This is a genomic window from Microbacterium sp. NPDC056052, from assembly GCF_042266785.1.
Lineage (GTDB): Bacteria > Actinomycetota > Actinomycetes > Actinomycetales > Microbacteriaceae > Microbacterium.
Genome location: NZ_JBHJWV010000007.1, coordinates 112,817 through 164,654, shown reverse-complemented (window position 1 = coordinate 164,654; position 51,838 = coordinate 112,817). Strand labels below are relative to the sequence as shown.

General features: G+C 69.9%; 53 protein-coding genes and 2 riboswitches (1 of these 55 only partly in view). Of the genes, 28 read left to right on the top strand and 25 right to left on the bottom strand.

The features are described 5' to 3' along the window. Positions 1–122: 122 nt before the first annotated feature. From ACFC1J_RS14575 to ACFC1J_RS14560, 4 genes are all read right to left on the bottom strand, one after another. Positions 123–440, bottom strand: a complete 318-nt coding sequence (locus ACFC1J_RS14575) for a hypothetical protein (RefSeq protein WP_375907404.1) — start codon at positions 438–440, stop codon at positions 123–125. A gap of 132 nt (positions 441–572) precedes the next feature. Then, entirely contained in the window at positions 573–1,730 is a 1,158-nt protein-coding gene (locus tag ACFC1J_RS14570; protein ID WP_375907401.1) for a hypothetical protein, read from the bottom strand. Between the two features lie 139 nt (positions 1,731–1,869). Further along, entirely contained in the window at positions 1,870–2,058 is a 189-nt protein-coding gene (locus tag ACFC1J_RS14565; protein ID WP_375907398.1) for a hypothetical protein, read from the bottom strand. A 438-nt stretch (positions 2,059–2,496) separates the two neighbouring features. After that, positions 2,497–2,841 (bottom strand): LysR family transcriptional regulator, encoded by a 345-nt coding sequence (locus ACFC1J_RS14560; RefSeq protein WP_375907396.1) that lies wholly within the window; start codon positions 2,839–2,841, stop codon positions 2,497–2,499. Between the two features lie 142 nt (positions 2,842–2,983). On the opposite strand from ACFC1J_RS14560, the gene ACFC1J_RS14555 reads away from it, so the two are divergent. Then, complete coding sequence (locus tag ACFC1J_RS14555) at positions 2,984–3,757, top strand: alpha/beta fold hydrolase (RefSeq protein ID WP_375907393.1); 774 nt, start codon at positions 2,984–2,986, stop codon at positions 3,755–3,757. 59 nt (positions 3,758–3,816) lie between these two features. Continuing rightward, entirely contained in the window at positions 3,817–3,978 is a 162-nt protein-coding gene (locus ACFC1J_RS14550) for a hypothetical protein (RefSeq protein WP_375907391.1), read from the top strand. Here the strand turns inward: ACFC1J_RS14550 and ACFC1J_RS14545 are convergent. After that, a complete protein-coding gene (locus tag ACFC1J_RS14545) occupies positions 3,971–4,312 on the bottom strand; it encodes a YciI family protein (RefSeq protein WP_375907388.1) in 342 nt (113 codons plus the stop codon). The two genes, ACFC1J_RS14550 and ACFC1J_RS14545, sit on opposite strands and share 8 nt — an antisense overlap. Before the next feature lie 155 nt (positions 4,313–4,467). Between ACFC1J_RS14545 and ACFC1J_RS14540 the strand changes: the two genes are divergently transcribed. The 3 genes from ACFC1J_RS14540 to ACFC1J_RS14530 all read left to right on the top strand — a co-directional run bounded on the left by ACFC1J_RS14540 (position 4,468) and on the right by ACFC1J_RS14530 (position 6,766). Continuing rightward, positions 4,468–5,043 carry an alpha/beta fold hydrolase gene (locus tag ACFC1J_RS14540; RefSeq protein WP_375907386.1) on the top strand — a complete coding sequence of 192 codons (576 nt, stop codon included), beginning with the start codon at positions 4,468–4,470 and terminating at the stop codon, positions 5,041–5,043. A gap of 233 nt (positions 5,044–5,276) precedes the next feature. Then, on the top strand, positions 5,277–6,101 hold the full coding sequence (locus ACFC1J_RS14535) for an Fpg/Nei family DNA glycosylase (RefSeq protein ID WP_375907383.1): 825 nt from the start codon (positions 5,277–5,279) through the stop codon (positions 6,099–6,101). Between the two features lie 26 nt (positions 6,102–6,127). Further along, positions 6,128–6,766 (top strand): DUF1345 domain-containing protein, encoded by a 639-nt coding sequence (locus tag ACFC1J_RS14530; protein ID WP_375907380.1) that lies wholly within the window; start codon positions 6,128–6,130, stop codon positions 6,764–6,766. On the opposite strand, the gene ACFC1J_RS14525 is transcribed toward ACFC1J_RS14530, so the two are convergent. From ACFC1J_RS14525 to ACFC1J_RS14515, 3 genes are all read right to left on the bottom strand, one after another. After that, positions 6,750–7,337, bottom strand: coding sequence for a 1-acyl-sn-glycerol-3-phosphate acyltransferase (locus tag ACFC1J_RS14525; RefSeq protein WP_375907378.1), 588 nt, complete (start codon positions 7,335–7,337; stop codon positions 6,750–6,752). The genes ACFC1J_RS14530 and ACFC1J_RS14525 overlap by 17 nt on opposite strands. A gap of 104 nt (positions 7,338–7,441) precedes the next feature. Beyond that, a complete protein-coding gene (locus ACFC1J_RS14520; protein ID WP_045272208.1) occupies positions 7,442–7,741 on the bottom strand; it encodes a Fe-S cluster assembly protein HesB in 300 nt (99 codons plus the stop codon). A gap of 150 nt (positions 7,742–7,891) precedes the next feature. Beyond that, complete coding sequence (locus ACFC1J_RS14515) at positions 7,892–8,482, bottom strand: carboxymuconolactone decarboxylase family protein (RefSeq protein ID WP_375907374.1); 591 nt, start codon at positions 8,480–8,482, stop codon at positions 7,892–7,894. Between the two features lie 147 nt (positions 8,483–8,629). On the opposite strand from ACFC1J_RS14515, the gene ACFC1J_RS14510 reads away from it, so the two are divergent. After that, positions 8,630–8,815: a hypothetical protein gene (locus ACFC1J_RS14510; protein WP_375907371.1), complete on the top strand. Its 186-nt coding sequence runs from the start codon at positions 8,630–8,632 to the stop codon at positions 8,813–8,815. Positions 8,816–9,084: 269 nt separating this feature from the next. Here the strand turns inward: ACFC1J_RS14510 and ACFC1J_RS14505 are convergent, their stop codons facing one another. Both ACFC1J_RS14505 and ACFC1J_RS14500 read right to left on the bottom strand, forming a co-directional pair. Then, positions 9,085–9,993, bottom strand: coding sequence for a hypothetical protein (locus tag ACFC1J_RS14505; RefSeq protein ID WP_375907368.1), 909 nt, complete (start codon positions 9,991–9,993; stop codon positions 9,085–9,087). A gap of 492 nt (positions 9,994–10,485) precedes the next feature. Next, the gene (locus ACFC1J_RS14500; RefSeq protein WP_375907365.1) at positions 10,486–11,976 is read right to left on the bottom strand and encodes an MDR family MFS transporter; all 1,491 of its coding nucleotides are present in this window, start codon (positions 11,974–11,976) and stop codon (positions 10,486–10,488) included. Positions 11,977–12,257: 281 nt separating this feature from the next. On the opposite strand from ACFC1J_RS14500, the gene ACFC1J_RS14495 reads away from it, so the two are divergent. Then, the gene (locus ACFC1J_RS14495) at positions 12,258–14,138 is read left to right on the top strand and encodes an ABC transporter ATP-binding protein (RefSeq protein ID WP_375907757.1); all 1,881 of its coding nucleotides are present in this window, start codon (positions 12,258–12,260) and stop codon (positions 14,136–14,138) included. A 54-nt stretch (positions 14,139–14,192) separates the two neighbouring features. Here ACFC1J_RS14495 and ACFC1J_RS14490 read toward each other — a convergent pair whose 3' ends face one another. The 7 genes from ACFC1J_RS14490 to ACFC1J_RS14460 form a co-directional block, all read right to left on the bottom strand. After that, positions 14,193–14,966, bottom strand: coding sequence for an SDR family NAD(P)-dependent oxidoreductase (locus ACFC1J_RS14490; protein WP_375907362.1), 774 nt, complete (start codon positions 14,964–14,966; stop codon positions 14,193–14,195). Between the two features lie 66 nt (positions 14,967–15,032). Further along, positions 15,033–15,974: a glycosyltransferase family 2 protein gene (locus ACFC1J_RS14485; protein WP_375907360.1), complete on the bottom strand. Its 942-nt coding sequence runs from the start codon at positions 15,972–15,974 to the stop codon at positions 15,033–15,035. A 9-nt stretch (positions 15,975–15,983) separates the two neighbouring features. Next, on the bottom strand, positions 15,984–17,165 hold the full coding sequence (locus ACFC1J_RS14480; RefSeq protein ID WP_375907357.1) for a cysteine desulfurase family protein: 1,182 nt from the start codon (positions 17,163–17,165) through the stop codon (positions 15,984–15,986). A 1-nt stretch (position 17,166) separates the two neighbouring features. Then, positions 17,167–18,051, bottom strand: a complete 885-nt coding sequence (gene nadC / locus ACFC1J_RS14475) for a carboxylating nicotinate-nucleotide diphosphorylase (RefSeq protein ID WP_375907354.1) — start codon at positions 18,049–18,051, stop codon at positions 17,167–17,169. Next, a complete protein-coding gene (gene nadB / locus ACFC1J_RS14470; RefSeq protein ID WP_375907351.1) occupies positions 18,051–19,670 on the bottom strand; it encodes an L-aspartate oxidase in 1,620 nt (539 codons plus the stop codon). The genes nadC and nadB overlap by 1 nt, the downstream gene beginning before the upstream one ends. Next, positions 19,670–21,025 (bottom strand): quinolinate synthase NadA, encoded by a 1,356-nt coding sequence (gene nadA, locus ACFC1J_RS14465; RefSeq protein ID WP_375907349.1) that lies wholly within the window; start codon positions 21,023–21,025, stop codon positions 19,670–19,672. Before nadA ends, nadB begins: the two co-directional genes overlap by 1 nt. Further along, the gene (locus ACFC1J_RS14460; protein ID WP_375907754.1) at positions 21,022–21,750 is read right to left on the bottom strand and encodes an NUDIX domain-containing protein; all 729 of its coding nucleotides are present in this window, start codon (positions 21,748–21,750) and stop codon (positions 21,022–21,024) included. The genes nadA and ACFC1J_RS14460 overlap by 4 nt, the downstream gene beginning before the upstream one ends. Before the next feature lie 152 nt (positions 21,751–21,902). After that, positions 21,903–21,996, top strand: a riboswitch (glycine riboswitch). Continuing rightward, positions 21,997–22,197, top strand: a riboswitch (glycine riboswitch). It abuts the riboswitch before it with no gap. Positions 22,198–22,248: 51 nt separating this feature from the next. On the opposite strand from ACFC1J_RS14460, the gene gcvT reads away from it, so the two are divergent. From gcvT to ACFC1J_RS14420, 8 genes are all read left to right on the top strand, one after another. Further along, a complete protein-coding gene (gene gcvT, locus ACFC1J_RS14455; RefSeq protein WP_375907346.1) occupies positions 22,249–23,355 on the top strand; it encodes a glycine cleavage system aminomethyltransferase GcvT in 1,107 nt (368 codons plus the stop codon). Beyond that, positions 23,352–23,729: a glycine cleavage system protein GcvH gene (gene gcvH, locus ACFC1J_RS14450; RefSeq protein ID WP_105688568.1), complete on the top strand. Its 378-nt coding sequence runs from the start codon at positions 23,352–23,354 to the stop codon at positions 23,727–23,729. Before gcvT ends, gcvH begins: the two co-directional genes overlap by 4 nt. 56 nt (positions 23,730–23,785) lie before the next feature. After that, positions 23,786–26,602, top strand: coding sequence for an aminomethyl-transferring glycine dehydrogenase (gene gcvP, locus ACFC1J_RS14445; protein ID WP_375907752.1), 2,817 nt, complete (start codon positions 23,786–23,788; stop codon positions 26,600–26,602). A gap of 195 nt (positions 26,603–26,797) precedes the next feature. After that, a complete protein-coding gene (locus ACFC1J_RS14440; RefSeq protein ID WP_375907343.1) occupies positions 26,798–28,426 on the top strand; it encodes an ABC transporter substrate-binding protein in 1,629 nt (542 codons plus the stop codon). Positions 28,427–28,612: 186 nt separating this feature from the next. Next, a complete protein-coding gene (locus ACFC1J_RS14435) occupies positions 28,613–29,539 on the top strand; it encodes an ABC transporter permease (protein WP_375907340.1) in 927 nt (308 codons plus the stop codon). Continuing rightward, positions 29,532–30,473, top strand: a complete 942-nt coding sequence (locus ACFC1J_RS14430) for an ABC transporter permease (RefSeq protein WP_375907337.1) — start codon at positions 29,532–29,534, stop codon at positions 30,471–30,473. The genes ACFC1J_RS14435 and ACFC1J_RS14430 overlap by 8 nt, the downstream gene beginning before the upstream one ends. Next, positions 30,470–32,143, top strand: a complete 1,674-nt coding sequence (locus ACFC1J_RS14425; protein ID WP_375907334.1) for a dipeptide ABC transporter ATP-binding protein — start codon at positions 30,470–30,472, stop codon at positions 32,141–32,143. The genes ACFC1J_RS14430 and ACFC1J_RS14425 overlap by 4 nt, the downstream gene beginning before the upstream one ends. A gap of 5 nt (positions 32,144–32,148) precedes the next feature. Next, a complete protein-coding gene (locus tag ACFC1J_RS14420) occupies positions 32,149–32,724 on the top strand; it encodes a PH domain-containing protein (RefSeq protein ID WP_375907331.1) in 576 nt (191 codons plus the stop codon). 110 nt (positions 32,725–32,834) lie between these two features. Here the strand turns inward: ACFC1J_RS14420 and ACFC1J_RS14415 are convergent, their stop codons facing one another. Both ACFC1J_RS14415 and ACFC1J_RS14410 read right to left on the bottom strand, forming a co-directional pair. Beyond that, the gene (locus ACFC1J_RS14415) at positions 32,835–33,797 is read right to left on the bottom strand and encodes a hypothetical protein (protein WP_375907328.1); all 963 of its coding nucleotides are present in this window, start codon (positions 33,795–33,797) and stop codon (positions 32,835–32,837) included. A 211-nt stretch (positions 33,798–34,008) separates the two neighbouring features. Next, positions 34,009–34,806, bottom strand: a complete 798-nt coding sequence (locus ACFC1J_RS14410) for a CPBP family intramembrane glutamic endopeptidase (RefSeq protein ID WP_375907325.1) — start codon at positions 34,804–34,806, stop codon at positions 34,009–34,011. 116 nt (positions 34,807–34,922) lie between these two features. Between ACFC1J_RS14410 and typA the strand changes: the two genes are divergently transcribed. Further along, entirely contained in the window at positions 34,923–36,833 is a 1,911-nt protein-coding gene (typA, locus tag ACFC1J_RS14405; RefSeq protein ID WP_375907322.1) for a translational GTPase TypA, read from the top strand. Positions 36,834–36,965: 132 nt separating this feature from the next. Here the strand turns inward: typA and ACFC1J_RS14400 are convergent, their stop codons facing one another. Next, positions 36,966–37,514: a helix-turn-helix domain-containing protein gene (locus tag ACFC1J_RS14400; protein ID WP_375907319.1), complete on the bottom strand. Its 549-nt coding sequence runs from the start codon at positions 37,512–37,514 to the stop codon at positions 36,966–36,968. 65 nt (positions 37,515–37,579) lie between these two features. Between ACFC1J_RS14400 and ACFC1J_RS14395 the strand changes: the two genes are divergently transcribed. The 7 genes from ACFC1J_RS14395 (at position 37,580) to ACFC1J_RS14365 (ending at position 42,660) form a co-directional block, all read left to right on the top strand. Continuing rightward, positions 37,580–38,335, top strand: a complete 756-nt coding sequence (locus ACFC1J_RS14395; protein ID WP_375907316.1) for an AzlC family ABC transporter permease — start codon at positions 37,580–37,582, stop codon at positions 38,333–38,335. After that, positions 38,332–38,646, top strand: a complete 315-nt coding sequence (locus tag ACFC1J_RS14390) for an AzlD domain-containing protein (protein WP_375907313.1) — start codon at positions 38,332–38,334, stop codon at positions 38,644–38,646. The genes ACFC1J_RS14395 and ACFC1J_RS14390 overlap by 4 nt, the downstream gene beginning before the upstream one ends. A gap of 9 nt (positions 38,647–38,655) precedes the next feature. Further along, positions 38,656–39,084 carry a histidinol dehydrogenase gene (locus ACFC1J_RS14385; RefSeq protein WP_375907310.1) on the top strand — a complete coding sequence of 143 codons (429 nt, stop codon included), beginning with the start codon at positions 38,656–38,658 and terminating at the stop codon, positions 39,082–39,084. A gap of 9 nt (positions 39,085–39,093) precedes the next feature. After that, the gene (gene fdxA / locus ACFC1J_RS14380) at positions 39,094–39,414 is read left to right on the top strand and encodes a ferredoxin (protein WP_045272231.1); all 321 of its coding nucleotides are present in this window, start codon (positions 39,094–39,096) and stop codon (positions 39,412–39,414) included. Between the two features lie 8 nt (positions 39,415–39,422). Next, the gene (gene dapC / locus ACFC1J_RS14375; RefSeq protein WP_375907307.1) at positions 39,423–40,535 is read left to right on the top strand and encodes a succinyldiaminopimelate transaminase; all 1,113 of its coding nucleotides are present in this window, start codon (positions 39,423–39,425) and stop codon (positions 40,533–40,535) included. A gap of 144 nt (positions 40,536–40,679) precedes the next feature. Then, complete coding sequence (locus ACFC1J_RS14370; protein ID WP_375907304.1) at positions 40,680–41,975, top strand: citrate synthase; 1,296 nt, start codon at positions 40,680–40,682, stop codon at positions 41,973–41,975. Positions 41,976–42,306: 331 nt separating this feature from the next. Next, the gene (locus ACFC1J_RS14365; protein WP_375907301.1) at positions 42,307–42,660 is read left to right on the top strand and encodes a cupin domain-containing protein; all 354 of its coding nucleotides are present in this window, start codon (positions 42,307–42,309) and stop codon (positions 42,658–42,660) included. Positions 42,661–42,809: 149 nt separating this feature from the next. Here the strand turns inward: ACFC1J_RS14365 and ACFC1J_RS14360 are convergent, their stop codons facing one another. Next, positions 42,810–44,225, bottom strand: a complete 1,416-nt coding sequence (locus ACFC1J_RS14360; protein WP_375907298.1) for a DEAD/DEAH box helicase — start codon at positions 44,223–44,225, stop codon at positions 42,810–42,812. A 240-nt stretch (positions 44,226–44,465) separates the two neighbouring features. Continuing rightward, complete coding sequence (locus ACFC1J_RS14355; RefSeq protein ID WP_375907295.1) at positions 44,466–45,863, bottom strand: MFS transporter; 1,398 nt, start codon at positions 45,861–45,863, stop codon at positions 44,466–44,468. 138 nt (positions 45,864–46,001) lie between these two features. Between ACFC1J_RS14355 and ACFC1J_RS14350 the strand changes: the two genes are divergently transcribed. Then, the gene (locus ACFC1J_RS14350; protein ID WP_375907292.1) at positions 46,002–46,571 is read left to right on the top strand and encodes a TetR/AcrR family transcriptional regulator; all 570 of its coding nucleotides are present in this window, start codon (positions 46,002–46,004) and stop codon (positions 46,569–46,571) included. Here the strand turns inward: ACFC1J_RS14350 and dapD are convergent. Continuing rightward, complete coding sequence (dapD, locus tag ACFC1J_RS14345) at positions 46,568–47,521, bottom strand: 2,3,4,5-tetrahydropyridine-2,6-dicarboxylate N-succinyltransferase (protein WP_375907289.1); 954 nt, start codon at positions 47,519–47,521, stop codon at positions 46,568–46,570. The two genes, ACFC1J_RS14350 and dapD, sit on opposite strands and share 4 nt — an antisense overlap. Positions 47,522–47,586: 65 nt before the next feature. Between dapD and dapE the strand changes: the two genes are divergently transcribed. From dapE to ACFC1J_RS14330, 3 genes are all read left to right on the top strand, one after another. After that, positions 47,587–48,660, top strand: a complete 1,074-nt coding sequence (gene dapE / locus ACFC1J_RS14340) for a succinyl-diaminopimelate desuccinylase (protein ID WP_375907287.1) — start codon at positions 47,587–47,589, stop codon at positions 48,658–48,660. Continuing rightward, complete coding sequence (locus tag ACFC1J_RS14335; RefSeq protein WP_375907284.1) at positions 48,653–49,924, top strand: hypothetical protein; 1,272 nt, start codon at positions 48,653–48,655, stop codon at positions 49,922–49,924. Before dapE ends, ACFC1J_RS14335 begins: the two co-directional genes overlap by 8 nt. A 101-nt stretch (positions 49,925–50,025) precedes the next feature. Beyond that, positions 50,026–50,199, top strand: a complete 174-nt coding sequence (locus tag ACFC1J_RS14330) for a DUF3117 domain-containing protein (RefSeq protein WP_082076728.1) — start codon at positions 50,026–50,028, stop codon at positions 50,197–50,199. A 72-nt stretch (positions 50,200–50,271) separates the two neighbouring features. Here ACFC1J_RS14330 and ACFC1J_RS14325 read toward each other — a convergent pair whose 3' ends face one another. Continuing rightward, a complete protein-coding gene (locus ACFC1J_RS14325; protein WP_375907281.1) occupies positions 50,272–50,904 on the bottom strand; it encodes an O-methyltransferase in 633 nt (210 codons plus the stop codon). Between the two features lie 96 nt (positions 50,905–51,000). On the opposite strand from ACFC1J_RS14325, the gene ACFC1J_RS14320 reads away from it, so the two are divergent. Then, positions 51,001–51,456, top strand: coding sequence for a Sec-independent protein translocase TatB (locus ACFC1J_RS14320; protein ID WP_375907278.1), 456 nt, complete (start codon positions 51,001–51,003; stop codon positions 51,454–51,456). A gap of 7 nt (positions 51,457–51,463) precedes the next feature. Here the strand turns inward: ACFC1J_RS14320 and ACFC1J_RS14315 are convergent, their stop codons facing one another. Continuing rightward, on the bottom strand, positions 51,464–51,838 hold the 3' end of the coding sequence (locus ACFC1J_RS14315) for an Mrp/NBP35 family ATP-binding protein (RefSeq protein ID WP_375907275.1). Its footprint extends 753 nt past the window's final position; only the last 375 of its 1,128 coding nucleotides appear in the window; its start codon lies beyond the right edge, outside the window; the stop codon is at positions 51,464–51,466.

The window sequence follows — 51,838 nt, the reverse complement described above, 5'->3', positions numbered from 1 at the left end:
TCCCCGACCGCCCACCCCCCCACGTCCCACCCCCCCCCCCCCCGCCCGCCCGGACCCCCCGCGGGCGCCGGGGCGGCGGGCCCGCTGCCGGCGTTGGCTGCTCGATTTTCGGGCAGGAGGGATCAGCTCTTCAGCTCACCCGGTTCTGCATGTGTGACAGACCCGCGCCTGCGGGAGAACTTCAGAAAGAGGAGGGCACTGATCACACCCACGAGAACGAACGGAGCCATGAATGAAAGCCAATTCGGAAAGACGGGGAGGTCAGATTCGAGGTGGAACGGCAACCCGATAAGAACTGCTCCTGCGGCGGCCCCCACCAGGCCGGCGAACAGCCACCCGGCGGCAAGAACCAGCCAGGCGCTTCCTGGCTTGCGGTCGACCGCCCCACGCGCCAGGAAGATGCCTGTCCAGCTGATCGCCAACGGCGCGAGAAGCACCATGATGGAAACCCCTGCGAGGGCAACCCCGAGAACCCCGCCGATGACGCTGAGCAGAAGAACCCCGCCCAGCGATATCGCTACGGACAATCCGAATGGTTTGACTATCATTGTTCCGCTTACCGTTCTTGTGCGTTACGCGTAATACAGGTTATGCGCGAAGTTGTTCCAGGTGGCAGAGGCGGCGAGGACGTACGCGGGTTGCCCGAGTGCGACAGGGTCATCGTTCTTGATCCACCCTGTGACGACCAACTCTGAATAGATGTAATCGGGATTCCCGGCATCCCACCTGGGGTTGAAGTCGAAGCTGATCGTCGACCCTTCGCCGTCGACATGATCGGCCGCGGCCCGGAAGTAGTATCCGAACCAGCTCTTGTTGCCATCGGTGAAGTAGTTCGTCGTCTGCATGATGCAGTGGAAGTTCCAAATGACGCCTGAACCCGCGTAGGGACGTACCACCAGGGGGAGATCCTGATCAAGGGAGGGGAAATACTTGGGTGCGCCCTCCACGGGGAAGTAGCAGTTGAAGCAGTTCATCAGCTTGCTTCTGATCCCAGATGGGGTTTTGTTCTCGATCAGCGCGGTATGTGAATACGACCATGCCGGATCGATGAGGACCGGATAGGCGATGTCCTTGCGGTCCAGATCGACAATCTGAGTGAGCGTGTCCCCGGAAAGCGAGTAGGAAGTCTGGAGTTTAGCGCCGTTCGCGTCCTTTGCCCACGGCGACAGGAGCTGACCCAGACTGGCTCCGGTTGGGCCAATCAGCATGTATCCCACGCTGTTCTCCCTCAGCGTGGTTCCGCTCGGAACGCTGAGCTTGTAATCGTATGTGCGCGACGCTTCAGGGGTCGAGATCGCTGTGAGGACCCTGACGCCGTTTCTGAGTGGCTGGACATACGCCGCGGCGGAGTCAGAATCCGTGCGCCACACGCTCATCCCGTTCGAATTGCTGACCTTGTCGGTCACATAGGTGGGCGTGATCGTGATCACGGGCGTTGTCGATAGTTTGGTCGCTCCAGGTGCAACTCTGCCGGAAGCTGCGGATTCGACCCTCTGCGGGTCGATGACGAGGTCAGGTCCCTTCACCCCTGATCTGACGGGTGCCAGGGCTGAATCTGTGACCTGAGCGGTTTCGCTCGTGATCTCGGGAGAAAGCTCCTGTACTACGGCGTTACTGTCATAGATATCCAACGGACTATCGTCGGCGGCCGCAGACAATGCGGGGGTAAATATCACCCCGCAAACGAAAAGCGACAATGTTGAATAGACGACTGATTTCTTGTTCTTCACTTTTCCTCCGGATTTTCGACATCTGGCGGGCAAGCCCCTCCCGCACAGATATGAGTTTCAACGTATCAGACGCGTTGAAAGACCGAAACATCGACGTTCGACAGGCTCGTCCCGTGATGTTCTTTGTCCCCCAAAAGGCCTACATCGACGTATAGCGATGCTCGATAAACTCCGCGCTGCTTTTGCGGACTGGCAGCAACGTCACGGCGATCAGCTGCGCCACCGAGTAAGGAGTGTAGAACTGACCGAGAGCCGAGTTCCCCAGCTCGAGCTGCATGTAGAGCTTGCCGAGCACGTCGCAGGGCTCGTCTTCCATGGCTTTGGTCACCAGCGCCAATGCCTCTGCGAATCTGGTGAGCTGAGCATCGCCGACGCCCCAGAGAGTCGGGGAGAGATGCCCGACCTATGCGATGAGGTGCAGGCGATACGGCGTCAGGGATCTCGTCGGCTTACCCAAATCTTGACAGGATCTGCCTCCGTACGCTGCGATAGCCAGCAAGCCAACACGTATACATGTGCTCGCTTCGCTCACACCGCGCTCCGCGCGAGGGGGATCTCGGCTGACACCACGCTCCGCCTGGGGCGCTACTTCGGCGTCTCGGCCCAGTTCTGGCTCAACCTGCAGACGCGGCATGAGCTGGACCTGGCTGAGAATCGGGCCGCCGAGCACATCGCAGCGATCACTCCGCTGAGGGCTGCGTGACGCTCGAAGCTCGCTAGACGCCTAGCGAGCTGCTCGCCGCGGCTCGGCTGATTTCGGTCCGCGTCAGCGCCCCTGGCGCTTCTTGTAGGGCTTGGGCTGTCCCTTCACGGCGGGAGCCCGGCCTTTTCCTTTGGAGGCTTTGGCCTTGCCGCCCGACGGCGCGTCCGACTTCCGCGGAGGCGGCGGGAGCGCGGCGATCCTGTCCCGCGCCTCGGGGAGCAGGAGAAGGCCGGCACTGGTCAGGCTGGTCGAGCTTCCACGGGTGACGAGCGGGTGCCCGACCTCTTCCTCGAGCTTCTCGATGGACGAATACAGGGCGGCGAGTGGGATGCCGAGCCGGTCGGCCGCGCGCGGGAAGTGCAGTTCCTCCGCGACGGCGACGAACCGCCGAAGCTGGGTGATCTTCATGGAACCCTTCCTTTCGCGCGCAGTTCGCGGCGTCGTCCAGCGTACGGGGCTTCCGCTGATCGGTTGCACCGGGGGGCGAGAGGTAGGAGGCGAGATCGCCGCGAAGGGTGCCTCGCCGGACCGCACGCACTACGGTGGGGCCGTGGAAGCGCGCACAGGCAAGACCACGGTGCACTACGTCGAGCACGGTTCGGGCCGGCCCGCTCTGATCCTGCACGGAGCAGGCGTGGATCATCGCGAGTCCGAGGCCTGCTTCGAACCGGCGTTCGCCGGGACCACGGGGATCCGGCGGATCTATCCGGATCTGCCCGGGATGGGCCGCACGCCCGCGCCGGCGGGGATCGGCAGTGCAGAGGACGTGCTGGCCGTGCTCCTCGAATTCGCGGAGCTCGTGGGCGGCGGCGAACCCTGTCTCGTCGTCGGGCATTCGGCGGGAGCGCATTTCGCGCTGGCGATGGCCGAGCGCCGATCCTCCCGCGTGGCGGGCCTCGCCCTGGTCTGTCCGCTGCTGCCGGGCATCCGCGACGTTCCGGAGCATCGCATGGTCGTCGGATCCGGCGATCTCGGCGACGACGAGTTCCGAGGCTATTTCGTGGTGCAGACGCGGGAGATGCTCGAGCGGTACGAGCGGTTCGTCGTGCCAGGAATGGAGCTCGCGGACGATGCTGCGATGGAGCGGATCGCCGAACGCTGGGAGCTGAAGCCAGGGGAGGGGGCGCCGTTCGACGGCCCGACGCTGGTGGTGGCGGGCCGGCTCGACTCGACGGTCGGATACGCCGCCGCGCTCGATCTCGTCGATCGCCACCCGCACGCGACGGCGGCGGTTCTGGATGGCGCCGGCCACGCGCTTCCGCACGAGCGGCCCGAACTGTTGCGCGCGCTGATCCGGGACTGGGTGGATCGGGTCCTGCGCTGAGCGCCCCCTCGCGTCTCGCGGCTCGTAGGATGACGGTGTCGTCCAGAGGAGGCACGGCCATGTCCGATCCCGATGAGCACTCCACGCCCCGGCATGTCCCGGAACCGGGTGAGCCCACGATCCCCGAACTCGAGGAGGACGAGAACATCGCGCCTCGCCCGGAGGAGGAGATCGCGGATCTGCTCCGTGCCGAGCCCGATGAGGGAGACCAGGTCAGCTGACCCGCCTGACCTCCTGCGGCCAGCCGCAGGCCTCGGCGATCCTGCCTGCCCATGCCTTCGCAGCGTTGTCGTCGGCGACGTCGATGATCGTGAGGCCGCCGATGCGCTGCTCGGTCGGGGCGAAGGGGCCGGATGCGATCACCGTCGTTCCGCCGGTCGCGTCGGCGGTGAACGCCGCATCGTCGTCCTCGTGCACGCCCGCCGCGAAGACGAGGGCGCCGGCGTCCCTGATGTCGGACACCACGGCATTGGCGAGCGGCCCGCGCTCGGCGAACCACTCGGGGCTGTGATCGCCCACCCACTGCTGGTTGAAGTAGATGATGTACTGCGTCATCGGTGCTCCTCGCATCCCCCGTGCGGCCACGGGCCGTGTCGCGATCGTACGCCGAGGGGTGTCCTGCTTTCGAGCCTCGACGCGGAACCGGTGCGGCACTCCCGCCCCGGCGACAGCCCAGCGGAGGCCCCGGTGAGACTCGATACGATGTCTCGGTGACTACCGAGAACAACAGCATCTTCGAACCCGATGGCCGCGCGATCCCCTACATCGATGAGATGTCGGAGGGTGACGGACCCGTTCTGGTGCTGATCCCGGGACGCGGCCTCGAAGGCGGAGCGCTGGGATCGGTCGCACACATCCTCGCCGGCGAAGGGATCCGCGTCCTGCGGATCGGCAACCGCAAGGACGACGACGTGACGCTCGAGGACCGGGTGCAGGACGCGAGCGACGTCATGGACCACGTCGGCATCGGCGCGACCTGGATCGGCGGCCACGGCGTGGGCGGCACGGTCGCCCGCGCGCTCTCCGCCAAGCGCACGGATCGGGCCCTCGGCGTGCTGCTGCTCGGCGTCGAGGACGTCGAGGTGCCGATCGCGCCCTCGGTGCCGATCCTGATCATCCAGGGATCCGCGGACGACGTCATGCCGCCGGCGAACGGCGAGAAGCTGCGCGCCTCCGCGGTGGAGCGCGCCAGCGTCGTGACCATCGAGGGCGGCGGGCACCTGTTCCCCGTGAGCGACCCGGTCGACACGGCGTTCGCCATCGAGGACTACCTGGCCTGGGACTGACACCCGGCCGCGGAGGGCTACGACGTCACGCTCGTGCGCGACGCGCGCACCACGATCGATGCGACGGTGGACACGTCCGGATCTCCGGTGAGCAGATCGTCGCCCACACGAACATGTAATTCGCAGGCCTCCGCTATCCGGGCCAGGAGTTCGCCGTCGTGCGGCACGATGAGGTCGCGCTCGCCTGAACGGCGAAGAGGGTGGATGTCCGACCCCGGTGCGAGGATGGGCGCATGCCCGAGTCTCCGGAGGTGCAGGCGCTGGTCGAATTCCTCGACGAGCGGATCCGCGGTCGTGCGATCGCCGACCTGGATGTCGGTGAGTTCCGCATCGTCAAGACGCGGGATCGCCCGCCGGCGTCGGTGGTCGGTGCGCGCGTCAGAGGTCTGGAGCGCTTCGGCAAGCACGTCGGCTTCGACACCGACGCCGGGTGGCTGATGATCGGCTTCGGTCGCAACGGCTGGATCCGGTGGCATGCCCCGGAGGATCCGCCGCGTGCGGAGCCCGTGCCGGAAGTCGCGCGAATAGCGCTCGACGACGGCGCCGTGATGCAGCTCGTGGACATGGGCGACTTCCTGGCCGTCACCGCGAACGTCGTCGACGCGCCCGCGGACGTCGCCGGCATCGCGGCGCTGGGGCCGGATCCCCTTGCGGAGGACTTCGATCGCGACGCCTTCGAGCGTGCGCTCGGCGGCCGGCGCAAGCAGATCAAGGCGCTGCTGCAGGAGCAGACGTCGCTCGCGGGCATCGGCAACGCCTACTCCGACGAGATCCTGCACCGCGCGAAGATCTCGCCGGTGGTGCATGCCGCCCTGCTCGACGGCGAGGAGCGGGAGCGGCTCTTCCGCGCCACGGTCGACGTGATGAGGGACGCGCTCTCGGAGCGCCGGGGTCTGCGGCCCGATCGGCTCAAGCAGGCGAAGGTCGCCGCGATGGCCGTGCACGGGCGCGGCGGCGAGGCATGCCCGGTGTGCGGCACGACGATCGTCGACCGCGTCTTCGGCGGGGCCTCGGCGCAGCTCTGTCCGCATTGCCAGCCCGAACGCTCGGCGGCATGAACCGACCGCGGGGATAGCATTCGGTGGTGAGCGAGCTTCCTCTGCGACACCGTTGGCGCGTGCGCGCGACCATCGCGATCGTCGTCGGCGTCATCATCGGGATCGTCGTCACGCCGTTCCTCGGCCTCGCGGCGGGGATCCTCGCGGGATGGGGTGCGCTCGCGCTCGTCAGCGTCGTGTGGATCCTGCTGGTCGTGTGGCGGATGGATGCCGCGCAGACGCACGCGCACGCGATCGAGGAGGATCCCGGACGCGGCGCCGCCCGGGTGATTTCGCTGACCGGCAGTTTCGTCAGCATCGCCGCCGTTCTCGTCGTGGTGCTGCAGGCCCGGCACGCCGAGGGATGGACGCAGTTCGCGCTCGCGGGGAGCGCCGTGCTCAGCGTCGCCGCCTCGTGGGGGCTCATCCAGACCGACTACATGCTGCGGTACGCGAAGCTCTACTACGACGGATCCGGCGGGATCGTCTTCAATCAGAAAGGGGATCCGGAGTACACCGACTTCATCTACTTCTCGGTCGGGCTCGGGATGACCTATCAGGTGGCGGACACCAACGTCACGCGCAACGCGATCCGACGCATCGTCATCGCACAGACGACGATCGCCTACGTGTTCGGTGCGCTGATCCTCGGCACGATCATCAACCTCGTCACCGGACTGGGGTGACGGCGGGGAGTTCCTCGCGCAGACGCGGTTCGGTGCGTCGTTCGGGGCGCACACCCGCCTTGTCGGCGTAGAACGCGCGGATCCGGTCCATGTCCGCCGCGACATCGCCGGTGAGTTCGAAGGTGGGGCCGAGACCGGTCGTCATGGTGGTGCGGTCGACGAACCCGAGGGTCACCGGCATCCCCGTCTCCTGGGCGATGCGGTAGAAGCCGCTCTTCCAATACTCGTTGCCGCCGCGCGTGCCGTCAGGGGTGACCACCAGCCCGAACACGGCGCCGCCGTTCACCTGCGCGACGACCTCATCCACGACGCGGGAGGGATCCGACCGGTCCACCGGGATGCCGCCGAGGCGGCGCATGAGCGGGCCGCGCCAGCCGTGGAACAGGCTCTTCTTGCCGAGCCAGTGCACGTCGATGCCGAGACGCCACGCGATGCCGAGCATGAGCACGAAGTCCCAGTTCGACGTGTGCGGGGCGCCGATCAGCACGGTCGGACGCGTCGGTGCCGGTTCCGTCGCGAGCGTCCAGCGGCTGAGCGACCAGAACGCGCGGGCGGCGAGGCGTTTGAGCATCCGTCCACGGTAAAGGGATGCGCATGCCGCACTCCGCATGAACGGGAACGGGCGCATGACCGGACGCGGGGTCCGGGTCATGCGTCCGTTCGGGGTGCCGAGGGTCAGGCGACCTTCGGCATCAGGGAGAACGACACGGCGCCCTCCTCATTCACGTTCGCGTCGAGGACCTTGTCGTCCAGGACGATGGCGGCCTCCCCTTCGAGGAAGACAGGGGCGCCGGGCAGATCCAGGATCTGGTCGTCCGGCTCCGGCGAGACGACCACGTCGGCGGCGAGGCGGGGTTCGCCCGCCTGTCCCGGCGTCTCGGCCGTGTGGATGCGCAGTCCCGCGCCCTCCGTGTCGGTACGACGACGGACGAGCGTGGTGACCAGCGCAGTGGCGTTGTCGGTCAAGGTGAGCACGAGGCACTCCTTCCGGTTGCGGACATGCCGAGGTCACGGCATGTGTCCGGGCCACGATTCCTCTTTGGGACCGAGCTCTCAACCGCTGCGGGGCGATTCGCCCCGATTCGGAGGGTCTTCCCACCTGGGAGCGCTCGGGCGGCGCTGGATTCAGGCGGCGGCGGTTCGGAGCGCCGCCGCCGTCGCCGGATCCAGCCCTGGCACCTCGTCCGTCGGCACGGCGAGGGCGAGCAGCGACCGGCTGAAGTAGTTGCGCGCGGCGGCGGCGAGGGTGATGTCCACGATCTGGCGATCGTCGTAGCCGGCGTCCCGCAGCCGCTGCGTGTCGGCGTCGGCCATTGCACGCGGATCCGTGGAGAGCGCCTCGGCGTAGCGGATCACGGCCTGTTCGGCAGGAGTGAATCCGCTGTCGTCCCCGCGCGCGAACGCGGCGAGTCCGTCGTCGCTGAGCACCTCGGCCCGCAGTGACTTCCGCCCATGGGCGAGCAGGCAGTGCGGGGATCCGATCGCGCGGGCCGCGCCGAGCGTCGCCGCCTCGTACACGCGCACGCCGATGGACGGGACGATCGCCCGGATGAGTGCCATGAAGGCCTCGTGCGCCGCCGGGTTCACCGCCATCGCCCGGGTGTACGCGAACACGAAGCCCGCGTCCGCGATGTCCTCGGCGTACATGTCGGCGGCATGTCCTTCGACGGTCTCGGCTCCTTCGACGGTCTCGGCCGGGGGAGTGCTGATGATCATGGGAAGCTCCTTCGCATCCGCGCCGGGGCGTCCTCGCAGGCGGCGAACCCCAGCGCACGAGCGAAGACTACGCCCGGCGGGTGCCCGGCGACATGGGGCGAACGCCTCAACGGCGCCTGCTGCCGCGCACGGGCGTAGCATCGAGGGATGACCACCGCAGCCGAATCCGAGCAGCAGACCTCCGCGGACGCCGAGCGTCCGACGAACGGCGCTGCTCCGGGCGACGTCACGGGCGCCGCTCTCGGAGGCCTGGCGCTGTTCCCGGGCCTCGGCGCCGCCGATGCCGGCCTGTGCATCGACGGCGTCTGCCGTCTCCCCGGCGCCAAGGCCTGACCGCCCCTCGCGTCCCCGGTCGACGCCCCGTCTCCGGGCCGTCCCCGTCTTCGGGCCGTCCCCGTCTTCGGGCCGTCCCCGTCAGGGTGCCTCCACATCAGGGTCGTCCCCGTGAGCGGAGCCTATGGCGTGCGTTTGTCGGGACGACTCGGGTTTGTGGTGCTGCACTTTCTGGGTCGTCCCTGTGAGCGGAGGCCATGGCGTGCGCTCACGGGGACGACTCGGGGTAGTGGGTTGGAGACATCTCCGGGGATCCGGACGCGACCACGTCAGGCGGCGCGGGGAACGCCGAGGAGTCGCAGGTCGCGGGCGATGGCCGCCGGGGTTTCGCGGAGCTCGCGCGCGGTGCAGCGGATCTGCACACGGTCATGTGAGGCGAGCGCTCGCTGGCGGGCGAGGTCGTCTTCCCAGTGCTCGACGTCCATGTGGAACGATCCGTCGATCTCCAGCACCAGCGTTCGCCCGTCGGGCAGCTGCCATTCGCAGTCGGTGAACCGGATCCGACCGCGCGCATCCCGACGCTTGGTTTGCTGCCGGGGTGCGCAAAGGCCGTGGTCGCGACACATCCGCAGCACGTCGAGCTCAGCGACGGACTGGGATCCGTCTGCGATCTCGGCCAGTGTTTGACGGAACATCGGCGCCCACCGCAGGGGCCGCATGCGATCGACCCATTCGCGCAGCAGCGCCGGCGTCGTGAGCCCCTGCTGTACGGCCGCCGCCACGACTCCTTCTGCCGTGCGCGTCGACGGCTGATACGCCGCGAAGTGGAGTACGGCGGGTTCGAACCGGCAGACGGGAAGCTCGAGGTCGGGTCGTCTCATCGTCTTCAGCGGTCGCCGCGTCTCGACGAAGCGGATTCCGCGCAACGGCGGTCCGAGCTCGCGGCCTTGCGGGACAAGCACGGTGACCTCTTCGCGATGCCAATTGCGCAGTCCGCCGAGTTCCGCCGCCGTGAGGTCGCCGACGAGCGAGGCGCCGCCTGCATGCAGGACTCCGAGCCGCATGAGCTGCGCGCGGGTGAGTTCGCCGGTGGTCGTGCCGATGACGAGCGACGATCGCGCGACCCATCGATCCGTCGAGATCCGATGCCGGATCGTGCCTCGGCTCACCCCGAGCGCATGCAGCTGAGCGCGGGTGATCAGTCCCTGTTGTGCGTGTGCGACTTCGCGCCATCCCATGCCACGCAAGAGTGCCGCATGGAGGCGAGTCGCCTCGGAAACTATCCACAACCTCCGAGTCGTCCCTGCCAGCGCACTCTATGGCGTGCGCTCACGGGGACGACCCGGGATAGGGTGCCCGCGTCGCCGAGTCGTCCCCGACGGCGGCGCCTATAGCGTGCGCTCACGGGGACGACTCGGAACACGGTCCCCGTCCGCGCCAGGCGGAGCCGCACACGCTGCCACAACCGACGAGTCGTCCCTGCCAGCGGCGCCTATGGCGTGCGCTCACGGGGACGACCCGGGATATGGGTGCCCGCGTCGCCGAGTCGTCCCTGCCAGCGGCGCCTATAGCGTGCGCTCACTGGGACGACTCGGAACGTGGCCCCAGTCGGTGCCACGCAGCGCAGGACACGCTGCCTCAACCGACGAGTCGTCCCCGCCAGCGGCGCCTATGGCGTGCGCTGAGGGGGACGACTCGGAATGGACTCGGAATGGAGAGAGACCTGGGGGTCAGTGCATCGCGGGGGCGGAGCCCTCGGGGGAGCCGGCTTCGTCCGGCTGGTCCTCGGGCTTGCGGATGATGAACGCGCCGAGGATCGTCACGGTCGCAATGACCGCGCCGATCACGAACGTGCTGCGCGAACCGGCCGCGACGGCATCGGGCACCTCGGTGCCGCCGTTCGCGTTCACGATGAGCGTGAACACCGCGATCATCACCGCGATGCCGGCCGCACCCGCCACCTGCTGCACGGTGCCGATGACCGCACTGCCGTAGGAGTAGAACTTCGGCTTGAGCGACGCCAGCGACGCGGTGAACAGCGGCGTGAACGACAGGGCGAGCCCGATCGACAGCAGCGTCTGCGCGACGAGCACGATCCACACCGAGGTGGTGGTGGCGAGCGTCGTGTAGAACCACAGCGACGCGGCGGTGAGGATCGAGCCGGGGATCAGCAGGATCTTCGTGCCCCGGGCGTCGTAGATCCGCCCGATCACCGGGCCGAGCAGGCCCATCGCGAGCGCACCGGGCAGCAGCACGAGACCCGCCTCCGTGGTCTCCAGACCGAGCGCCTTCTGCAGGAACAGCGGGATCACCGTGAGCGTCCCGAAGAACGCGAGCGACAGCAGGAACATCTGCACCATCGAGAGGGTGAAGTCGCGCGAGGCGAACACCCGCAGGTCGAGCAGCGCGTCGTCCTTGCGCTGCAGGATCACCTGGCGCCAGAGGAACGCGACGAGCCCGACCACGCCCACGACCAGCGAGATCACAAGGGGAGCGGCGGTGCCGCCGCCGCCGGCGAGGGCGCCGATCTGGCTGAGCCCGAACACGAGACCGCCGAAGCCGAACGCGCTCAGCACGATCGACAGCACGTCGAGAGGCGCGTTGGTGCGCTCGCCGACGTTCGTCAGGAAGCGCCAGCCGATGAGCATCGCGACCAGCGCGATCGGCAGCACCACCACGAAGATCGCGCGCCAGCTGAAGTGATCGAGCAGGAAGCCCGACAGCGTCGGCCCGATCGCGGGCGCGAGCGAGATGACGATGCTGACGCGCCCCATCATCCGTCCGCGGCTCGCCGCGGGGACCAGGTTCATGAGCGTCGTCATGAGCAGCGGCATCATGATCGCGGTGCCGGAGGCCTGCACGACGCGGGCGATGAGCAGCACCGTGAAGCCGGGCGCGAGCGCGGCGATGAGCGTTCCCGCGGAGAACAGCGCCAGGGCGCCGAGGAACATCTGCCGCGTCGTGAAGCGCTGCAGCAGGAAGCCGGTCGTGGGGATCACGACGGCCATCGTCAGCATGAACGCGCTCGTCACCCACTGCGCGGCGAGGGGCGTGATCTTGAGATCGTCGATGAGATGCGGGATCGCCATGCTCATCGTCGTCTCGTTGAGGATGGCGACGAAGGCAGCGGCGAGCAGCACCCAGATGACCGCCATGTCTCGGCGGGGGATGAGAGAGGATCCTGCGCTCGTGGGCACGGAATCGGTGTGTGTGGCGGACATGCGCTCCTCCGGGAAAGCATTTCGAGGGGGAAGCTACGCGGAACGGCGAGCGACTATCAGGCTAACCACAGGGTCGGACATTCCATTCCCGGCTCGGATCCGAAGTCGCTCGCGCTGCGGTGGGCAGCGCCCGCTCACGGGTGTTGCGCCCTGAGCGGAAGAGCCCGGCCGGTGCGCCGCGACGTCCCCGCTCGGACATACGCTTGCCCCGAAGCAGAGAACGGCAGGTGCCGACGGCGCGGGCGACCGGCGGCGGTCAGGGGTGTGGGCGGATGAGCATGATGGCCAGGATGGGCGGCGTGCGCGGCGGCCGCCCCGTCGACGAGGCGGCGCAGCGCAAGCAGAACGCGGACGCACCCCGCATCCCCGACCTCGGGCGCAGGGTGGTCGGGCTGTTCCGGCCGTACCGGAACCGGATCCTGATGACGGTCCTGCTCGTCATCGTCGGCGCAGCGCTCGGCGTGGTCCCGCCGCTCCTGGTGCAGAAGGTCTTCGACGACGCGCTGTTCCCGCACGGCGGCGGACCGCAGCTCGACCTGCTGGTGGTCCTCGTCGTCTCGATGATCGGCCTGTACCTGCTGTCGTCCGGACTGGGCGTCGTGCAGACCTGGCTCACCTCCACCGTCGGCAACAGCGTCACGGGCGACCTGCGCGTGCGACTGTTCGAGCACCTGCAGTCGATGGAGCTGGGCTTCTTCACACGCACCAAGACCGGTGTCATCCAGTCCCGCCTGCAGAACGACGTCGGCGGCGTCTCCGGCGTGCTCACGAGCACGGTCACGAGCATCCTCGGCAACACCGTCACGGTGATCGCCTCGCTCGTCGCGATGATCGTGCTGGATTGGCGGCTGACCATCATCGCCGTGTGCGTGATGCCGATCCTCGTGCTCGTGCAGCGCCGGGTGGGTCAGGTGCGCGCGCGGATCGCCGGACAGACGCAGGAGTCGCTGTCCGAGCTCACCGCCATCACGCAGGAGACGCTCAGCGTCTCGGGGATCCTGCTGTCGAAGTCGTTCAACCGCCAGCGCTCCGAGTCGGCGCGCTATCAGGCGCAGAACCGCACCCAGATCCGCCTGCAGGTGCGCACCGCGATGAGCGGGCAGGGGTTCTTCGCGGTGGTGTCGGTGCTGATGTCGAGCGTGCCGGCGATCATCTATCTCGTCGCGGGTTTCCTGGTCGCGGGCGGCACCGGGACGATCACCGCCGGCGCGATCGTGGCCTTCACGACCGTGCAGGCGCGCCTGCTCATGCCGCTGATCGGGCTCATGCGGGTCGCGCTCGACGTGCAGACATCGCAGGCGCTGTTCGCGCGCATCTTCGAGTACCTCGACCTGGTGCCCCAGATCCAGGACGCGCCGGATGCGCGGTCCGCAACGGAGGCGCCCGGACCGCGCGGCCGGCTGGAGTTCCGCGACGTGCGGTTCCGCTACCCCGATGCGTCGCCGGCGGCGCGCGACACCCTGCAGGGGATCTCGTTCACGGCCGAGCCCGGCCAGCACGTGGCCTTCGTCGGCCCGTCCGGCGCGGGCAAGACGACGATCCTCTACCTCGCGCCGCGTCTCTACGAGGCGTCTGAGGGGGCGGTGCTCTTCGACGGCGCCGACGTGCGCGACCTCACGCAGGAGTCGATCATCGACGAGATCGGGATCGTGTCGCAGGAGACCTATCTGTTCCACGCCACGATCCGGGAGAACCTCGTCTACTCCAAGCCGGACGCAACGGAGGAGGAGCTCGTCGCGGCGTGCACGGCCGCCAACATCCACCACGTGATCGTGGGCTTCGAGGACGGCTACGACACCGTGGTGGGGGAGCGCGGCTACCGGCTCTCCGGCGGCGAGAAGCAGCGCATCGCGATCGCGCGGGTGCTGCTGAAGGATCCGCCCGTGCTGCTGCTGGACGAGGCGACATCCGCGCTCGACACCGTCTCGGAGCGGGTGGTCCAGGAGGCGCTGGACGAGGCCGCCAAGGGCCGCACCACGCTCACCATCGCGCACCGACTGTCGACCGTGATCGGCGCGGACGTCATCCACGTCGTGCAGGACGGGCGGATCGTCGAGTCCGGCACGCATGCCGAGCTGCTCGCGCAGGGCGGGCTCTACGCCGACCTCGCCGCGCAGCAGGTGGCCGCGGCCCGGATCGACGACGACATCCGTACGGTCTGATCGCGCGAGGCGCCCGCGGCTCCGACCTCCCGAGGAGGCCGGAGCCGCGCTCGCTCAGTGCGAGCTCAGCCCGCCGTCGACGAACAGCGAGTGCCCCGTGACGTAGGCGGAGCCGGCGCCCGCGAGGAACACGGCGGCGCCCGCGAAGTCGGAGGGCAGGCCGTTGCGGCCGATCATCGTGCGCGCGGCGAGCGCCGCGATCTGCTGCGGATCCTCCTGCAGGCGGGCGTTGAGCGGCGTCAGCACGAAACCGGGAACGAGCGTGTTGCTGGTCACGCCGGTGCCGCCCCATGCCTCCGCCTCGGAGCGCATCAGGGACTCGATCGCGCCCTTCGAGACGCCGTAGATCCCGCTGCCGACGAAGGCGCGGTGCGCCTGCTGCGAGCTGATGTGGATGAGGCGGCCGTAGCCGCGCTCGGCCATGCCGGTGGCGTACCTCTGTCCGAGCAGGAACGGGGCGAGCGTGTTCACGGTCATCGTGGCGTCCCAGTCGGCCTCGGTGATGTCCGCGAAGGCGGGGCGGATGTTGATGCCCGCCGAGTTCACGAGGATGTCGGGCTCGCCGAACGGCAGCACCGCCGCCTCGCCCGCCGCGCGGATCCCGTCCCGCGTGCCGAGGTCGCCGACGACGCCTGCCGCGCGGCAGCCCGCGTCGGTGAGCTCACGCACGGTCTCCTCGATCCGCTCGGCGCCGCGGGCGACGACCACCGTGGCGGCGCCGGCGCGGGCGAGGGCGGTCGCGATGCCTCGGCCGATCCCGGAGCTGCCGCCGGTGACCACGGCGGTGCGTCCGTCGAGGGAGAAGAGGTCGGAGAGATAGTCGTTCATGGGTCGTCCTGATTCTGGGCGGCGCGGCGCGCGCGGGCGCGCCGGCCGTCCGGGCAGTGGCCGCGGTTACCAGCGCAACGCGGCGGCGAGGGTGGGATCCACGCGGGCGTCGGCGAACTCGGGGAGTGCCTCGAGCTCTTCGAGGAACGCTCGGACCGCCGCGGGATACGCGGGGTCGGGGTGGGTGCCGGCGATCTCCTGGAGCGGCGGCAGGTCCATCGCGAGGATGAGGTCGAGCCTAGCGGCAACCGCGGCGTGCGCGCCCGCCTGATGCAGCACCTCGACGCCGCCGCGGAGCGCCGCGAGATAGTCGCGCAGCACGCGGACCTTGTGCTTGCCCTGGGTGATCGAGGTGCCGTTCTCACGCAGCCGCCACTGCACCACCACGTCGGGGATGACGTCGAAGGCGCGTGCGGTCGTGTACATCCGCTGCGCCACGACCTGGTCCTCGTAGGCGACGCCCTCCGGGAACCGGAGATCCCGCCAGAACGCCGTGCGGCTCACCTTCGACCACGCCACGATGTTCGCCGACGCGGCCGGATGCGCGAAGATCGTGGTCCCGAGGCGCGCCGGATCCGTCGCCGACGCGACCCACGGCTGCACGCGCCCGACCGCATATCCCTGTCCGTCCCAGCGGGAGCGCACATAGGCGCCGGTCACGAAGTCGCTGCCGGTCGCGGCGAGGGTGCCCGTCATCCGCTCGAGGGCCGTCGGCGCGAGCTCGTCGTCGCCGTCGAGGAAGCCGAGGTACTCGGTGTCGACCAGGTCGAGCGCGGCGTTGCGGGCGGCACCCAGACCCCGGGAGCGGGCGTGGCGCAGGAGCATGAACCGGGGATCCTCGTGCGTCGCGGCCTCGAAGATCCGGCCCGTGTCGTCTCGGGAGCCGTCGTCCACGAGGATCGCCCGCCAGGACGTCTCGGTCTGCGCACGCAGGGAGTCGAGGGCGGCGGGGGCGAAGTCCGCGATGTCGCGACCGGGCACGATCACGGTCACGAGCGGAGCGGGCACTTCGCCAGTCTAGGAGCGCACGGCGGCCACGGCGCCGGCGACGAGTCCTGCGAGCCGTTCCGGGCCGTCATCGGGAAGGCCGGCGCGTCCGAGCGTGAAGCGCACCGCGGTCTGCGCGACGACGGGGTCGATCCCGCAGGCCAGCAGCACGTGTGAGGGCTCGTCGCTGCCGGCCGCGCACGCCGATCCGCTGGACGACACCACGCCGCGCCGCTCGAGTTCGAGCAGCACGGCCTCACCCGAGACCTCGGCGAACGTGAAGCTCGCCGTGCCGGGCAGTCGCTGCTCCGGGTCGCCGGTGAGGCGCGCCGAGGGCACCGCGGCGAGGATCCCCGTGATGAGACGTGCGGATTGCGCCCCGACGCGGGCGGCGGCCTCGGTGCGTTCGCCCTCTGCCAGATCGAGCGCCGTGGCGAGGGCCACGGCGCCGGCCACGTTCTCGGTGCCGGAGCGGCGTCCGCGCTCCTGTCCTCCGCCGTGCACGAGGGGCTCGAGCGGCACGCGTCCGCGCACCGCGAGCGCGCCGATGCCCTTGGGAGCGCCGAGCTTGTGGCCGGCGATCGCGATCGCATCGGCGCCGAGGCCCGCCAGCGCCAGCCAGCCCGCGGACTGCACGGCGTCCACGTGCAGCGGCACGCCGTGCTCCGCGGCGGCCGCGGCGATGCCCGCGACGTCCTGGATCGTGCCGATCTCGTTGTTCGCGTGCCCGATCGCGACCAGCGCGGTGTCCTCGCGGATCGCCGCGGCGACGGCGGCTGGATCCACCCGTCCTCGGCCGTCGACGGGCACGAGGGTCGCCTCGACGTCATGGAAGCGGGCGAGGTAGCCGACCGATTCCAGGATGGACTCGTGCTCGATCGGCGTGGTGATGACGTGCCGTCGGCCCCGGCCGCCCCTCGTCTCGTCGCGGCTCTCCTCGCTCGGGAACCGTGCGGCCAGCACGATGCCCTTGACCGCGAGGTTGTTCGCCTCGGTGCCTCCCGCCGTGAAGACGATGTCGCCGGCGCGCATCCCCAGCACGCGGGCCACGCGGGCGCGCGCGTCCTCCAGCGCCGCGCTCGCCGCCTCGCCCACCGTGTGGTGGCTGGAGGGGTTCCCGAACGCCCGGGTCAGGAACGGGGCCATCGCCTCGAGCACCTCTGCCCGCACGGGCGAGGTGGCCGCGTGATCGAGATAGAGCGGACCGGCCATCTCAGCCGATCCGCGGACCGGCGTCGATCCGCACGTCGAGCCCGAGGTCGAGAGCCCGCGCGGAGTGGGTGAGGGCGCCCACCGAGATCACATCGACCCCTGTGGCCGCGATCGCGCGCACCGTGTCGAGGTTCACTCCGCCCGATGCCTCCGCGGTCGCCCGGCCGTCGATCAGGGCGACGCCGGCGCGCAGGTCCTCGAGCGAGAAGTTGTCCAGCAGCACGGTGTGCGCGCCGCCTTCCAGGACCGCAGGGATCTGGTCGACCCGGTCCACCTCGACCACGACGTGCGCGGTGTGCGGCAGCGTCGCGATCGCCTCGCGCAGCGCGGTGGCGAGGTCGCGTCCGCCGCGGCTCAGCACGGCGAGGTGGTTGTCCTTGGCCATCACCGCATCGGACAGCGAGAACCGGTGGTTGCGCCCACCGCCGGCGAGCACGGCGTGCCGCTCGAACGCGCGCAGCCCGGGGGTGGTCTTGCGGGTGTCCGCGATGCGCACCCGCTTGCCGTCGGGACCGGCGCCCTCGACCGCGGCGACGTAGGCGGCGGTCAGCGTCGCGATGCCGCTGAGGCGCTGTGTGAAGTTCAGCGCCACCCGCTCGGCCGTGAGCAGGCTGCGGGCGGATCCGGTGACGGTCGCGAGCACGTCGCCCTCCGCGAAGGCGTCGCCGTCGGCGACGTGCAGATCGACGACGGTCGACGGATCCGTGAGTGTGAACGCCGCGGCGAAGACCTCGCCGCCGGCCAGGACGCCGGGCTCGCGCGCGACGAGGTCGGCGGTCGCCGTCGCGTCTGCGGGCAGCAGCGCAGTGCTCGTCAGATCGCCCCACGGGGCGTCCTCTTCGAGGGCGGCGCCGACGACGCGGGTGAGGAGAGCGGGGGTGAGCATCAGACTCCGATCAGGGCGGGGGCCGGATCCGCGACGGATACCGGATGAGAGGAGGTGAGGAGGTGATGCGCGCCGACCGAGGCCGGGCGCGCGAGCGCGGCATCGACCATGGCCTCGGCGACCTGGAGCAGGTTGCGGTCCTCGACCGCGGTGCGGGTCAGCCCCTCCGGCGCCCGCCAGGAGCGGACGATCGCCCGCGCCTCCTGCAGGCCCTCGGTGGTGCGCAGAGGCCCGACGAGATCCCACATCATGTTCTGCAGAGCGGTACGAGAGAAATGCCCGTCTGGGGTCGTTGAGCGAGCAGCGACGAAGGAGCCGCGAGACGAAACGCGGTGCCCCCTCGGAAACGGTGTTTCGTCTCGGTCGCCTGCGGCGTCCTCGCTCAACGGCCCCGGGAGAGGAGTGCGCACCAGGCCCAGCGCGGCCGCGGCGCGGGCGCCGAACACGGCACCCTCAAGCAGCGAGTTGGAGGCGAGCCGGTTGGCGCCGTGCACGCCCGTGCGGGCGGTCTCGCCGACGGCGTAGAGGCCGGGCAGCGTGCTGCGGCCCTCCGCATCGGTGACCACGCCGCCCATGAGGTAGTGCGCGGCGGGCGTGACCGGGATGGGCTCCCGGGCCCAGTCGAAGCCGCGCTCCCGCGTCACCCGGTCGATCGTGGGGAAGCGGCGGGCGAGACGCTCCGCGCCCAACGCCGTCGCGTCGAGCCGCACCGGGCGCCCCTGTTCCCGCGCGCGGCGCACCACGGCCCGCGTCACCACATCGCGCGGGGCGAGCTCGCCGTCGGGGTGCGCGTCGAACGCGAAGCGCGCCCCGTCGTCGTCGATGAGCGTCGCGCCCTCTCCGCGCACCGCCTCGGAGATCAGGAACGCGGGGCCGGGCGCCGCCAGGATCGTGGGGTGGAACTGCACGAACTCCAGGTCGGCGACGGCGGCGCCTGCGCGCAGAGCGGCCGCGATGCCGTCACCGGTGCAGACCGCCGGGGCCGTGGTGTGCCGGAACAGCCGCCCCGCCCCGCCCGTCGCGAGGATCACGGCGTCCGTCGAGACCTTCTCGATCCGTCCGGCCGCGAGGAGCCGGGCTCCGCGCACCGCCCCGTCGTCGACGATCAGATCCACGAGCATCGTGTGCTCGCGGACCGCGATGCCCGCGTCCCGCACGGCGCGGACGAGGGCCGCGGAGATCGCCGCTCCCGTCGCGTCGCCGCCGGCATGCGCGATGCGCGCCGCGGAGTGGGCGGCCTCGAGTCCGCGCAGGAGCCGCCCTTGGGGATCGCGGTCGAAGGGCACCCCGCGGGCGACCAACTCGGCGATCCGCGCCGGTGCCTCACCCACGAGCACGTCGACCACCGCGGGATCGGAGAGTCCGGCCCCGGCGGCGAGCGTGTCCGCGGCGTGCGCCGCGGGGGAGTCGGCCGCACCGTCGGCGTCGAGGCCATACACCCCGGCGATGCCTCCCTGGGCGAGCGCGGTCGCGCCGTCGCCGAGAACATCTTTCACGACGACCTCGACGCGGTGGCCGGCCTCGTGCGCGTGCAGCGCCGCGGTGAGGCCCGCGATCCCGCCGCCGACCACGAGCACAGACAGCACCTCCGGGGCGCGGCACTCGCCGGGGGCGTGCATCAGGCCACCGCCACCGGAGGGCGCGCCGCCAGCATGCGCTCGAGCGCGACCCGGGCCGGGTCCGCCACGTCCGACGGCACCGTGATCCGGTTCGGAGTGCGCCCCGCCACCAGCTCCTCGAGCACCCAGGCGAGGTAGCCGGGGTGGATCCGGTACATCGTCGAGCAGGGGCAGACCACCGGATCCAGGCAGAAGATCTCGTGCTGCGGATACTCCGCCGCGAGCCGTCGGACGAGGTTGATCTCGGTGCCGACCGCGAAGGTCGTGGGCTCGGTCGCGGCGGCGATGGCCTTGCGGATGAAGTCGGTGGAGCCGGCCTCGTCCGCGGCGTCCACGACCTCCATCGGGCACTCGGGGTGCACGATCACGCGCACGCCGGGGTGCTCGGCCCGAGCCTGGTCGATCTGGGCGACGGTGAAGCGGCGGTGCACGGAGCAGAACCCGTGCCAGAGGATGACGCGGGAATCCTGCAGTTCGTCGGCGGAGGATCCGCCGAGCGGGCGGCGCGGGTTCCACATCGGCATCTGCGCGAGCGGCACGCCCATCGCCTTCGCCGTGTTGCGGCCCAGGTGCTGGTCCGGGAAGAACAGCACCCTGCGTCCGCGCGCGAAGGCCCACTCCAGCACGGTCCGGGCGTTCGAGGAGGTGCACACGATGCCGCCGTGACGGCCCACGAAGCCCTTGATGGCGGCCGAGGAGTTCATGTACGTGACCGGGATCACGGGCACGAGCCCGTCGGCGTCCGGCGCGTCGAGCGGGCCGAGCACCTCGGCGAGCTGCTCCCAGCAGTCCTCGACCTGGTCGATGTCGGCCATATCGGCCATCGAGCAGCCGGCGGCGAGGTTCGGCAGGATCACGGCCTGGTCCTCCCCGGAGAGCAGGTCCGCGGTCTCGGCCATGAAGTGCACGCCGCAGAAGACGATCGCCTCCGCGTCGGGGTGCTGCTTCGCGAACCCTGCGAGCTGGAACGAGTCGCCGACATGATCGGCGTGCCGCACGACCTCCTCGCGCTGATAGAAGTGCCCGAGCACCACGACGCGCTCGCCGAGCGTCTCCTTGGCGGTGCGGATCCGCTCGTGCAGCTCATCCTCGTCCGCCTCGCGGTAGGAGGCGGGGAGCTCGCCCTGGCGGGGCGCGCCGGTCGGGATCACGTCGCCCATGGACGATCCGGGGCCGTAGCCGGGGATCGTGTCGAAGTTCCACGGCCCGGCGGCGAGATCGGTGGTGCAGGTCGCCTCGGTGGACGCCCCCGTGACGATCAGGCGCAGCGCGTGGTCGACGGAGGGATCGATCGAGGACGAACCCTGAGCCTGTCGAATCGGTCCCTGAGCCTGTCGAAGGGAGGTGGTGCTCATGAGGTCCTCGTCTCGTCGGGGGCGAGCGGGCCGCGGTCGGCGAGCTCGACGTCGGTGGCATCGCGGTACAGCCGGGCGGGCCGATGGCTGCCCGTGCGGAACGCGTTGGTGGGGATCAGGGTGCGCGTCGCATCGACCTGGCGGCGGAAGTTCGCGGGATCGAGCTTGCGTCCGAGGATGGTCTCGTACGCCTCGCGCAGGTCGGCCAGGGTGAATTCCGGGGGCAGGAATCCCTGCGCCACGCGGCTGTATCCCGCCTTGTTGCGCAGCCGCCACAGGGCGTACTCCACGATGCGCACGTGATCGAAGGCGAGCGCGGGGAGGTCGGAGGCGTCGAACCACTCGACGTTCTCGATCTCCACGCCGGCCGACCGGCGTTCCGCGAGCTGCTGGTCGACGAGGTCCTCGCGCAGGAGCGCCCAGTACACGACCGAGATCACGCGGCTGGGGGAGCGGTCCACGGCGCCGAACGCGTACAGCTGCTCGAGGTAGCTCGGGGCGAGACCCGTGGTCTCGGCGAGTGTGCGCGCGGCTGCGGCCGCGAGGCCTTCGCGCACGTCCAGCCATCCGCCGGGGAGCGCCCAGTCCCCGGCATGCGGGTCGCGCGTGCGGCGCACCAGAGGCAGCGCGATGCGCGGGGCGGCGCCGCCGTCACGGCGCATCGTGAGGATCACCGTGGAGACGGCGACGCGGATGCCGTCCTCGGATTCCCCGCTTCTGGTCATCATGACTCTAACCTCCGGATCCGATCTTAGAGTCATTCGGACCAGAAGGCGAGTCCATGACGTAACGAAGCGCGCACGCCGGTGTGCGCGGTGCTGCCGCGACAAGGCCCCGTCACGATAGGATGGGCGCGCACAACTGAACACGTGGCCGCATGGTCTGTGCGGGAGAGTCCGGTGATCGCTGCCGGACACCGAAGGAGCAAGCCTCCCCGCCAATCTCTCAGGTAACCGCACCGCGCTGACCCGGCCGCTCTGGAAAGTGATTTCGAGCGAAGCAAGAAATCAGGTTGAGCGAGGCCGCCGAAGGCGCCCGAGTCGAAACCCCGGTGAGCAGACCCTCGCGGATCTCCACCTCTTCTTGCTTCACGACGGATCCGCCGACGGTGAAAGCCCTGCTCCCCTCGAGGAGCCGGGCGAAACTCTCAGGCCCATGACAGAGGGGGAGTTCTCGGATCCGCGCGCCGTGCGGGTCCTCACCGATCCGCACGGGAGAGCTCCATGACAGACCCCCGCTACACCCCGCTCCGGGAGCGCCACGAGGCGCTCGGAGCCTCGTTCACCGACTTCGGCGGCTGGCAGATGCCGGTCCGCTACACCTCCGACCTCGCCGAGCACCACGCGGTGCGCGAGAGTGCCGGCATCTTCGACATCTCGCACATGGCGGAGTTCACCATCGTGGGCGCCGGCGCGGGGGAGTACCTCGACTACGCCCTGGCCGGCCGGCTGTCCGCGCTCGCGGTGGGCAAGGCGAAGTACTCGCTGCTGCTCGCCGAGGACGGCGGGATCATGGACGACGTCATCGTCTACCGGCTCGGTGACGACGACTTCCTCATCATCAGCAACGCGGGCAACCGCGACGCCGTGCGCGAGGCGCTCCTGGCCCGTACGACGGAGCACGAGGTGGTCGTCCAGGACGTCTCCGACGACTACGCCCTCATCGCGGTGCAGGGGCCGAACGCCGAGGCGATCCTCGCCGGCACCCCCGGCATCGACGACGTCTCGATCCCCTGGGCGGAGCAGAAGTACTACGCCTGGGCGACTGCGGTCTACAACGGCAAGCCGTTGCTGCTCGCGCGCACGGGCTACACGGGTGAGGACGGCTTCGAGCTCCTCGTCGCCGCGGACGACGCCGCCGCCCTCTGGGACGCGGTCGTCGCCGCCGGCGCAGATCACGGACTCGTCCCCGCAGGGCTCGCCGCCCGCGACACGCTGCGCCTCGAGGCCGGCATGCCGCTCTACGGCCACGAGCTGAACCGCGAGACCAAGCCGGCCCAGGCCGGGCTCGGCCGCGTCGTCGTCTCCGACAAGGAGAGCTTCGTCGGCAAGGACGGCACGACCCCTGCCGAGGGCGCGCGCGTGCTGGTCGGGCTGGCCGCGGAAGGCCGCCGTGCCGGTCGCGCCGAGTACGCGGTCGTGACCGAGGACGGCGCGGTGATCGGCGAGATCACCAGCGGCGCGCTGAGCCCCACGCTCGGTCATCCCATCGCCATGGCCTTCGTCGACCCCGCGGTCGCCGACGGCTCCGTCCCCCTGTTCCTCGACGTCCGCGGAACCAAGATCCCCGCGACCATCACCGCCCTGCCTTTCTACCGGAGGAAGAAATGACCGATCTGAACACCCTGCGCTACAGCGAAGAGCACGAGTGGGTCGCCGTGGACGGCGAGTCCGCGACCATCGGCATCACCGACTTCGCCGCCGACGCCCTCGGCGACATCGTCTTCGTCGAGCTGCCCGCCGTCGGCACCTCGTTCAGCCGCGGCGACGTCTTCGGCGAGGCCGAGTCGACCAAGTCGGTCTCCGAGCTCTACGCGCCGGTCGACGGCACGGTCCTCGAGATCAACGACGCCGTGATCGATGACCCGTCGCTCGTCAACTCCGCTCCGTTCGAGGGCGGCTGGCTCATCAAGATCTCGGTCGCGGCGGGCGCCGTCGACGGTCTCCTCGACCGCGACGCCTACGTCGCCCACACGGAGGGCTGAGAGTGACCGCGTTCCTCGACCGTCACATCGGCACCACAGCCGACGCCCAGCGGGCGATGCTCGACGCGATCGGCATCTCGTACGGCGCCGACGAGCGTCCGGTCGACGCGCTCATGCGCGAGGCCGTCCCCGCCTCCATCCGTTCGGCCGCCGACCGCGTCAGCGTGCTGCCGGCCGCGGCGAGCGAGGCCGAAGCCCTCGCTGAGCTGCGCTCCCTCGCGAACCGCAACACGGTGAACCGTCCCATGATCGGCCTGGGGTACTACGGCACCCTCACGCCGAGCGTGATCCAGCGCAACGTCCTGGAGAACCCGTCCTGGTACACGGCGTACACGCCGTACCAGCCGGAGATCTCCCAGGGACGCCTGGAGGCGCTGATCAACTTCCAGACCATGGTGTCCGAGCTCACCGGCCTCGACACGGCGAACGCGTCGATGCTGGACGAGTCCTCCGCCGTCGCGGAGGGGATGCTGCTCGCGCGGCGCGGATCCAAGGCCGCGTCCCACACGTTCGTGGTCGACGCCGATGCGCTGCCGCAGACCAAGGCGCTGCTCGCCACGCGCGCGTCGGCGCTCGGGATCGAGCTCGTCGAGCGCGATCTCGCGGGCGGCGAGACGCTGCCCGAGGACCTGTTCGGCGTGTTCGTGCAGTACCCGGGGGCCTCGGGGCGGATCTGGGATCCCTCCGCGGTCATCGACGCCGCTCACCTCGCCGGCGGCCTCGCGGTCGTCGGGGCCGACCTGCTCGCGCTCACCCTGATCGCCTCGCCGGGCTCGCTCGGCGCGGACGTCGCCGTGGGCACCACGCAGCGCTTCGGCGTTCCGATGGGCTTCGGCGGCCCGCACGCCGGTTACATGGCGGTGCGCTCGGGGCTGGAGCGCCAGCTGCCTGGTCGCCTCGTCGGCGTCTCGCAGGATGCGGACGGCCACCCGGCCTACCGCCTCGCGCTGCAGACCCGCGAGCAGCACATCCGTCGGGAGAAGGCCACGTCGAACATCTGCACCGCGCAGGTGCTGCTGGCCGTCATGGCGTCGATGTACGCGGTCTACCACGGCCCGGAGGGGCTGAAGGAGATCGCCTCCGGCGTCGCGTCCAAGGCACGCTTCCTCGCCACCCAGCTGGAGAAGGCCGGTGCCGAGATCGTGCACGCGGACTACTTCGACACGATCACGGTGCGCATCCCCGGCCGAGCCGACGCGATCGTCGCGGACGCCCACGCGGCGGGGATCCTGCTGAACCCCGTCGACGCGGACACGGTGAGCATCGCCGCCGACGAGACCACGACCTACGAGGACATCCTCGCCGTCGCGACGGTGTTCGGCGCGGGCGAGGGCTCGTTCGCGTACATCCCGGTCACGAGCGTGCCCGCGGCCCTCGCCCGCCAGGACGAGTACCTCACGCACCCGGTGTTCCACGCGCATCGCTCCGAGACCGCCATGATGCGGTACCTGAAGAGCCTCGCCGACCGCGACTACGCGCTCGACCGCGGCATGATCCCGCTCGGATCCTGCACGATGAAGCTCAACGCCGCGACCGAGATGGCCGCGATCACCTGGCCCGAGTTCGCCCAGCTGCACCCCTTCGCCCCCGAGGGCGACGTGCAGGGCTCGCTCGAGCTGATCGACCAGCTCGAGGCGTGGCTCGCCGACGTCACCGGCTACGACGCGGTCTCCCTGCAGCCGAACGCCGGATCGCAGGGCGAGCTCGCGGGCCTGCTCGCGATCCGCGGCTACCACCTCGCGAACGGCGACGAGCACCGCACGGTGTGCCTGATCCCGTCGTCCGCGCACGGCACGAACGCGGCCTCCGCGGTGCTCGCCGGCATGAAGGTGGTCGTCGTCGCGACGGACGAGCTGGGCAACGTCGACCTCGACGACCTGCGCGCGAAGATCGCGCAGCACGCCGACGAGATCGCCGCGCTCATGATCACGTATCCGTCCACGCACGGCGTGTACGAGCACGACGTGCTCGACATCACGGCGGCGGTGCACGCGGCCGGTGGCCAGGTGTACATCGACGGCGCGAACCTGAACGCGCTGCTCGGCTACTCCCGGTTCGGCGACCTGGGCGGCGACGTCTCGCACCTGAACCTGCACAAGACCTTCGCGATCCCGCACGGCGGCGGCGGCCCGGGCGTGGGTCCCGTGGGGGCCAAGGCGCACCTCGCGCCGTACCTGCCGGGACACCCGCAGGCGCAGCGCACCGCGCACGCGGGCGGCTACGTCTTCGAGGGCGGCCCTGTCTCCGCGGCGCCGTACGGATCCGCCGGCGTGCTGCCGATCTCGTGGGCCTATGTGCGGATGATGGGCGCCGACGGCCTGCGCGACGCGACCGCGGCCGCGGTGCTCGCGGCGAACTACGTCGCCGCGCGCCTCGGCGAGCACTACCCCGTGCTGTACTCGGGGGAGCAGGGCAGAGTGGCGCACGAGTGCATCCTCGACCTGCGTCCGCTCAAGGAGGCGACCGGGATCACGGTCGACGACGTGGCCAAGCGCCTCATCGACTACGGCTTCCACGCGCCGACCATGTCGTTCCCCGTGGCGGGCACGCTCATGGTCGAGCCCACGGAGTCCGAGGATCTCGGAGAGCTCGAGCGCTTCGTGGAGGCCATGATCCAGATCAAGGCGGAGGCCGATGAGGTCGCCGCGGGCGTCTGGCCGGCCGACGACAACCCGCTCGTGCACGCCCCGCACACCGCGGCGTCGCTGCTGATGGGCGAGTGGGGCCACGCCTACACCCGCGAGAAGGCCGCGTACCCCACGCACGCGCTCATCGCGGGCAAGTACTGGCCGCCGGTGCGCCGCATCGACAACGCGTACGGGGACCGAAACCTGGTCTGCGCGTGCCCGCCGGTGGAGGCGTTCGCGCTGTAGATCCGCGCGAGCCGCAAGCACGATGAGGCGCCCTGGGAACGGTCCCAGGGCGCCTCATCGTGTCAGGTCACCAGTAAGTAACGGTTAACGGTACGCATTCGTGCGATCGGCGGATCGGCGGTTAGGCTCAGGTATCCCTGAGCACTCGACGACGAGTGTGCAGATTGCTGTCAATTGTCCACAGGAGGACACAACGTGAAGCGCAACAAGATCGCCCTCGCGGGCCTCGGGCTGCTGGTCGTGGGCGCACTCGCCCTTGCCGGTTGCTCCAGCAAGTCCGGCGGCGGAGACGCCACCGCCTCAGCAGGCGGCAACTCCAAGGCCATCGTCACCGCCAACGGCACCGAGCCGGAGAACCCGCTGCTGCCCGCGAACACCAACGAGGTGGGCGGCGGACGGATCCTCGACTCTCTCTTCGCCGGTCTCGCCTATTACGACGCCAAGGGCAAGCTCGTCAACGACATGGCGGAAGAGATCAAGGTCGACGACGCCAGCAACCTGACGATCAAGCTCAAGCAGGGCAACACCTTCTCCAACGGCGAGAAGGTCACCGCGGACAGCTTCATCAACGCGTGGCAGTACGGCGCCAAGTTCTCGAACAAGCAGCTGAACAGCTCCTGGTTCTCCGACATCGAGGGCTTCAGCGCCGATGCCGACTCCGAGCTGACCGGTCTGAAGAAGATCGACGACAACTCGTTCAGCATCAAGCTGTCCAGCCCGGTCGCCGCGGACTTCGCGTCCCGCCTCGGCTACTCCGCCTACTACCCGCTGCCCGCGGCGGGTCTGAAGGACATGGCCGCGTTCGGTGAGGCCCCGATCGGCAACGGCCCGTACAAGCTCGCCAACGACAAGGCGTGGCAGCACAAGGTGCAGATCGACCTCGTCAAGAACGACACCTACAAGGGTGCGCGTCAGCCCAAGAACGGCGGACTCACCTTCGTCTTCTACGCTTCTGAGGACGCCGGCTACGCCGACCTTCAGGCGGGCAAGCTCGACGTGATGGACAACGTTCCGGCCACGGCGCTGCAGACGTTCGAATCCGACCTCGGGGACCGCGCCGTCAACCAGCCGGCCGCGATCTTCCAGTCGTTCTCGATCCCCGGCAACGCCGAGCACTTCACCGGCGACGAGGGCAAGCTGCGTCGCGAGGCCATCTCGATGGCCATCGACCGCGCGGCCATCACCAAGACGGTCTTCAACAACACCCGTACCCCGGCCAGCGACTTCACCTCGCCGGTCGTGGCGGGCTGGTCCGACTCCGTCAAGGGCTCCGACGTGCTGAAGTTCGACGCCAAGAAGGCCAAGGAGCTGTGGGCCGAGGCCGACAAGATCTCCCCGTGGAGCGGCACGTTCCAGATCGCGTACAACTCCGACTCCTCGCACCAGCCCTGGGTCGACGCCGTCTCGAACCAGCTGAAGAACAACCTCGGCATCGACGCCTCCGGCAACCCGTACGTCGACTTCGCATCGCTGCGCAAGGATGTCAACGACCGCGTCATCAAGACCGCGTTCCGTACCGGCTGGCAGGCCGACTACCCGTCGCAGTACAACTTCCTGCAGCCGATCTACGGCACCAAGGCGTCGTCGAACGACACCGACTACTCGAACCCGGAGTTCGACAAGCTGCTCGCCTCCGGCGCGGCGGCGTCCGACCAGGCGGCGGCACTGGCCGACTACAAGAAGGCGCAGGAGATCCTCTTCGAGGACATGCCCGCGATCCCGCTGTGGTACAACAACGTCACCGGTGGTTACGGCAAGGACGTGAGCAACGTCGTGTTCGGCTGGAACTCGGTTCCGCTGTACTACAACATCACCAAGGGCTGACCAGCCTGAGGGATCACACCCGCGAGGCGGTGACGATCACGTCACCGCCTCGCGCGCTGTCAACACAGCGCAAAAACCCAAGGTGTCGTGCGCGTTGAACACGTGACACGATTCTCAGTGAGGCGCCGCACCCGCACGGATCGTGCCGGGCTCCCGAGGCGCCTCCTCATCTGAAAGGAGGGGCGGATGGTCGGCTACATCCTCAAACGCCTCTTGCAGGTGATCCCCGTCTTCATCGGGGCGACTCTGCTCATCTATTTCCTGGTGTTCGCCATGCCCGGCGACCCCATCGCGGCGCTCTTCGGCGACAAGCAGCCGAGCCCGCAACTGCTCGCGGCGCTCAGGGCCCAGTACCACCTGGACGAGCCGTTCATCGTGCAGTACTGGTACTACCTGGTGGACATCTTCCGGGGAGACATGGGGACCACGTTCTCCGGACGCTCTGTGAACGACGTCCTGGCGGCGACGCTGCCCGTCACGGGACGCCTCGCGGTGATGGCGATCGGCATCGAGTTCGTCCTCGCGATCGTCATCGGCACGCTCTCCGCCCTGCGCAAGGGCAAGCTCTTCGACAACTCGATGCTGGTCGTGTCGCTGGTCTTCATCTCGCTGCCGATCTTCGTGATCGCGTTCCTCGCGCAGTACTTCTTGGCTGTGAAGCTGCAGTGGTTCCCGCCCACCGTGGGTTCGGACAACGACTGGGGTGGTCTGTGGCTGCCCGCGATCGTGCTGGGCGTCAGCCTGTACGCCACGAGCATGCGGCTGATGCGCGGTTCGGTCATCGACACGCTCAACCAGGACTGGGTGCGCACGGCCTACAGCAAGGGACTGCCGCGACGACGCGTCATCCCGGTGCACGTCCTGCGCAACTCGCTGATCCCGGTCATCACCAACTCCGCGACGAACTTCGGCGTGCTCCTCGTCGGTGCGACGGTCACAGAGGCCATCTTCAACGTGCCCGGAGTGGGGAACACCCTGTTCCACGCGACGCTTCAGCACGAGGGCCCGACAATCGTCTCGTTCGTCACCGTCTTCGTGATCATCTACGTGCTCGTCAACCTGGTCGTCGACATGCTCTACGGCCTGCTCGACCCGAGGATCCGCTATGTCTGACACCACTGCGACGCATTACGTCGCCCCCATTCCCGAAGGCACCGTGGCGGTCGATGCGGTCAAGATCGCGGAGAAGCCGTCGAACCTGTGGCGCGACGCCTGGGCGGACATCCGCAAGCGCCCGATGTTCTGGATCTCGATGGCCATCGTCCTGGTCATCCTCCTGATGGCGATCTGGCCGACGCTGTTCACCCAGACGCCGCCGAACAGCAATTGCCAGCTGTCCTCGTCGAACGCCGGCCCCGAGAGCGGACACCCGCTCGGGTTCACGTTCCAGGGCTGCGACATCTATGCCCGCATCGTCTGGGGCGCACGCACGTCGGTGTCGGTCGGCATCATCGCGACGCTGATCGGATCGATCATCGGCCTCATCATGGGCGCCCTGGCCGGGTTCTACGGCGGCTGGCTGGACTCCGTGCTGTCGCGCATCGGCGACATCTTCTTCTCGATCCCCTACATCCTCGCCGCGGTCGTGGTGATGAGCGTGTTCGCGCAGTTCCGCAACGTGTTCACTCTGGCGTTGGCGATCGGCGGTTTCGCCTGGGCCTCCACGGCGCGAGTCGTCCGGGCCGAGGTGCTGAGAGTGCGGCAGGCCGACTTCGTGATGGCGTCTCGAGCACTGGGCAAGTCGCGATTCGGCACGCTGATCTCGCACGTCGTTCCGAATGCGATCGCGCCGCTGCTCGTCGTCACGACGCTGAGCCTCGCCGCCGCCATCGTCGCCGAGGCGACTCTGTCGTTCCTCGGCGTCGGCCTCGGCAGCAGCACGATGAGCTGGGGCAACGACATCAGTCAGGCGCAGCAGTCGCTGCGCGTGGCGCCGATGACGCTCATCTACCCGTCGATCGCGCTGACCATCACGGTGCTCGCGTTCATCATGCTGGGCGAGCTCGTGCGAGACGCCCTCGACCCGAGAGCGAGGGCTCGTCGATGAGCGCGACCGCCGACACGCCGCTGCTGCGGATCCGTGACCTCAGGGTCGCGTTCGACACCCAGAAGGGCTCGAGGGAGGTGCTGCACGGGGTCGACCTCGAGCTGTACGCCGGGGAGACGCTGGCCATCGTCGGCGAGTCCGGATCGGGCAAGTCGACGACCGCGTCCGCGATCATCAACCTGCTGCCGGGAACCGGACACGTCACCGCGGGCAGCATCATGCTCGACGGGCAGGAGCTGACCGGGCTCACCGAGGGGCAGATGGAGAAGCTCCGCGGTCGCGAGATCGGCTACGTGCCCCAGGATCCGATGTCCAACCTCAACCCGGTGTGGTCGATCGGCTTCCAGGTCAAGGAGGCGATCCGTGCGAACGGCCTCGCCACCGGGCGCAAGGAGATCGAGGCGCGGGCCATCGAGGTGCTGCAGCAGGCGGGGCTCGCGGACGCGGCCAAGCGTCTGCACCAGTACCCGCACCAGTTCTCCGGCGGAATGCGCCAGCGCGCGCTGATCGGCATCGGCCTTGCGGCCGACCCGAAGCTGCTCATCGCGGATGAGCCCACCTCGGCGCTCGACGTGACCGTGCAGCGTGTGATCCTGGATCACCTCGCGTCGCTGACGAAGGAGAAGGGCACCTCGGTTCTCCTGATCACGCACGACCTGGGTCTTGCGGCCGAGCGCGCCGAGAAGATCATCGTCATGCAGAACGGCGAGATCGTCGAGGCGGGCCCGAGCCGGGAGATCCTGGAGAACCCGCTGCACCCGTACACGAAGAAGCTCGTGGCCGCGGCCCCGAGCATCGCGTCGCAGCGCATCCAGGCCGTGGCCGAGAAGCGCGGCATCGAGACGAGTGACGACATCGCCGGCATCCCGCCGACGGTCTCGGTGCGGGACCTGACCAAGGACTACAAGATCCGTCAGGGCCAGTTCCGCAGCATTCCGTTCCGTGCCGTCGACAACGTGTCCTTCGACATCCCGAAGGGCAAGACGCTGGCGCTGGTCGGCGAATCGGGCTCCGGCAAGTCGACCGTGGCGAAGATGGTGCTGAAGCTGGAGGACGTCACGTCGGGCTCGATCGCCATCGATGGGACCGACATCTCGAGCCTCTCCGGCCGGGAGACGCTCGCGCTGCGTCGCCGCATGCAGCCCGTGTTCCAGGATCCGTACGGGTCCATGGATCCGCTGCGCAACATCGGCAACACGATCTCGGAGCCGCTGGACATCCACGGCGTCGGTGACAAGGCGTCGCGGCACGCTCGTGTTCTGGAGCTGCTGGATCAGGTCTCGCTGCCGCAGGAGCTGGCCACGCGGTACCCGAACGAGCTGTCCGGCGGTCAGCGTCAGCGCGTCGCGATCGCGCGTGCTCTGGCGCTCAAGCCCGACATCGTCGTCCTCGACGAGGCGGTCTCGGCGCTCGACGTGCTCGTGCAGGATCAGATCCTGAAGCTGCTCGCCGAGCTGCAGAACGAGCTCGACCTCACGTACCTGTTCATCACGCACGACCTCGCCGTCGTGCGCGTCGCGGCCGACATGGTCTGCGTGATGGAGAAGGGCAAGCTGGTCGAGCAGGGCACGGTGGACGAGATCTTCGCCAACCCGCAGCAGGAATACACGGAGCGCCTGCTCCAGGCCATCCCGGGCGTCTCGATCACCCTCGGTGGTCGCAGCGCGTGAGTTCGATGGATCAGATGCCCGTGGGCGCGCGGACGTACCGCGCGTCCACGGGCATCGCCGTTCTGGTGGTGTGCACGGTCGTGGCCGTCTTCCTGCTCGGCGATGCGGTCGTGCGCGGCAGCTGGGCGCAGATGCTGCTGTACGCGCCGTGGGTGCTGCTCGTCCTGTGGTTGATCTACGTTGTCAGCGTGGTCTCGATGGTGCATGTCGACGAGGACGGGGCGACCGTGCAGAACTTCCTGCGCCGCACCGCGTTCGGCTGGCACCGCGTGACCGAGCTCGACCTGCGCTGGCAGCTGGACTTCGCCCTCGACGACGGCAGGAAGCTCGCGTGCTGGGGTGGTCCCGGCCGGATCCAGTCGCCGCGGCTTGGCAGGCGCTCGGGCGAGCTCAAGGTTCCGCAGAGCCTGCAGACTCTCACCGAGGTGCGCACCCGGTGGGAGAACGCGGTCGAGCGGCCGGCCGGCACTGCGGGGAAGGGCGTCGACGCTCCGATCCGCCGCAGCTGGGATTGGCCCGCGGTCGGCGCCCTCGTCGCGATCCTCGCCTGGGCCGCGATCGCCGTGGCCGTCACCCGCTGATTCTGACCGCGCCCCCGCACGGGCGCGCCCCTTCTGACCGCGAGACTCCAACTGGGCGACGAGACTGCGGGGTTTGTGCGCAGTTTCGTCGCCCAGTTGGAGTCTCGCGGTCAGTGCAGGGCGTCTCGGAGGGACGCGAGCAGGAACGGGTCGGCCGGGAGCGGCCGCGGCACGCGCGCGGTGCGGAGGATATCGATCAGCGGATCCACTTCCCGCAACTCGGGCCAACCCCATCGGATCCGACGCGACGCGCGGCGCAGAAGCCTGGCTTCGCGACGCTTCTCCTTGAGGATCGCCTCCGTCGGGTCGCTCAACTCGCCGGCGTACTTGACGACGCCGTCTGCCTCGCCGATGAGATCCCGTGAGCGCCAGAAGAAGTCGACCCGGTCCTCGGCGCCGTCCGTGAGGAAGGTCACCTGGAGCTCCGGCAGTTCGAAGCCGGCGAACTCCATCGCGGCGAGGCTGAGCGATTCGAGCACACTCTCGGGTACGCCGCTCGCCCGGTCGAGAGCCCAACGGGCCCTGCGCCGGTTGCGTGAAGAGAGACGCGACTCGTTGATCGCGCGAAGCTGAGCGGCGGCGAGGCCGGGCGTGCGGCGGATCAGCGCGTCGGCGTAGGCGAGACCAGTGCCGGGAGACGAGGCGCGGGCGACATCGACGGCGGTGTCGGCCCCCGATGTCAGCCGGATCCCGTCGATCTCGTCGATCATGCGCTGGTCGGCGGAGGTGAGAACGCGGACGACACCCGAGACGCGGCTGGTCCGCCCGGGATCCAGGATGAGGACGGGATCGCCCTGCCGCCCGAGGAACACGCCGCGGAGGGCGGCAGCCGTCGCGCCGCAGAAGACGAACCCGGGGTGGGCGAGGTTCACGGCATGCACGCGCGCCAGATAGCGGTCCCAGGGCGCCGAGGCATCCCACTGCCCGACCGGTGCGTAGACGCCGGGGGCGACCCGGACGAGATCGCCCTGCCGCCAGGCCCGGTCGAGGACGGTCGTGTTCGCCGCACCGTGCGAACGCATCAGCTCGATCGGCGATGGTGCAAGCCCGGGCAGGAGAGTCGAGTTCGGCATGCGCCGATCCTCCACGAACGGCTCCCCCTATGGTTCTCGCCTCACGAGACTCGCGCAGAACTCCCCGCCCCGCCCACCTGTGCGGACCGAGCGAGCCGCGCCCCCTACCTGACCGCGAGACTCCAACTGGGCGACGAGACTGCGCGGCTGAGCCGCAGTCTCGTCGCCCAGTTGGAGTCTCGCGGTCAGAGAGAGGGAGGCGGGGGCGGGGTCAGTGGGCGGGGAGGCCGAACAGGGCGGGCCAGGTCGCGGCGGCCCAGGGGTAGCCGACGAACACGGCCGCGTCGATGAGGAAGTGTGCGACGAGGAAGGGCAGCAGCCGGCCCGTGCGCAGGAACAGGAAGCCGAACAGCAGGCCCATGCCGAGGTTGCCGATGAACGCGCCAGGTCCCTGATACAGGTGATAGCTCGCGCGCAGCACCGACGTGGCGAGGACGATCGTCCACGGAGCCCAGCCGAGCTGGCGCAGCCGGGCGAAGAGGTAGCCGAGCACGACGAACTCCTCCTGCACGGCGGCACGGGCGGCCGACAGCAGCAGCACGGGGATCGTCCACCAGTACGCGCTCTGCGCACCCGGATCCACCGCGACGAACAGGCCCGTGGCGCGCCCCGCCAGATAGAGGGCGAGCCCGGGGATCCCGATCGCGAGCACGAGCAGGAGGCCCCCGCCCGCGTCGCGGCCGACGCGGGCGCCGTCCAGACCCAGCGCGCCGAGGTGCGGGCGTGTCGGGCGCCAGAGCAGGAAGCACACCAGAAGGACCGGGACCACCGAGAACCCGATCCCGAGCACCTGATAGAGGAAGTCGAACAGCTCACGGCTGGACTGCGAAGGGTTCAGCGTCGCCGTCTGATCCGCCAGGGGCGTCGACCGGGACAACCGGTCCAGCAGCTGCACGATCGCGTACACGGCGGACTGCCCGAGCCCGAGCCCGAGCACGATCGCGATCTCCCCGCCGATCCGTGCCCGCGACAGTGCGTCCGACGGGGGAGGGGGCAGGGCGATCCTCATGCGTCGAGCGTACGGCGAGGGGGTATGGATCCGCCCGCAGAGGACGTCCAGGAGCGGTGATGTATCCTGAAGAGTCCGGAATCCCGGGCGAAACCCCAGCTGCATTGGATTCCTTCATGGCGCACGCCCTCCGTTCCGATCTCCGCAACGTCGCCATCGTCGCGCACGTCGACCACGGCAAGACCACGCTCGTGGACGCCATGCTCCGCCAGACCGGTTCCTTCGGCGAGCACGCGCACGTCGAAGAGCGCGCGATGGACTCGAACGACCTGGAGCGTGAGAAGGGCATCACGATCCTCGCCAAGAACACGGCGATCACCTACAACGGCATCCACACCGAGACCCCGATCACGATCAACGTGATCGACACCCCCGGCCACGCCGACTTCGGCGGCGAGGTCGAGCGCGGCCTGTCCATGGTCGACGGCGTCGTGCTGCTCGTGGACGCGAGCGAGGGCCCGCTTCCGCAGACCCGTTTCGTGCTGCGCAAGGCCCTCGAGGCCAAGCTCCCGGTGATCCTGCTGGTGAACAAGACCGACCGTCCGGATGCGCGCATCGCGGAGGTCGAGGAGGAGGCGCACGACCTGCTGCTGGGCCTCGCGTCCGACCTCGTCGACGACGTGCCCGACCTCGACGTCGACGCGCTGCTCGACGTGCCGGTCGTGTACGCGTCCGGCCGTGCCGGCGCCGCGTCCCGCACCCGTCCGGACAACGGCTCGCTGCCCGACAACACCGATCTCGAGCCGCTGTTCGAGGCGATCCTCGAGCACGTCCCGGCCCCGGCCTACGACGACGAGGCGCCGCTGCAGGCCTGGGTCACGAACCTCGACTCCTCGCCGTTCCTCGGTCGCCTCGCGCTGCTGCGCGTCTTCAACGGCACCCTCAAGAAGGGCCAGACCGTCGCCTGGGTGCGTGCGGACGGATCCACCAGCAACGCGCGCGTCACGGAGCTGCTGAAGACCCGCGCGCTCGAGCGCTACCCCGCGGAGGAGGCGGGCCCCGGCGACATCGTTGCGATCGCCGGCTTCGACAACATCACCATCGGCGAGACGATCGCCGACCCCGAGGATGTGCGTCCGCTTCCGGCCATCACGGTCGACGACCCCGCGATCTCGATGACCATCGGCACCAACACCTCGCCGCTCATGGGCAAGGTCAAGGGCCACAAGCTCACCGCGCGCATGGTGAAGGACCGCCTGGATCGCGAGCTGATCGGAAACGTCTCGCTCAAGGTCGTCGACATCGGCCGCCCTGACGCCTGGGAGGTCCAGGGCCGCGGCGAGCTCGCGCTCGCGATCCTCGTCGAGAACATGCGCCGCGAGGGCTTCGAGCTCACCGTCGGCAAGCCGCAGGTGGTCACCAAGAAGATCGACGGCAAGACCTACGAGCCGTTCGAGCACCTCACGATCGACACGCCGGAGGAGCACCTCGGCGCGATCACCCAGCTCCTCGCGAACCGCAAGGGCCGCATGGACAACATGACCAACCACGGCACCGGCTGGGTGCGCATGGAGTTCATCGTCCCGTCCCGCGGCCTCATCGGCTTCCGCAGCGAGTTCCTCACCACGACCCGCGGCACCGGCATCGCCAACGCGATCTCGCACGGCTACGAGCCCTGGGCCGGCCAGATCACGACCCGTCAGAACGGCTCGATCGTCGCCGACCGCTCCGGTGTGGTCACCCCGTTCGCGATGATCGCCCTGCAGGAGCGCATGTCGTTCTTCGTGCAGCCCACCGAAGAGGTCTACGAGGGCATGGTCATCGGCGAGAACTCGCGCGCCGACGACATGGACGTGAACATCACCAAGGAGAAGAAGCTCACCAACATGCGCTCCTCCACCGCCGACAACTTCGAGTCCATGACGCCGCCGCGCCTGCTCACCCTCGAGGAGAGCCTCGAGTTCGCGCGTGACGACGAATGCGTCGAGGTCACGCCCGAGAAGGTGCGCATCCGCAAGGTGATCCTGGATGCGACCGTCCGTGGTCGCGAGGCGTCGCGCCAGAAACGCCAGGACGCCAACGCGTAAGTCGTCGACGCTCATCGGCGGTGACCGCCGATGAGCGTCCGCACGAAACGGCCCGTCTGCCCCGGCAGGCGGGCCGTTTCGCGTGCGAGGCGTTCGCACGCGGTGCACGCATCGTGGGCAGCGTGCGGCGGCTCAGCGCAGCTCGGAGATGAGCACCGCGGAGGTTCCGGACTCGAGAGCCTCGAACACGTGCGATGCGTCGCCCGGGTAGGAGAGGTAGTCGCCGGGATGGAGCTCCTCGGCGGACTCGGCGGGTCCGACCAGGGCGCGCCCGCCGATCAGCACCACGTGCTCGGTGGTGCCCACGTGGTGGGGCTGTGAGCGGCGCGGCTCGCCCGGCTCCGCCTGGATGATGTAGAGGTCGCGGCGGGCGCCGGGAGGACAGGCCGCGATGAGGGTCGCCAGATACGGCGCCGCCGCCGAGGGCACCCCGGCATGCTCGCCCGCACGGATGAGGGTCGGCGCGTTGGTGCGCTCCTCGACGAATGCGGCGAACGGAACCCCCAGCGCGTCGGCGATCGCCCACAGCGTCTCCACGCTGGGGCCCGAGGATCCGCTCTCCAGCTGCGACACGGTCGCCTTCGAGACGCCGGCCCGGCGGGCCAGCTCGGAGACGGAGAGCCCCGCGGCCTCGCGCTCTCGACGCAGGGACCGGGAGATGCGCGCGCGGAGATCATCCATGCGGCCAGTATTCCAAACGATCGTTCGCCTTGACAAACGAATTCCCCTTGTTCACAATGATCGTCATGCGTTCAGAGGAACGAACGATCGAGAGCGGGCCCGAGGACGAGGCCGCCACCGAGGTGCGCGTCGCGCGCCGGGAGGCGTTCGGCGTCGCCCTCGCCACGAGCGCGTACGGGATCTCGTTCGGTGCGCTCGCCGTGGCCAGCGGCTTCGACGTCTGGCAGACCTGTGTGCTGAGCCTGCTGATGTTCACCGGCGGATCGCAGTTCGCGTTCGTGGGCGTGATCGGGGCGGGCGGGCTCGCCGCTGCGCCGGCCGCGATCGCCTCCGCGCTGCTGCTCGGTGTGCGCAACGTCGCCTACGGCATGCGGATGTCGCCGGTGATCGGCCGGGGGGCCGCCCGGCGCGCTCTCGCCGCGCCGTTCACGATCGACGAGTCCACCGCGGTGTCGCTCGCGCAGCGCTCGCCGCGGGCGCGCCGCGTCGGGTTCTGGATCACCGGCGTCGGGATCTACCTCGGCTGGAATCTGACGACCCTGCTCGGCGCGCTGCTGGGAGACGTGCTGGGGGATCCGAAGACCTACGGACTGGATGCGGCCGCCGCCGCAGCATTCCTCGCGCTGCTGTGGCCCCGCCTGCGCAAGCGTCAGGCCATCGCCGTCGGGATCGCGGCCGCCGCTGTCGCCACGGTGCTCACGCCCGTGCTGATCCCCGGTCTTCCGGTGCTCGTCGCGGCGTTCGTCGCGATCGTCGTCGGGTGGTTCAACTGGTTCGCACCGAGGGGTGCCGTCCGGACGTCGGGGGAGGGGGCGGCATGACCCTGTGGAACGCCGTGCTGCTGGCGGCCATCGGCTGCCTGGCGCTCAAAGGGGTGGGCTATCTCGTGCCGGCATCGGTGCTCGAGGCGCCACGGCCCGCGCGGATCACGGACCTGCTGACGGTCGCGCTGCTGGCCGCCCTCGTGGCGGTGCAGACGCTCGCCGCCGGTCCGCACATCGTCGTGGACGCGAGGGTGCCCGCGGTGCTCGTCGCGGCGGGCCTCCTGCTGCTGCGGCAGTCGTTCCTCGTCGTGGTGATCGCCGCCGCGGTCGTCGCGGCTCTCCTGCGGCTCCTAGGGTGGGCCGCGTAAGCTCGGACCGTGCGTGGTTCGTGGCTCGGCAGAGCGCTGTCGTGGGTGGCCCTGTTCGTGGTGGGGGCGGTGTTCGGCCTCGCGACGACGGTCACGCACGCGACCTCGGTCTGGGGGCTGCCCTGGGCCGGCCTGGTGCTCGGCGCGGTCGCGTGCGGCGGGATGCTCCTCGCCGTGCGGCTGCTGCTGCACGACCGCTGGGGTGCGCTCGCGACGGGTCTCGGAATGCTCCTGGGCATGGTCGTGATCTCGGGTCGCGGACCCGGCGGCTCGGTGATCGTTCCGAACGATCTGCTGGGCGTGACCTGGACCTGGACCGTCGCGGTGATGGTGCTCCTGGTCGCGGCCTGGCCGGACTTCTCGCGGATCCGCCGTCTCCAGCAGGAGCAGGCGGCCCGGGCGCGGGTGGCGGGAGAAGCGCCCGCCGACGGGTCGTAGACTGAGTTCGTGACATATGTGATCGCTCTTCCCTGCGTCGACGTGAAAGATCGTGCCTGCGTCGACGAGTGCCCCGTGGACTGCATCTACGAGGGTGAGCGATCCTTGTACATCCACCCCGACGAGTGCGTCGACTGCGGCGCCTGCGAGCCGGTGTGCCCGGTGGAGGCGATCTACTACGAGGACGACCTCCCCGAGGAGTGGGCGGACTACTACAAGGCCAACGTCGAGTTCTTCGACGAGATCGGATCCCCGGGCGGGGCCGCCAAGGTCGGCGTGATCCATCACGACCACCCGGTCATCGCCGTGCTCCCGCCGCAGGGCGAGTAGCCCCCGCCATGTCCGTCCGCGATCTCGCCGACTACCCCTGGGACGCGGTCACCCCGTTCCGTGAGCGTGCGGCCGCGCACCCCGACGGCATCGTCGACCTCGCGATCGGCTCCCCGGTGGATCCGACGCCCGAGATCATCCGCCATGCGCTCGCCGAGGCGACCGACGCGCATTCGTATCCGCAGACGGTCGGCACCCCCGCGGTGCGCGAGGCGATCGTGGACTGGTACGCGCGGCGCCGCGGTGTGCCGGACCTGCGCGTGGACAACGTGATGCCCACGATCGGCTCCAAGGAGCTCGTGGCGCTGCTGCCGACCCTGCTGGGCCTCGGCGCCGGGGACGTCGTGGTGCAGCCGCGCGTCGCCTATCCGACCTACGCGGTCGGCGCGCAGGTCGTCGGTGCGACGGTCGTGAGCGAGGACGATCCCGCGCTCTGGCCCCAGGGCGCCAGGCTCATCTGGATCAACACCCCCGGCAACCCCGACGGACGCACCTGGAGCGTCGACGAACTCGCCGCGGCGGTGCGCCGGGCGCGCGAGCTGGGCGCGATCCTCGCGAGCGACGAGTGCTACGCCGAACTCGGCTGGGACGGCCCGTGGGCGAGCGAGCCCGTGCCCTCGGTGCTGGATCCGCGCGTCACGGGAGGAACCAGGGCTGGCCTGCTCAGCGTGTATTCGCTCAGCAAGCAGTCCAACCTCGCCGGCTATCGCGCCGCATTCGTCGCCGGCTGCGCCCGCGTGGTGGGGGAGGTCCTGACCGCCCGCAAGCACCTCGGTCTCATGCCGCCCGCGCCGGTGCAGCACGCCATGGCCGTCGCCCTGCGCGATGACGAGCACGTGGCCGCGCAGAAGGAGCGCTACCGGCAGCGGCGCGACGTGCTGCGACCTGCGCTCCTCGACGCCGGCTTCCGGATCGACGGCTCGGAGGCGGGCCTCTATCTGTGGGCCACCCAGGGCCGCGACGCCTGGGACTCCATGGGTGTGCTGGCGGACCTCGGGATCCTGGCCGGTCCAGGGCCCTTCTACGGCGACCACTCTCCGCAGCACGTGCGGCTCTCGCTGACCGCACCGCTCGAGCGGATCGAGGCGGCCGCGGTACGCCTGCGTGGAATGGCTTCGTAGCTTTCCACAGGGGTCCAGGTGTCACTCTTGGTCGTTTTCACAGTAGGTCTGCGCGCGGACTAGGCTGTATGAGCGACGCGATCGCGGGCCCACCGGCACGGATCGCGCATCCCCCACACGAGACAGACGCATGAGGAGGTCTGCGTGAGCGCAGCGGGCGAGCGGCCTACGAAGGCAACGCTGACAGTAGGCGACAAGACCGCGGAGTTCCCGATCCTGCACGGCACCGACGGGCACGCCAGCATCGACTTCTCCACCCTGACCAGGCAGACCGGTCACACCGGCCTCGACTACGGCTTCGTGAACACGGCCTCCACCAAGTCGGAGATCACGTTCATCGACGGCGACAAGGGGATCCTGCGCTATCGCGGCTACCCGATCGAGCAGATCGCCAACTCCTGCTCCTATCTCGAGGTCGCCTGGCTGCTCATTTACGGCGAGCTGCCGAGCCCCGCCGAGCTCGCGGAGTTCGACGAGAAGATCCGCCGGCACACGCTGCTGCACGAGGATCTCAAGCACTTCTTCTCCGCACTGCCGCACACGGCGCACCCCATGTCCGTGCTGTCCAGCGCGGTCGCGGCCCTCTCGACCTACTACGAGGGCGAGACGGATGTGAACAACCCGGAGCACGTCGAGCTGAACATGGTGCGCATGCTCGCCAAGCTCCCCGTGATCGCGGCGTACGCGCATAAGAAGAGCGTCGGCCAGGCGTTCCTCTATCCGGATAACTCGCTGAGCTTCGTGGACAACTTCCTCAAGCTCAACTTCGGCGTGCACAGCGAGCCCTACGAGATCAACCCCGTGATGTCGCGGGCGCTCGAGCTGCTGCTGATCCTGCACGAGGACCACGAGCAGAACGCCTCCACCTCCACGGTGCGCCTGGTGGGATCCACCGGTGCGAATCAGTTCGCCTCGATCTCGGCCGGCATCCAGGCGCTCTCCGGACCGTTGCACGGCGGCGCGAACGAGGCCGTGCTGACGATGCTCGGCCAGATCCGGGAATCGGGTCAGAGCGTGCAGCGCTTCGTCGAGCGGGTGAAGAACAAGGAAGACGGCGTGAAGCTCATGGGCTTCGGGCACCGGGTCTACAAGAACTACGACCCGCGCGCGAAGCTGGTCAAGGCCGCTGCCGACGAGGTGCTCACCGAGCTCGGCGTCACGGATCCGCTCCTCGACCTCGCGAAGGAGCTCGAGGAGATCGCCCTCGCGGACGACTACTTCCAGGAGCGCCGCCTGTACCCGAACGTCGACTTCTACACCGGCGTGATCTACAAGGCGATGGGCTTCCCGACCCGCATGTTCACGGTGCTGTTCGCGATCGGCCGCCTGCCGGGCTGGCTGGCGCAGTGGCGCGAGCTGAACCTCGACCCGCAGACCAAGATCGGCCGCCCGCAGCAGCTGTACACGGGGTCGCGCGAGCGCGAGTTCCGCCGCGGCTGAGCAGGCGCAAGAGCGTTTGGGAGGAGGATCCGGATCGGATCCTCCTCCCATTGCTTCCCCGTCCGGGATCCCGTCGGGCGCAGGCTCTTGACGGCGGATTCCGGCGGGTGTATGAATCACATGACTGGGGGCGGTGAGGACGGTCGAGGTCGACCTGATGACGCCGCGAGACGGTCGACGACGTGGGCCGGGCCCGTGATCGCGATCGCCGCAACGACGATGAGGTTCAGGCGGCACGAACGGCGTCAGCCGCGTCCGTCGCGGTGTCACGGGCGTCCTGGGTGAGCGCTGCCGATGCCGCTCACCCGATCACCCTGCGGAAGGTGCTCTCATGTCCGACAAGCACAACATCGAGACGCCGCACGAGCGGCGCCCCTTCCAAGCCCACGGTCACATGGACGTCGTGACCCTGGGCGACTTCACGATGGGACGAGGGGTCTTCGAGCCCGGCTGGCGGTGGTCGAACGACGTCAAGCCGATCGCGGGCACGGAGTCCTGCCAGACGCACCACACCGGGATCTGCCTCGAGGGGCGGATGACCGTGCGGTTCGATGACGGCACCGAGCTCGACATGGGTCCGGGCGATGTGGTCGATCTGAGCCCCGGGCACGACGCCTGGACGGTCGGCGACACCGCCTGCGTCTTCGTCGACACGGGAGTGAAGGGATACGCAAAACCGGCGTGAGCCGCGACCCGCGGATCGTGGCTCACGCCGGCTCGGTCCTCGTCCGACTCCTCTGACCGCGAGACTCCATCTGGGCGACGAGAATGCGGTTTGATACTGCAGTCTCGTCGCGGAGTTGGAGTCTCGCGGTCAGGAAGGGCGGCGCGGGGTCAGCGGGCGGTCGGGGTGCCCTGGGGGCGCGACGAGCGACGGCGGCGGCGCCGGGCCGGAGCGGCGGGGGCGACGTCACCGGTTGCGGATCCGGCCGTGCGGCGCTGTCCCTGGGCCTGCCGGTTCTGCGCCTGAGCCTGCCGGTTCTGGGACTGGGGCTGCCGGCTCTGAGCCTGCGATGCGGGCTTCTTCTTCGGCGCCTGACGCTGCGGCTGCTGCACCGGCTTCGGCTCGGGCTTCACGTACGCGGCGGTCTCGCCGACGAGTTCGGCCACGGCCGGGGAGGACGCGGAGACCGGCTCGATCGCGGCCGTGATCTTCGCCTTGCGCAGCAGGTCCTTCACATCGCGACGTTGCTCGGGGAGCAGCACGGTGACGACCGTGCCCGCGGCGCCCGCGCGCGCGGTGCGACCCGAGCGGTGCAGGTACGCCTTGTGCTCGGCGGGCGGATCCACGTGCACGACGAGATCGACGTCGTCGACATGCACGCCGCGGGCGGCCACGTCGGTGGCCACGAGCACGCGCACACCGCCGTCGGCCGGGTCTCCGGCGAACGAGGCGAGGTTGCGCTCGCGCGCGCCCTGGGAGAGGTTTCCGTGCAGGTCGACGGAGGGGATCCCGGCCGTGGTGAGCAGCTTGGCGAGCTTCTTGGCCTGGTGCTTGGTGCGCGTGAACAGGATGCGTCGTCCGGCGCCCGAGGCGAGCGTCTGCACGAGCACCTTCTTGACGTCGGCGTCGGCGACCTCGAGCACGCGGTGGGTCATCTCGCCCACCGGCACGCTGGACTCGTCGACCTCGTGGCTGACCGGGTTGGGCAGGAAGCGGCGCGCGAGCACGTCGATGCCGTTGTCGAGGGTGGCGCTGAAGAGCAGGCGCTGGCCGTCCTTCGGCGTCGCGTTCAGGATGCGCGTCACACCGGGCAGGAAGCCGAGGTCCGCCATGTGGTCGGCCTCGTCGAGCACGGTGATCCGCACCTCGTCGAGGCGCACGACGCCCTGCTTCATGAGGTCTTCGAGGCGGCCGGGGCAGGCCACCACGATGTCGACGCCGCGGCGCAGCGCCTCCTCCTGGGGGCGCTGGCTGACCCCGCCGAAGACCGTGGTCACGCGCAGGTTCGCGGCCTTGGCGAGCGGTGCGATGGTCGCGGCGATCTGCGAGGCGAGCTCGCGGGTCGGTGCGAGCACGAGGCCGCGCGGGTGCTGCGGCCGGGCCTTGGTGCCGGACAGGCGCGCCACGAGCGGGATCGCGAAGGCGAGGGTCTTGCCGCTGCCGGTGCGGCCGCGGCCGAGCAGGTCGCGGCCGGCGAGGGAGTCGGGCAGGGTGCCCTGCTGGATCGGGAACGCTTCGGTCTTGCCGTCGGCTTCGAGCACGGCGGCGAGCTCGGCGGGCACGCCGAGATCGAGGAAGGTGGGCATGGATATCTCCTGGACCGGATCGTCCGGCCGCATAAGGGCGTCTGTTCGACGCGAGAGGTCGCCGCTCGAGAACCGGATCGCGAGGGGGAGCTGGGCTCCGCTTCCAGGGATGCGATCCCTTTGGTCTCAAAGAAGGCCAGAGGATCCGGGATGGCGACGAGATGCCGGAAGATCCGACATCCCGTCCATCCTATCCTGGATCCCCTGATCCTCGGTTCAGGTGCCGAAGAGATCCTCGATTCAGGCCTCGACGAGCTCGGGGAGCGGGGTCGCCGAGGTGGTCACCGCGGGGCGGGTGTGCACCGCCCAGACGATCGCACCCGCGAGGAGCGTGGCGATGGCGACGAGCCCCCACGCGGTGGCGAAGCCGGAGCCGGTGCCGTGCGGGGCTGCGCCGAACACGATCGCGCCGGTCGCGGCCGAGCCGATCGCGGATCCGATCGTGCGGAGGTTCGCGTTCACGCCGGTCGCGACGCCGGTGACCGCGGCGGGCACGCTCTGCACGACGATTCCTGCGGAGGCCGCGTAGGCCAGCCCGCATCCGATCCCGAAGCCGGCGCCGGCCAGGGCCAGCTGCCACGGCGCCGAGTGCGCGAGCGCGGCGGATGCGCCGGAGAGGCCCATGAGCAGCGAGCCGATCACAAGCAGGGTGCGCAGCGACAGGATGCGGTTCAGTGCGCCGGTGGCGAATCCGACACCGCTCATGCCGATGAGCATCGGGACGAGCATGAGCCCGGCATCGCGCACCGTGAGGCCTGCACCGCCAGCGGACGGGGACAGCTCCAGGAACTGCGGCAGGTAGCCCCAGAACGCGAAGACGCCGGCCCCGATCAGGAGCGATGCGGCGTTCACCGGCCAGATCGCGGGGGAGGCCAGCAGGCGCAGATCCACGAGCGGCTCCTTCGCGCGGAGTTCGCAGGCGATCCACGCGGCGAAGGCGAGGACGGCGACGCCGAACAGCGCGAGTACGGCCGGCGATGTCCAGCCCCAGCGGGAGCCGGTGCTGAGCGGCACGAGCAGCGCCACGAGCCAGGCGGAGAGCAGCACGGAGGAGAGCGTGTTGACCCGCCCCTGTGCGCGGACGCCGCTGTCGCGGACCACGGCGAGCGTCAGGAACGCACCGAGCGCCGCCACCAGGAACGGCACCGCGAACGTGCCGCGCCAGCCGACGAGGTCGGCCAGCGGTCCGGCGAGCACCGTGCCCGCGGCGCCGCCGATGCCGATGACGGCGCTCACCACGCCGATCGCCCCGGTCACGCGCTTGCGCGGCAGGGCGTCGCGCAGCAGACCGTAGGCGAGGGGGAACAGTGCCCCGCCGACGCCCTGCAGCACGCGGGCGACGATGAGCACCTCGAGCGTCGGGGCGATGGCGGCCAGCACGTCGCCGGCCGCCGTGACGCCCAGTGTGATGAGGAACGTCGTGCGCCGGCCGCGCAGATCGCCGACGCGTCCGAGCGTCGGGGTCGCGACGGCGGCCGCGATCAGCCAGGCCGTCATGGTCCAGCTGGCCGCATCCGCGGTGACGCCGAACTCCGCCTGGATGAGCGGCACGAGCGGGATGACGAGGTTCTGAAGAAGTGCGATGGAGGAGACCGCCACGGCGATCGCGACCAGGATCGAGGTGGATGAGCGGGACATGAGTTCCCTTCCGGAGCCTGGAGAAGAGGGGTAAAGTGGAGGGAGACCTCCGAACGGAGGATGCCTCCGGATTGAGATTACCGGAGGGTTCCTCCGGTTTGCAAGGGGTCTACCGAGACTTTTGGGAAGGACGGCACGATGGGTGGCCAGAACCGGGCGACGACGACGCTGGAGGAGCGGCGACCACGCCGCGCCGACGCCGCACGGAACTTCGACGCCCTCGTCGCCGCGGGGCGCGAGGCGTTCGCCGAGGACGGCTCCGGCGCCTCGCTCGAGGACATCGCGCGTCGGGCGGGCGTGGGAATCGGCACGCTGTACCGCAACTTCCCGACCAGGGACGACCTGATCGAGACGCTCTACCTCCGTGAGGTCGCCGCGCTCGCCGACGCCGCTGACGAGGTGGCCGACCTGGCGCCGTGGCCGGCGTTCGAGGCCTGGCTGGGCCGCTTCGTCGAGTACGTGGGCACCAAGCACGTGCTGCTGGACGGCCTGAACCGGGAATCGTCGGTGTTCGCGGAGTGCCGTGGTGTGATGCTGGGCGCGGGGGAGCCGCTGCTGCGACGCGCACAGGAGGACGGCGCGGTCAAGGCGGGCATCGCGATCGCCGATGTCGTCAAGCTCATCGCCGGCGTGAGCGCGGTGGCCTATGACGACGAGGAGCAGCGCCGCCGCGTGCTCGGCCTCGCGATCGGGTCGCTGCGCTCCTAGGCGTGCAGAGCCTCGTTGAGCGTGACGCCCACGCCGGCGCGGCGCACGGCTTCGACAGCGCCGGAGAGCGAGTTGCGGCGGAACAGGATCCCGTTCTCGCCGCTGAGCTCCGCGCCCTTGACGACAGGGCGGCCGCCGTCGGCCAGCGGAGCGCCGTCGGCGAGCACGATCTTCGTGCCGGCCGTGACGTAGAGCCCCGCCTCGACGATGCAGTCGTCGCCGAGGGAGATGCCGATGCCGGCGTTCGCGCCGAGCAGGGTCCGTGCGCCGATCGAGACGCGGTGCGTACCGCCGCCGGAGAGCGTGCCCATGATCGAGGAGCCTCCGCCGATGTCGGATCCGTCGCCGACGACGACGCCCTGCGAGATGCGGCCCTCGACCATGGAGGCGCCGAGCGTTCCCGCGTTGAAGTTCACGAAGCCCTCGTGCATGACCGTGGTGCCGGGGGCCAGGTGGGCGCCCAGGCGCACCCGGGAGGCGTCGGCGATGCGCACACCTTCTGGCAGCACGTAGTCGGTGAGCCGCGGGAACTTGTCCACGCCGGAGATCTGGATCCCCGCGCGCTGCAGCAGCGGGCGCAGCCGCGCGGCGTCGGCGGGGAGCATCGGTCCGGCGCTGGTCCACGCGACGTTGGGCAGGTGGCGGAAGATGCCGTCGAGGTTCAGCTCGTTGGGGCGCACCAGCAGGTGCGAGAGGGCCTGGAGGCGCAGGTAGGCGTCGGCGGTGGAGGTCGGAGCGGCGTCCAGGTCGATCGACAACTGGACGGCCTCGATGGTGACGTTGCGGCGCTCGTCCGGGCCGACCAGAGCCTCGAAGGTCAGCGCGGAGGCGGCGAGGTCCTCTGCGGACGGCGCGATCGCGCTGATCTCGGCGAACCAGGCGTCCAGGACGGTGCCGTCGCCGGCGATGGTGGTCAGTCCGGAGCCGTGGATCATGCGCGCGTCGGTCATGCCTCCACGCTACCGAACGCCCGCCCCCAGCTTCCCCTTCATGACGCGGCGCTAGGGTGGGGACCATGCCGCTCGATCTCACCGCCTCCGCGGCGGACATCACCCGCGCGATCTGCGACATCCCCAGCGTCTCGGGGGAGGAGAAGCCTCTCGCCGACCTGATCGAGGAGGCCGTGCGCCCGCTCGGCCATCTCGAGGTGCTCCGCGATGGCAACACGATCGTCGCCAGGACGAACCTGGGCCGCGCGCAGCGCGTCGCGATCGCCGGGCACATCGACACGGTGCCGATCAACGACAACGTGCCCACGCGCGACGTGGAGATCGACGGCGAGGCGCTGATCCGGGGACGGGGCACGGTCGACATGAAGGCCGGTGTCGCGGTGCAGCTCAAGCTCGCCGCGGAGCTCACCGAGCCCGTGGTCGACATCACCTGGATGTGGTACGACAACGAGGAGGTCGAGGCCGCCCGCAACGGCCTCAAGCTGCTCGCCGAGCACCGGCCGGACCTGTTCGAGGCCGACTTCGCGATCCTCGGCGAGCCCTCGAACGGCGAGGTCGAGGGCGGCTGCAACGGCACGCTGCGCGCGGTCGTGCGCACGACCGGGGTGCGCGCGCACTCGGCGCGCGCCTGGATCGGCGAGAACGCGATCCACCGGGCGGCGCCGATCCTGGCCCGCCTGGCCGAATACCGTCCGCGCGAGGTGACCGTCGACGGCCTGGACTACCGCGAAGGGCTGAACGCGGTGCGGATCAGCGGCGGTATCGCCGGCAACGTGATCCCCGACGCCTGCGAGGTCGAGGTGAACTACCGCTTCGCCCCGAACAAGTCCGCGGCCGACGCCGAGGCCCACGTGCGCAACGTGTTCGCCGGATTCGCGGTCGAGATCACCGACGTCGCCGAGGGCGCCCGCCCCGGCCTCGACGCCCCCATCGCACAGGACTTCGTCGCCGCCGTCGGCGCGACCCCGAAGCCGAAGTACGGGTGGACCGACGTGGCGCGGTTCTCCGCGCTCGGCATCCCCGCGGTCAACTACGGACCGGGGGATCCGCATCTCGCGCACCACGACGAGGAGCGGGTGCCGCTCTCGCAGATCACGGCCACCGAACGGGGCCTGCGTTCCTGGCTCAGCGGTGTCTGAGCTCGCTGCCGTGGCGGCGCCCCGCCGACGCAACGCCGCCGCGGCACCGCGGTGGGCCGCGCGGTTCTACGCGCGCACGCCCGCCTGGGCGGGAATCCTCGCGATCTACCTCGGCGCCCGGCTGATCACCACGGGCCTGATGTTCTGGGCGACCACGCTGTCCGGCGCTCCGGGCTCGCGGTTCGGTCACGGGGCGTCGATCGCGTCGTTCGTGACCGGATGGGACGCGCAGTGGTACTGGTACATCGTCGTGTACGGGTATCCGACGGTCCTGCCGCTCGGTACGGACGGGCACATCACCCAGAACTCGTGGGCGTTCCTTCCGGTGTACCCATGGGTCTCGCAGGTCTTCGCGCTCCCGTTCGGCACGGGCGGCTGGGGCGTGGGAGCCGCACTCGTCTCCCTCGTGTCCGGATATCTCTGCTGCCTCGTGCTGTTCCGGATGATGCGCGGAAGGATCGGGCGGATGGCGGCCGTCTGGACGGTCGTCTTCTTCGCCTCCGGCCCACTGGGCGCCCTGTTCCAGGTGGGGTACGCCGAGGTCCTGAACATGCTGTTCCTGCTGCTGGCGCTGGACGGTCTGATCCGCCGCCGCTATGCGCGGCTGTATCCGCTGATCGTGCTGATGGGCTTCACCCGGCCCGGCGTGCTGGCGTTCGCGCTCATGCTCGGCCTCATGCTCGTGGTGCGCTGGGTGCGGCGGAAGGCGGATCCGCTCGCGGGTCGCGAGATCGCGCACTACTTCGGGCTCGGCGCGCTCGGTGTCATCGTGGGCTTCGGGTGGCAGGCGATCGCGGGGATCGCGACGGGTGTGCCGAACGCCTACCTGGAGACCGAGCTGAGCTGGCGCGGATTCTGGATGCCGCAGGACGGGCATGCCGTGTTCTCGCCTTTCGAGGGGTGGCTGAGCGCGATGCCGTACTGGGCGCGGCTGCTGGGCCTGCCCGGATGGCTCGGGCTCGTAGTGCTGGCATTGCTCGTCCTGCTGTTCGCCGCAGCGCTGATCTTCGGCCCCGGCGTGCGGCGACTCGGACCGGAGATCCGCCTCTTCTCGGCGAGCTACGCGCTGTACCTGCTGGCCGTGTTCTTCCCGCAGTCCAGCACGCTGCGGCTCCTGTTCCCGCTCGCCCCGCTCTGGGGTGCGGTCGGGTGGCGCCGGTCCTGGTGGCTGCGGATCGCGGTGCTGCTGGTGTGCATCGGCCTGCAGGCGCTGTGGATCGCGAACGTGTACGGCTTCGCGAACACCTTCTGGCGCGTGCCCTGAACCGGGCCGAACGCCGCGCGGCTCGGCCGCGCGGCGGTAAGCGGTGTCCCGGCACCCACTAATATGGGAGTCGTAGACCACCGAGGAAAGGGAGCACCGCGATGGCAGCGATGAAGCCGAGGACTGGCGACGGACCCATGGAGGCCGTGAAGGAGGGCCGCCTGATCATCGTGCGCGTCCCGCTCGAAGGCGGCGGGCGTCTGGTCGTCTCCGTCAACGACGCCGAGGCGAAGGAGCTTCACGACGTGCTGAGCAACGTCGTGGCAGCCGCCTGAGCGATCCGCACGATTGCATAGATCCAGATCTTTCTCAGATCTTCGAAAGGCCCGCTTCCCGCGGGCCTTTCGTCATTCCGCGATGCCCGTCAGCTGCAGCAGGCCCTCTCCGACCGTGCTCAGCGCGGCGAGCACGGCGGGGGACTGCTGGGTCTCCTGGATGAGCGAGCGGTAGGCGACCGTGACCTCGTCGCGCTGCACCGGATCCGCGACCCTGCCGCCGGCGAGCACCCGCGGCACGAGCACGGTGCCCCCGGCGCGCACGAGTCGCAGACCGTGCTCGACGTACTCGATGACGTTCTCGGGATCCGCGTCCACCAGGACGATGTCGTAGGCGGCCTCGTTCATGCGGGGCAGCACGTCGGCGGCCCTGCCCGCGATGAACCGGGCGCGGGTCGGGGCGATCCGCGCGTCCTGGAAGGCGCTGCGGGCGGCGGCGAGGTGCTCCGGCTCGTTGTCGATCGAGGTGAGCACGGCCTTCGGGGCGCCGCGCAGCAGCCACAGGCCCGAGACGCCGGCGCCGGTGCCGATCTCGACGATCGAGCGCGCGCCGGTGGCCGCGGCGAGCACGGCGATCTGGGCTCCGACGGCGGCGCTGATGGGCTGCGCGCCGAGCTCGACCGCGTGCGCGCGCGCCCGCGCGATCTCATCCGGCTCGATGATGGCTTCGCGCACGTACCGTGCGTTGGCGTCCTGCTCGCTCACTTCGACTCCCTGGCGGTCGCTCAGTGCACCGCATGTTCCCTCAGCGTAAGCGTCCCGCGTGTCTGCGTGAGCGAGGCGCGGCGGTACCCTTATGACATGTTCTTCGGCATCACCATCGAGAAGCTGCTCGTGATCGGCGTGATCGCTGCCCTTCTCGTTGGCCCTGAGCGCCTTCCGGGGTACGCGGAGTCGTTCGCGCGCCTGGTCAAGAAGGCGGGCGACTACATGCGCGGCGCCAAGGATCGCATGCGCGAGGAGGTCGGGCCGGAGATCGATGAGCTCGACTGGCGCAAGCTCGACCCGCGACAGTACGACCCGCGGCGCATCATCCGCGATGCGCTGCTGGACGACAGCCCTGCCGCCCCGACCCCGGCGGCCGCACCGGCCGCGGTCGAGGCCGCTCCCGCGGCCGCGGGATCCGCCGCCGCCCTCCTCGCCTCGGCGTCCGCGATGAACGCCGCATCGGCATCGGCTGAGGCCGCGCCGGCCTCGAAGGGGCCGAAGGTCTTCTCCGCCGAGGAGCTTCCCCCGTACGACAGCGAAGCCACCTGAGCCCCGCTCAGCGAGGGCTGACCGGCAGGCGCCGCCCGGCGAGGCCGCGGCCCGCCTGATCGACGGCGTCCGCGACCGTGAGGATCGCGCGCGCCGCAGGATCCTCCGGATCGCCGAGCACGACCGGCAGACCGGCGTCGCCGCCCGTGCGCAGCGCGGGGCTCAGCGGCACGGAAGCCAGCAGAGGGACCGGATCCGCGTCCCGCGAGAGCGCGTCCGCCACGGCCTGCCCGCCGCCGGAGCCGAACAGATCCAGCATCGTCCCGTCCGGCAGGGCCAGGGCGGCCATGTTCTCCACGACCCCGATCACGCGCTGCCCGGTCTGCCGCGCTACGAGGGCGCTGCGGATCGCCACATCGGAGGCGGCCTCCTGCGGCGTGGT

Excerpts from the sequence above, each read along its gene's own strand:
- ACFC1J_RS14575 (WP_375907404.1), bottom strand. The coding sequence starts at position 440 with ATGGTGCTTCTCGCGCCGTTGGCGATCAGCTGGACAGGCATCTTCCTG.
- ACFC1J_RS14560 (WP_375907396.1), bottom strand. The coding sequence starts at position 2,841 with ATGAAGATCACCCAGCTTCGGCGGTTCGTCGCCGTCGCGGAGGAACTG.
- ACFC1J_RS14550 (WP_375907391.1), top strand. The coding sequence starts at position 3,817 with ATGTCCGATCCCGATGAGCACTCCACGCCCCGGCATGTCCCGGAACCG.
- ACFC1J_RS14545 (WP_375907388.1), bottom strand. The coding sequence starts at position 4,312 with ATGACGCAGTACATCATCTACTTCAACCAGCAGTGGGTGGGCGATCAC.
- ACFC1J_RS14535 (WP_375907383.1), top strand. The coding sequence starts at position 5,277 with ATGCCCGAGTCTCCGGAGGTGCAGGCGCTGGTCGAATTCCTCGACGAG.
- ACFC1J_RS14525 (WP_375907378.1), bottom strand. The coding sequence starts at position 7,337 with ATGCTCAAACGCCTCGCCGCCCGCGCGTTCTGGTCGCTCAGCCGCTGG.
- ACFC1J_RS14515 (WP_375907374.1), bottom strand. The coding sequence starts at position 8,482 with ATGATCATCAGCACTCCCCCGGCCGAGACCGTCGAAGGAGCCGAGACC.
- ACFC1J_RS14510 (WP_375907371.1), top strand. The coding sequence starts at position 8,630 with ATGACCACCGCAGCCGAATCCGAGCAGCAGACCTCCGCGGACGCCGAG.
- ACFC1J_RS14505 (WP_375907368.1), bottom strand. The coding sequence starts at position 9,993 with ATGGGATGGCGCGAAGTCGCACACGCACAACAGGGACTGATCACCCGC.
- ACFC1J_RS14500 (WP_375907365.1), bottom strand. The coding sequence starts at position 11,976 with ATGTCCGCCACACACACCGATTCCGTGCCCACGAGCGCAGGATCCTCT.
- ACFC1J_RS14495 (WP_375907757.1), top strand. The coding sequence starts at position 12,258 with ATGGCCAGGATGGGCGGCGTGCGCGGCGGCCGCCCCGTCGACGAGGCG.
- ACFC1J_RS14490 (WP_375907362.1), bottom strand. The coding sequence starts at position 14,966 with ATGAACGACTATCTCTCCGACCTCTTCTCCCTCGACGGACGCACCGCC.
- ACFC1J_RS14480 (WP_375907357.1), bottom strand. The coding sequence starts at position 17,165 with ATGGCCGGTCCGCTCTATCTCGATCACGCGGCCACCTCGCCCGTGCGG.
- nadC (WP_375907354.1), bottom strand. The coding sequence starts at position 18,051 with ATGCTCACCCCCGCTCTCCTCACCCGCGTCGTCGGCGCCGCCCTCGAA.
- nadB (WP_375907351.1), bottom strand. The coding sequence starts at position 19,670 with ATGCACGCCCCCGGCGAGTGCCGCGCCCCGGAGGTGCTGTCTGTGCTC.
- nadA (WP_375907349.1), bottom strand. The coding sequence starts at position 21,025 with ATGAGCACCACCTCCCTTCGACAGGCTCAGGGACCGATTCGACAGGCT.
- ACFC1J_RS14460 (WP_375907754.1), bottom strand. The coding sequence starts at position 21,750 with ATGACCAGAAGCGGGGAATCCGAGGACGGCATCCGCGTCGCCGTCTCC.
- gcvT (WP_375907346.1), top strand. The coding sequence starts at position 22,249 with ATGACAGACCCCCGCTACACCCCGCTCCGGGAGCGCCACGAGGCGCTC.
- gcvH (WP_105688568.1), top strand. The coding sequence starts at position 23,352 with ATGACCGATCTGAACACCCTGCGCTACAGCGAAGAGCACGAGTGGGTC.
- gcvP (WP_375907752.1), top strand. The coding sequence starts at position 23,786 with ATGCTCGACGCGATCGGCATCTCGTACGGCGCCGACGAGCGTCCGGTC.
- ACFC1J_RS14435 (WP_375907340.1), top strand. The coding sequence starts at position 28,613 with ATGGTCGGCTACATCCTCAAACGCCTCTTGCAGGTGATCCCCGTCTTC.
- ACFC1J_RS14430 (WP_375907337.1), top strand. The coding sequence starts at position 29,532 with ATGTCTGACACCACTGCGACGCATTACGTCGCCCCCATTCCCGAAGGC.
- ACFC1J_RS14425 (WP_375907334.1), top strand. The coding sequence starts at position 30,470 with ATGAGCGCGACCGCCGACACGCCGCTGCTGCGGATCCGTGACCTCAGG.
- ACFC1J_RS14420 (WP_375907331.1), top strand. The coding sequence starts at position 32,149 with ATGGATCAGATGCCCGTGGGCGCGCGGACGTACCGCGCGTCCACGGGC.
- ACFC1J_RS14415 (WP_375907328.1), bottom strand. The coding sequence starts at position 33,797 with ATGCCGAACTCGACTCTCCTGCCCGGGCTTGCACCATCGCCGATCGAG.
- ACFC1J_RS14410 (WP_375907325.1), bottom strand. The coding sequence starts at position 34,806 with ATGAGGATCGCCCTGCCCCCTCCCCCGTCGGACGCACTGTCGCGGGCA.
- typA (WP_375907322.1), top strand. The coding sequence starts at position 34,923 with ATGGCGCACGCCCTCCGTTCCGATCTCCGCAACGTCGCCATCGTCGCG.
- ACFC1J_RS14400 (WP_375907319.1), bottom strand. The coding sequence starts at position 37,514 with ATGGATGATCTCCGCGCGCGCATCTCCCGGTCCCTGCGTCGAGAGCGC.
- ACFC1J_RS14395 (WP_375907316.1), top strand. The coding sequence starts at position 37,580 with ATGCGTTCAGAGGAACGAACGATCGAGAGCGGGCCCGAGGACGAGGCC.
- ACFC1J_RS14390 (WP_375907313.1), top strand. The coding sequence starts at position 38,332 with ATGACCCTGTGGAACGCCGTGCTGCTGGCGGCCATCGGCTGCCTGGCG.
- dapC (WP_375907307.1), top strand. The coding sequence starts at position 39,423 with ATGTCCGTCCGCGATCTCGCCGACTACCCCTGGGACGCGGTCACCCCG.
- ACFC1J_RS14365 (WP_375907301.1), top strand. The coding sequence starts at position 42,307 with ATGTCCGACAAGCACAACATCGAGACGCCGCACGAGCGGCGCCCCTTC.
- ACFC1J_RS14360 (WP_375907298.1), bottom strand. The coding sequence starts at position 44,225 with ATGCCCACCTTCCTCGATCTCGGCGTGCCCGCCGAGCTCGCCGCCGTG.
- ACFC1J_RS14355 (WP_375907295.1), bottom strand. The coding sequence starts at position 45,863 with ATGTCCCGCTCATCCACCTCGATCCTGGTCGCGATCGCCGTGGCGGTC.
- ACFC1J_RS14350 (WP_375907292.1), top strand. The coding sequence starts at position 46,002 with ATGGGTGGCCAGAACCGGGCGACGACGACGCTGGAGGAGCGGCGACCA.
- dapD (WP_375907289.1), bottom strand. The coding sequence starts at position 47,521 with ATGACCGACGCGCGCATGATCCACGGCTCCGGACTGACCACCATCGCC.
- dapE (WP_375907287.1), top strand. The coding sequence starts at position 47,587 with ATGCCGCTCGATCTCACCGCCTCCGCGGCGGACATCACCCGCGCGATC.
- ACFC1J_RS14330 (WP_082076728.1), top strand. The coding sequence starts at position 50,026 with ATGGCAGCGATGAAGCCGAGGACTGGCGACGGACCCATGGAGGCCGTG.
- ACFC1J_RS14320 (WP_375907278.1), top strand. The coding sequence starts at position 51,001 with ATGTTCTTCGGCATCACCATCGAGAAGCTGCTCGTGATCGGCGTGATC.